Annotated in this window: 32 protein-coding genes and 1 pseudogene; 16 read left to right on the forward strand and 17 right to left on the reverse strand. The window is 61.1% G+C overall.

Translation table 11 applies throughout. The features are described 5' to 3' along the window. Window positions 1–115 precede the first annotated feature (115 nt). The 5 genes from QZ613_RS20590 to QZ613_RS20610 all read left to right on the forward strand — a co-directional run bounded on the left by QZ613_RS20590 (window position 116) and on the right by QZ613_RS20610 (window position 6,770). Window positions 116–688 (forward strand): DUF5625 family protein, encoded by a 573-nt coding sequence (locus tag QZ613_RS20590; RefSeq protein WP_291983822.1) that lies wholly within the window; start codon window positions 116–118, stop codon window positions 686–688. Window positions 689–799: 111 nt separating this feature from the next. After that, complete coding sequence (locus QZ613_RS20595) at window positions 800–2,266, forward strand: hypothetical protein (protein WP_291983824.1); 1,467 nt, start codon at window positions 800–802, stop codon at window positions 2,264–2,266. Window positions 2,267–2,394: 128 nt separating this feature from the next. Beyond that, window positions 2,395–2,637: a hypothetical protein gene (locus QZ613_RS20600; protein WP_291983826.1), complete on the forward strand. Its 243-nt coding sequence runs from the start codon at window positions 2,395–2,397 to the stop codon at window positions 2,635–2,637. Next, window positions 2,582–3,343: a calcium-binding protein gene (locus tag QZ613_RS20605; protein ID WP_291983829.1), complete on the forward strand. Its 762-nt coding sequence runs from the start codon at window positions 2,582–2,584 to the stop codon at window positions 3,341–3,343. Before QZ613_RS20600 ends, QZ613_RS20605 begins: the two co-directional genes overlap by 56 nt. Then, window positions 3,279–6,770: a calcium-binding protein gene (locus QZ613_RS20610; protein WP_291983831.1), complete on the forward strand. Its 3,492-nt coding sequence runs from the start codon at window positions 3,279–3,281 to the stop codon at window positions 6,768–6,770. The genes QZ613_RS20605 and QZ613_RS20610 overlap by 65 nt, the downstream gene beginning before the upstream one ends. A gap of 30 nt (window positions 6,771–6,800) precedes the next feature. Here the strand turns inward: QZ613_RS20610 and QZ613_RS20615 are convergent, their stop codons facing one another. Continuing rightward, window positions 6,801–8,537, reverse strand: a complete 1,737-nt coding sequence (locus QZ613_RS20615; protein WP_291983832.1) for an IS1634 family transposase — start codon at window positions 8,535–8,537, stop codon at window positions 6,801–6,803. 1,021 nt (window positions 8,538–9,558) lie between these two features. Between QZ613_RS20615 and QZ613_RS20620 the strand changes: the two genes are divergently transcribed. From QZ613_RS20620 to radC, 4 genes are all read left to right on the forward strand, one after another. Beyond that, entirely contained in the window at window positions 9,559–10,641 is a 1,083-nt protein-coding gene (locus tag QZ613_RS20620; RefSeq protein WP_291983834.1) for a primase-helicase zinc-binding domain-containing protein, read from the forward strand. A 13-nt stretch (window positions 10,642–10,654) separates the two neighbouring features. Beyond that, complete coding sequence (locus QZ613_RS20625; protein ID WP_291983836.1) at window positions 10,655–10,921, forward strand: hypothetical protein; 267 nt, start codon at window positions 10,655–10,657, stop codon at window positions 10,919–10,921. Between the two features lie 101 nt (window positions 10,922–11,022). Further along, entirely contained in the window at window positions 11,023–11,829 is an 807-nt protein-coding gene (locus QZ613_RS20630; RefSeq protein WP_291983838.1) for a DUF1738 domain-containing protein, read from the forward strand. Window positions 11,830–11,912: 83 nt separating this feature from the next. Beyond that, window positions 11,913–12,512: a DNA repair protein RadC gene (gene radC / locus QZ613_RS20635; protein WP_291983840.1), complete on the forward strand. Its 600-nt coding sequence runs from the start codon at window positions 11,913–11,915 to the stop codon at window positions 12,510–12,512. A gap of 106 nt (window positions 12,513–12,618) precedes the next feature. Here the strand turns inward: radC and QZ613_RS20640 are convergent, their stop codons facing one another. Further along, on the reverse strand, window positions 12,619–13,263 hold the full coding sequence (locus QZ613_RS20640) for a LexA family transcriptional regulator (RefSeq protein WP_291983842.1): 645 nt from the start codon (window positions 13,261–13,263) through the stop codon (window positions 12,619–12,621). An 80-nt stretch (window positions 13,264–13,343) separates the two neighbouring features. On the opposite strand from QZ613_RS20640, the gene QZ613_RS20645 reads away from it, so the two are divergent. From QZ613_RS20645 to QZ613_RS20655, 3 genes are all read left to right on the forward strand, one after another. After that, the gene (locus QZ613_RS20645; protein ID WP_043569162.1) at window positions 13,344–13,616 is read left to right on the forward strand and encodes a hypothetical protein; all 273 of its coding nucleotides are present in this window, start codon (window positions 13,344–13,346) and stop codon (window positions 13,614–13,616) included. A gap of 5 nt (window positions 13,617–13,621) precedes the next feature. After that, complete coding sequence (locus QZ613_RS20650) at window positions 13,622–14,146, forward strand: FlhC family transcriptional regulator (protein WP_291983844.1); 525 nt, start codon at window positions 13,622–13,624, stop codon at window positions 14,144–14,146. 133 nt (window positions 14,147–14,279) lie between these two features. Continuing rightward, entirely contained in the window at window positions 14,280–14,855 is a 576-nt protein-coding gene (locus QZ613_RS20655; RefSeq protein WP_291983846.1) for a recombinase family protein, read from the forward strand. 6 nt (window positions 14,856–14,861) lie between these two features. Here the strand turns inward: QZ613_RS20655 and QZ613_RS20660 are convergent, their stop codons facing one another. The 3 genes from QZ613_RS20660 to QZ613_RS20670 form a co-directional block, all read right to left on the reverse strand. Beyond that, a complete protein-coding gene (locus QZ613_RS20660) occupies window positions 14,862–16,970 on the reverse strand; it encodes a DUF87 domain-containing protein (protein WP_291983848.1) in 2,109 nt (702 codons plus the stop codon). Beyond that, window positions 16,971–18,272 (reverse strand): SIR2 family protein, encoded by a 1,302-nt coding sequence (locus QZ613_RS20665; protein WP_291983850.1) that lies wholly within the window; start codon window positions 18,270–18,272, stop codon window positions 16,971–16,973. It lies immediately after the preceding gene. A gap of 389 nt (window positions 18,273–18,661) precedes the next feature. Continuing rightward, window positions 18,662–20,362, reverse strand: coding sequence for an IS1634 family transposase (locus QZ613_RS20670; RefSeq protein ID WP_291983853.1), 1,701 nt, complete (start codon window positions 20,360–20,362; stop codon window positions 18,662–18,664). Between the two features lie 316 nt (window positions 20,363–20,678). Here QZ613_RS20670 and QZ613_RS20675 point away from each other — a divergent pair, with 316 nt between their 5' ends. After that, a complete protein-coding gene (locus QZ613_RS20675; RefSeq protein WP_291983856.1) occupies window positions 20,679–21,548 on the forward strand; it encodes a hypothetical protein in 870 nt (289 codons plus the stop codon). Between the two features lie 239 nt (window positions 21,549–21,787). Next, a complete protein-coding gene (locus QZ613_RS20680; RefSeq protein WP_291983858.1) occupies window positions 21,788–21,913 on the forward strand; it encodes a hypothetical protein in 126 nt (41 codons plus the stop codon). 311 nt (window positions 21,914–22,224) lie between these two features. Here the strand turns inward: QZ613_RS20680 and QZ613_RS20685 are convergent, their stop codons facing one another. Both QZ613_RS20685 and QZ613_RS20690 read right to left on the reverse strand, forming a co-directional pair. Further along, window positions 22,225–22,644 carry a putative toxin-antitoxin system toxin component, PIN family gene (locus tag QZ613_RS20685; protein ID WP_291983859.1) on the reverse strand — a complete coding sequence of 140 codons (420 nt, stop codon included), beginning with the start codon at window positions 22,642–22,644 and terminating at the stop codon, window positions 22,225–22,227. Then, on the reverse strand, window positions 22,644–22,883 hold the full coding sequence (locus QZ613_RS20690; protein WP_291983862.1) for a ribbon-helix-helix domain-containing protein: 240 nt from the start codon (window positions 22,881–22,883) through the stop codon (window positions 22,644–22,646). The genes QZ613_RS20685 and QZ613_RS20690 overlap by 1 nt, the downstream gene beginning before the upstream one ends. 205 nt (window positions 22,884–23,088) lie before the next feature. On the opposite strand from QZ613_RS20690, the gene QZ613_RS20695 reads away from it, so the two are divergent. Then, window positions 23,089–24,021 (forward strand): recombinase family protein, encoded by a 933-nt coding sequence (locus QZ613_RS20695; protein ID WP_291983864.1) that lies wholly within the window; start codon window positions 23,089–23,091, stop codon window positions 24,019–24,021. Window positions 24,022–24,204: 183 nt separating this feature from the next. Here QZ613_RS20695 and QZ613_RS20700 read toward each other — a convergent pair whose 3' ends face one another. The 8 genes and pseudogenes from QZ613_RS20700 to QZ613_RS20735 all read right to left on the reverse strand — a co-directional run bounded on the left by QZ613_RS20700 (window position 24,205) and on the right by QZ613_RS20735 (window position 38,384). Next, the gene (locus tag QZ613_RS20700) at window positions 24,205–27,429 is read right to left on the reverse strand and encodes a helicase-related protein (RefSeq protein ID WP_291983866.1); all 3,225 of its coding nucleotides are present in this window, start codon (window positions 27,427–27,429) and stop codon (window positions 24,205–24,207) included. A gap of 12 nt (window positions 27,430–27,441) precedes the next feature. Beyond that, the gene (locus QZ613_RS20705; RefSeq protein WP_291983868.1) at window positions 27,442–30,402 is read right to left on the reverse strand and encodes a DUF1156 domain-containing protein; all 2,961 of its coding nucleotides are present in this window, start codon (window positions 30,400–30,402) and stop codon (window positions 27,442–27,444) included. 87 nt (window positions 30,403–30,489) lie between these two features. Continuing rightward, a complete protein-coding gene (locus QZ613_RS20710) occupies window positions 30,490–32,226 on the reverse strand; it encodes an ATP-binding protein (RefSeq protein ID WP_291983870.1) in 1,737 nt (578 codons plus the stop codon). Window positions 32,227–32,229: 3 nt separating this feature from the next. Further along, window positions 32,230–32,709: a hypothetical protein gene (locus QZ613_RS20715; protein WP_291983872.1), complete on the reverse strand. Its 480-nt coding sequence runs from the start codon at window positions 32,707–32,709 to the stop codon at window positions 32,230–32,232. A 12-nt stretch (window positions 32,710–32,721) separates the two neighbouring features. After that, window positions 32,722–36,081: a DUF499 domain-containing protein gene (locus QZ613_RS20720; protein WP_291983874.1), complete on the reverse strand. Its 3,360-nt coding sequence runs from the start codon at window positions 36,079–36,081 to the stop codon at window positions 32,722–32,724. 875 nt (window positions 36,082–36,956) lie between these two features. Further along, on the reverse strand, window positions 36,957–37,649 hold the full coding sequence (locus QZ613_RS20725; protein WP_291983876.1) for a restriction endonuclease: 693 nt from the start codon (window positions 37,647–37,649) through the stop codon (window positions 36,957–36,959). Window positions 37,650–38,033: 384 nt separating this feature from the next. After that, window positions 38,034–38,219, reverse strand: a pseudogene (locus QZ613_RS20730) (hypothetical protein); the annotation flags it as partial. A gap of 9 nt (window positions 38,220–38,228) precedes the next feature. After that, complete coding sequence (locus QZ613_RS20735) at window positions 38,229–38,384, reverse strand: hypothetical protein (protein ID WP_366144480.1); 156 nt, start codon at window positions 38,382–38,384, stop codon at window positions 38,229–38,231. Window positions 38,385–38,707: 323 nt separating this feature from the next. On the opposite strand from QZ613_RS20735, the gene QZ613_RS20740 reads away from it, so the two are divergent. Next, entirely contained in the window at window positions 38,708–40,561 is a 1,854-nt protein-coding gene (locus QZ613_RS20740; protein WP_291983879.1) for an AAA family ATPase, read from the forward strand. A gap of 382 nt (window positions 40,562–40,943) precedes the next feature. Here the strand turns inward: QZ613_RS20740 and QZ613_RS20745 are convergent, their stop codons facing one another. Together QZ613_RS20745 and QZ613_RS20750 are read right to left on the reverse strand one after the other, a co-directional pair. Next, window positions 40,944–44,129, reverse strand: a complete 3,186-nt coding sequence (locus QZ613_RS20745; RefSeq protein ID WP_291983881.1) for a TIR domain-containing protein — start codon at window positions 44,127–44,129, stop codon at window positions 40,944–40,946. A 390-nt stretch (window positions 44,130–44,519) separates the two neighbouring features. Next, window positions 44,520–44,804 (reverse strand): integration host factor subunit beta, encoded by a 285-nt coding sequence (locus tag QZ613_RS20750; RefSeq protein WP_291983883.1) that lies wholly within the window; start codon window positions 44,802–44,804, stop codon window positions 44,520–44,522. Between the last annotated feature and the right edge of the window lie 805 nt (window positions 44,805–45,609).

A 45,609-nucleotide genomic window follows, 5' to 3' on the forward strand; every position in this document is an offset into this window, starting at 1 on the left:
TTAGCCGGGGCCGGCCAATGCGTGATCCTGGATGCGGCAGGAACTGACTCCCGATGTGCACAGATGCGCGGACAGGTTGGCGGATGGCAATCGAAGAAGGCTTGAGGATTGCAGAATGAGAGCTAGCGTTAACGCTTATGAAAATCGACTTAACAGACTTGTACTAATGCTCGTACTGCTGCTGTTTGCGTTGTCCGCTCTTGTTGCATGCAATAGTGAAAAGCAAATCCCGGCCCCGCCCTTGATTCTGCCATTTTTTGTTCAACAGGCAGGCAATAAAGTAGAAACAGAGCTGCAAGTACAAGAACACCGACCTTACATAATATACCTTCGCTTAGGGTTTAACGAAAACAATCCAAAGGATCGTGAGCGTGTCCGAAAGGTGGTCGGCGACTATGGACGAGACGCGGATGGCAAGCTGCTAAATCCTGGCGTCTCTGTCCCGCTGCGGTTAAAGATTGTCATTATTTATGCAAGCAGCAACAAAACACTACTTGAACGTGACGTTCTTGAAGAGGAAATGTGGGCCTATGGCGCTGATAATTTCAAAAAAAAGATTGTCACTGTATCCCTAAAGCCTGGCCACTATAGAATCAGTGTTGAAACACTCAAAGATATGCCAGAGCTTATCGGAACTGCCGTTGAACTAGGTATTGGTTACGACCATAAGGCAAGCGCTCTGCCTTAGAACAAATAATCGACTTATGTTACTAGAGGGACGACTATGCCAACTATAACAATAAATATTGCCGGTCGTGGCACGCGGCTGGCTGACGGAACGCAATCAGCCACAGGGCACATGTGGTATTCACTTAACGATGGAAGTGGAAATCCTCCGGCAAGCTATGGTTTTGCTCCAGACTCTCTACATGAAGGGAAACCGATTGCGCCGGGCGAGGTGCATAGAGACGACGACACAAACTACCAATCTCGCGATTACACTAAAACCATCGAGATCACCGATACCCAATATAATGACATAAAATCATTTGGAGAAAACCCCTCAGCAGACGGATTCGATTTGGACTACAATGGGTTTTCAAATAGTTGCATCGATTTCACATGGAAAGCGCTATCAGTCGGGGGGCTCAACCCAACTGGATATGAAGGAAGCGTTTGGCCAACCCTAAATGGAGTCGATGTAAACTCTATTCTAGATGCATCGAAAGGATTGCATCACGATCTAAGTAATGGCTATATTGAGAATCGGGCTTCCGGCTACGTCAAAACCGCTGGTAACATCATCAACACCACATTCCTCTCCTCCAAAACCGCAGCCCCTCTCCGCGTCGACCCTCTCATCCTGGACCTCGACAACGACGGCCTAGAAACCATCGGCATCAACACCGGCAACCCCATCCTCTTCGACCACAACGGCAACGGTGTCAGGACCGCCACCGGTTGGGTGAAGGGCGACGATGCCTTCCTCGTCCTCGATCGCAACGGCAACGGCAGCATCGACAACGGCCGCGAACTGTTCGGCGATAGCACCCCGCTGAGCGCCGGCGGCGTTGCCGCCGACGGCTTCGCCGCGCTCGCCCAGGAAGACACGAACGGCGACGGCAAGGTCGACAGCCTCGACGCCCGCTTCGCCAGTCTGCGCCTCTGGCGCGACCTCAACCAAGACGGTGTCAGCCAGGCCGGTGAACTGTTCACCCTCTCCTCGCAAGGCATCATCGCCCTCAACCTCGCCAAGACCGCCAATAGCCAGATCCTCGCCAACGGCAACCAGATCGCCGACCTCGGCGGCTACGTGCGCAGCGACGGCAGCACCGGCACGCTCGGCGAGGTGACCGCCCAACTGGGCGACATCAATCTCACCAACAACCCCTTCTACAGCCAGTTCACCGACCCCATCCCGCTCAGCGAACAAGCCCGCAACCTGCCGGACATTCAAGGCGCTGGCCTCGTCCGCAGCCTGCGCGAAGCCGCCAGCCTGCCTACCGCCGCAGGTAGCGCACTCGCCACCCAGCTTGCCGCCTACGCCGCAGAAACCACCCGCAGCGGTCAGCTCGCCCGGCTCGATGATCTGCTCAAGGCCTGGGCCAACACCAGCAGCATGGCCACCACGGCGACGGGCGCCTTTGCTGGCGTCAACCTCACCGTGAACTTCGCCGGCGTCACCACTGGCAGTCCGGCCTGGCAAGCCTGGCTCGACAAGCTCAGCGTGCTCGAACGCTTCAACGGCCAGACCTTCCTCCCCGTTCCCGCCGCCTGGAACCACCCTGACCATCGACGTCTTCAACACCCGCGAAGCGCTGCTTGATGCCTCCTACGCCGCCCTGAAAGCGTCGGTCTATGGCGGGCTGCTCCTGCAGACGCGGCTCAAGCCCTACCTCGACGACATCACGCTAACCGTCGACTGAGAATGGTCTCAAAGTCGATTTCAGCACTATGGAAAGCCGGCTCGACGCCGCCTACCAGGCCGACTCGCCGAACGCCTTCATTGATCGGCTCGAATTGATCAAGCACGCGGGGCGAAGTCTGGAGCCGATGGGGTGGCGCGGAGAGCAGAAGCTCGCCACCTGGATCTCGGCTGCTGAGGCGAGCGGCACCTGGGCAACGACTCGTGCCGCAATAGGTGCCGAATTCACGACGACACCAGCAGCCGGCGACGACATCTATCTCGGTACCTAGCGGCAACGATATCGTCAATGGCTCAGGGGGCAATGATTATCTCCTTGGGGCGGGTGGCAACGACAACCTGAAGGGTGGCACCGGTGACGACACCCTGGACGGGGGCAGCGGCAACGACACCCTCAATGGGGGTTCCGGCAACGCCAACGACGGTCTGGGCAACGACACCTACCTCTTCGGTCGCGGTGACGGCAACGACACCATCTACGACCAGGACGTCACGGCCGGCAACATGGACACCATCCGTTTCAAGGATGGCGTCTTGCCAAGTGACGTCACCCTGAGCCGGCCGGCCTCGGGGTCCGAGGACCTGTTGCTGTCGATCAACGGCACGACCGACAGCCTGCGGGTCTTCGCCTGGTTCGGGAGCGTCAGCAATCGCGTCGAGCGGGTCGAGTTCGCAGACGGCAGCGTGTGGGACACGACTGTCTTGATCAAGGCGCCGATCCAGGGCACCTCCGGTGCGGACTACCTGGTGGGCCGGGACGACCTGGCCGACACCATCATGGGCAACGCGGGCAACGACATCCTGATCGGCGGTGGCGGCAACGACAGGCTTGAGGGCGGAGCCGGCGACGACACCCTGAAAGGGGGCACGGGCAACGACACCCTGGACGGGGGTAGCGGCAACGACACCCTCAATGGGGGTTCCGGCAACGCCAACGACGGTCTGGGCAACGACACCTACCTCTTCGGTCGCGGGTGACGGCAACGACACCATCTACGACCAGGACGTCACGGCCGGCAACATGGACACCATCCGTTTCAAGGATGGCGTCTTGCCAAGTGACGTCACCCTGAGCCGGCCGGCCTCGGGGTCCGAGGACCTGTTGCTGTCGATCAACGGCACGACCGACAGCCTGCGGGTCTTCGCCTGGTTCGGGAGCGTCAGCAATCGCGTCGAGCGGGTCGAGTTCGCGGACGGCAGCGTGTGGGACACGACTGTCTTGATCAAGGCGCCGATCCAGGGCACCTCCGGTGCGGACTACCTGGTGGGCCGGGACGACCTGGCCGACACCATCATGGGCAACGCGGGCAACGACATCCTGATCGGCGGTGGCGGCAACGACAGGCTTGAGGGCGGAGCCGGCGACGACACCCTGAAAGGGGGCACGGGCAACGACACCCTGGACGGGGGTAGCGGCAACGACACCCTCAATGGGGGTTCCGGCAACGCCAACGACGGTCTGGGCAACGACACCTACCTGTTTGGGCGGGGTGACGGCAACGACACCATCTACGACCAGGACGTCACGGCCGGCAACATGGACACCATCCGTTTCAAGGATGGCGTCTTGCCAAGTGACGTCACCCTGAGCCGGCCGGCCTCGGGGTCCGAGGACCTGTTGCTGTCGATCAACGGCACGACCGACAGCCTGCGGGTCTTCGCCTGGTTCGGGAGCGTCGGCAATCGCGTCGAGCGGGTCGAGTTCGCAGACGGCAGCGTGTGGGACACGACTGTCTTGATCAAGGCGCCGATCCAGGGCACCTCCGGTGCGGACTACCTGGTGGGCCGGGACGACCTGGCCGACACCATCATGGGCAACGCGGGCAACGACATCCTGATCGGCGGTGGCGGCAACGACAGGCTTGAGGGCGGAGCCGGCGACGACACCCTGAAAGGGGGCACGGGCAACGACACCCTGGACGGGGGTAGCGGCAACGACACCCTCAATGGGGGTTCCGGCAACGCCAACGACGGTCTGGGCAACGACACCTACCTGTTTGGGCGGGGTGACGGCAACGACACCATCTACGACCAGGACGTCACGGCCGGCAACATGGACACCATCCGTTTCAAGGATGGCGTCTTGCCAAGTGACGTCACCCTGAGCCGGCCGGCCTCGGGGTCCGAGGACCTGTTGCTGTCGATCAACGGCACGACCGACAGCCTGCGGGTCTTCGCCTGGTTCGGGAGCGTCAGCAATCGCGTCGAGCGGGTCGAGTTCGCAGACGGCAGCGTGTGGGACACGACTGTCTTGATCAAGGCGCCGATCCAGGGCACCTCCGGTGCGGACTACCTGGTGGGCCGGGACGACCTGGCCGACACCATCATGGGCAACGCGGGCAACGACATCCTGATCGGCGGTGGCGGCAACGACAGGCTTGAGGGCGGAGCCGGCAACGACACGATCAACGGCGGCAGCGGCGAAGACACCGCCTCCTACATCGATGCCCCTTCCGGAGTAACCGTCAGTCTTGCCACTGGCGCAGCGCAGGCGACCGGCGGTGCCGGCACCGACACCCTGATCGGCATCGAGAACCTCACCGGCAGCAGCCACAACGACAGCCTCACCGGCAACAGCGCCGCCAATCTCCTCGACGGCGGTGCCGGAGCCGATACCCTGATCGGCGGCGACGGCTCCGACACCTACTACGTCGACAACGTCGGCGATCTGGTCATTGAAACCAACGCTGTCCTGGCGACTGGTGGCGACGATACCGTCTACAGCAGCCTCGCCGCCTACACCCTGACCGCCAACGTCGAGACCCTGCGCCTCGTGGCCACCGGCGCTGCCGACGGTAGTGGCAACAGCCTCAACAACACGCTCTACGCGGGGGCGGGCAACAACGTGCTAGACGGCGGAGCGGGTATCGACACGGTTTCCTACTCCCTTGCCGCTGCCGCAGTCACTGTCAGCCTCGCCAGCAGCGCGGCCCAGGCCACCGGCGGTTCCGGGTCCGACACCCTGGTCAACATCGAGAATCTCGTCGGCAGCGCGTATGCCGACCGCCTCACCGGCGATGGCCTCGCCAATCGGCTGAACGGCGGCGCCGGTAACGATACGCTCAACGGCGGTGCCGGTGCCGACACCCTGATTGGCGGCGACGGTTCGGACATCTACTACGTCGATAACGTCGGTGACAGCGTCGTCGAACACGAAGATCAGGGCAACGACATCATCTACAGCAGCATCTCCTGGACCCTCGGCGAGCACGTCGAGCGTCTCTACCTGACCGGGAGCGCCACCACCACGGCCACCGGCAATGCGCTGGCCAACACGCTCTACGGCCACGCCAACAGTGCCGCCAACGTGCTGACCGGGGGCGCGGGCAACGACGTCTACTACCTCGGAGCGGGCGACAGCGCCGTCGAAGGCGACGACGGGGGCACGGATAGCGTCTATACCTACGCCGACTACACCCTGGCCGCCAACGTCGAGCATCTGTATCTCAATGTCGCCACCGCGGCCACCCTGACCGGCAACGCGCTGGCCAACAGCCTGCGCGGCAACGCCGGCGACGACACGCTCATCGGCCTCTCCGGCAACGACACGCTCAATGGGGGGCTGGGTGCCGACACGATGATCGGTGGCCTGGGCAACGACAGTTACTACGTCGACAACACCGCCGACAGCGTCGTCGAGGAACTCAACGAGGGCAACGACATCATCTACAGCAGCGTCTCCTGGACCCTCGGCGAGCACGTCGAGCGTCTCTATCTGACCGGGAGCGACGCGACCATCGCCATTGGCAATGCGCTGGCCAACACGCTCTACGGGCACGCCAACAGTGCCGCCAATGTGCTCGCCGGGGGCTTGGGTAACGACGTCTATTACCTCGGTGCGGGCGACAGCGCCGTCGAAGACGAAGGCGGGGGCATCGACAGCGTCTATACCTACGCCGACTACACTCTGGCCGCCAATATCGAGCATCTGTATCTCAATGTCGCCACAGCGGCCACCCTGACCGGCAACGCGCTGGCCAACAGCCTGCGCGGCAACGCCGGCGACGACACGCTCATCGGCCTCTCCGGCAACGACACGCTCAATGGCGGCTTGGGCAACGACACGTTGACCGGTGGTGACGGCAAAGACATCATTCGCTTCGATAGCCTGCTCAACGCGCTCACGAATGTCGACACGATCACCGACTACAACGTCGCCGACGACACGATTCACTTGGAAAATGCCATCTTCACCGCACTGACGACGACTGGCATGCTGGCGGCCGAGTCGTTCCGGAGGGGTGCCGTCGCGGTCGATGCGGACGACTACGTGATCTACGACGACGTCACCGGAGCTCTGTACTACGACGCTGATGGCAACGGTGTGGCGGCGGCAGTGCAATTCGCTGCCCTTAGTCTGAAGTTCCATCCGCAAACAGACGCATTTTCCCTATCTTTCAATTAATTGCTATGAAAGGGGGTTTCCGGCTTCTGACTACACGGTGATCTGTTCCAGGAGATTCATGGCGCGCTGTTGCTTGGCGCTGGGAGTGGTCAGGATGTCGAAGGTCGGGGCGTCTGGCGCGGCCAGAGGAGAGCGGCAGGTATTGCGCACCAGGGTCGCCAGATCGGCCATCAAGGTTGCGAAGCTGTGCACCGGCGTACCGTCGTCGAGGGCGTGCCGGGAAATCTTGGCCAGTGCCGTTTCGGAGCGCGTCGCTGGCGCCACCGGGTCGCGGGTTGCCTTGGCCTCCTGATCGGTATCGGCGAACATCAGTTCGCGCCAGGCCTCGCGCATGTGCCACTCGACGTAGTACGCGAGCATGCAAAGGAAGATGTGTGCGCGCACCCGATCCGCGAGACGGTGGTGAATCGGACGGACCTTCAGATCGATCGTCTTGAGCGAGCGGAAAGCACGCTCAACATTGGCCAGCGACTTGTAGTTGCGCACGCAGTTAGCGCCGCTCATTTCCGTGGCGGGTAGCGACGTGCGAATGATGTACAGGCCATCCAGCGCCGCTTCCGCAGCGATGCTCTCCGCCTTGCGCGCGAAGGAGAACGTCGCCTCGTCAATGATCAGTTCGAAGTGCTTCGCGACCTTGTACTGATTGACCACTTTACCGACGCACACGCCAATCGCATCCTTGCCGGCGAGCCGTCCGCCGGCCACTCGAACCTTGATCGTTTCGAGCTTGTTCTCGGTCGCACACAGCAAGGCCTCACGCTTGTGCGCGCGCAGCTTCGCCAGCTGCGGGTTGCGGCAGGCCACCAGGCGTTCGCCGGGATAGTCCGGAGAGCTCAGTTCGAGCAGATTGCGCTCGTCAAACAAACCCAGCTGCAACTGTCCCTGTTCGATCAATGGGCGGATCGAGACCCCCTTGAGTGCCGTGATCCAGCCGATGCCGTCGCTGTCGCGCATCTCCTGGATCGCCTTTTGCGAAATCATTCCCCGATCACCCACCATCACCATACGTTCGACGCCGAAACTCGTGCGCAGACGCTGCACTTCAGGCAGGAAGGTCGTGCTGTCCGCCGTATTGCCTTCATGCACCGACACCGCCACGGGGCACCCCCGCGCGTCGGTGAGCAAGCCGTAGTTGACCTGCAGCATGCCGTGCTTGCCATCGCGGTTGTAGCCGCGCTTGGCCAGCGGACACGTCGTTCCCTCGAAGTAACTCGACGACAGGTCGTAGAGCACCAGGCCGCCGGCGCTCAAATGGCGCTTGGCAAGCTTCTTCTCGATCGTCGCCTGGCGTTGCAGCAGCCAGTCCATCGCCGCGTACAGGTCGTCCTCGTTCGCGTCGCTCACCGCGAAGTCCTCGGCCAGCGTCGTCGTGTGCCACCAGCGGGTCGTGGCCAGCTTCGTTTGCGGCGCCACGATGCGCGAAGCGATCATCGCCAGAACCAAGTCACGCTCGCGGCACGGCTTGCTGGCAATCAACGACGCGAATCCCAGGCGCTGCATGGCCATTGACACGGCCTGCACCTGTCCGTGGCCGCGCGAGCGCTCGATCTCGAAGGCCTTTGCCAGCGGCACAAAGGTTTCGCCCTGCAACGATCGGCGGATGATATCTATCAGCGCATCGGGCAGATGCGAAAGATTGCCCAGCGTCTCGTTCTTGACCATGCCGCCCTCGCGATAACTGCGACGCAGCAGGTGGGTGTGATAGACCCGATCCTTGTACTTGCGGGTCGTAGTGACGACGTGAGCGGTTCCAGTTCGAGCAGGCATGCTCAAAATGTAGAACACAAAACGATGTTTGTCAATACTATTTAGTGACTACACATAGAAGCCAAAAAAGCCGTCTCTTGAACGGATTTGTCAAAAAAAAACAGAGGTTTGGCACTTCGCTCGTGGCTGCGAGCGATTGGAACTTCAGCTTAGTGGTGCTCCCGCACTGACCAACGCTGACTTTCTGGTGACCTGACCCGCTAACCGTACCGGCATCGCGGACACGTCTCTCGCTGGCAAGCAAGCCAACACCAATGGCCACCCAACAAAACGCCGCTGCCCTCCTGCTGGCAGCGGCGACGAACACCGTCCGGCGTTTCCGGGCCTTGGCCTGAACCAAATCTGACCAGGGATCCTCTCGATCGATAGGTCCGGTAACCAATTCATACCGGCCGTCCACGCAGTGTGGCGCCAATGACCGCTTTGGCCGACAACCAGACGTAGAGCGCCGCGTTCCGAATGCCCGCTTCAAAGCAAACACCCGACGCTGATTGTGGTCGCTCGCGCCGCCAAATTCCGCCGCCAATTTTTGCCGCCAAATTCGTGCGGTTTTACGCCGCCGCTAGCGCCGCTCCGTGGTGCTGGCAAAGCGAGGTCGTTGGAAAGCGCATTCAACCGCGCCGTTCGTCCTTACGTACCGAGACGCTCTGTCGAATTCGATCCTATCAGGACGCATTTCGCCCGCTGTAGACCGAAGTGCCTGCGTAACATCGTAGCTGTTTCCTCCCCTGCAGCACTTTCCCCGGCCGCCGTGCCGGGGCTTTTCGGAGGGGGTTCGGTGAGCCTCCTGCGAACAGCCCATTGAGTTTCGATCCCGCACCGTAAGGCGCAGGATGGATGTGTGGTAGCTGGCCACGAGAAAACAAACAGCATCATGACCCCGCCGGGGAAGCGTATCCCGGCAGGGCTACCTTCATGCCGCGCGGAACGTTCCAACCGGCCTTGCCGTGGCCTTCCCCAGGACCCCGGCATGGGGTGCTTCGGAAGGTCCCGTCCGGGACATTCCATGGAGGCACCTGCAATGAAACAGGCTTATCAAACACAGAGCGTCAAGGAGGACGCACGCGGGCGCTGGGAGCGGGTTCTACCCGATCTGGCGCCGGCGTTGAAAGAGGCTGTGGAGCGGCGAGGGAAGCATGTCCCTTGTCCGGTCCATGGTGGTCGGGATGGCTTTCGGGTTTTTCCTGACGTCGAACAAACCGGCGGCGGCGTCTGCAACACCTGCGGGTTTTTTGCCGACGGCTTGTCTTTGCTGATGTGGGTCAACGACTGGGATTTCAGTCGCACGATCCGCGAAGTGGCCGAGCATGTCGGCGGCAAGTCCGTCAGCAGCACGCACAGGCAATGGCCGTCGGTCGCAAGTGGTACGTCCGACGATGCCACCCGCAGCGAACACCTTAATCGCACGTGGCGGGAATCCCTCCCGCTAACGCACCTGCAAGCCGAGCCGGCGCGTCTTTACCTGGCGCGGCGCGGTCTGGCTGCAACGGCACCACAAACCCTGCGCTTTCATCCCGCGCTGGGTTACTACGCCGATCGGTGTCTCGTGGGGCGCCATCCAGCCATCCTCGCCCAGGTCACCGGGCAGGGGGGCGATGCAGTGACTCTCCATCGTAGCTACCTGACGGTCGATGGCCACAAGGCGCCGGTTGACGCGCCCAAGAAGCTGATGCGCCATCCCTCGGCGCGACAGCTCACCGGCGGCGCCATTCGGTTGATTGCTCCCGGGAGTCGCCTGGCGGTGACCGAGGGCATCGAAACCGCGCTTGCCGTCATCGAAGCCACCGGTCTGCCCGCCTGGGCGACCGGAAATGCTCACCTTCTGGAAACCTTTGTTCCTCCTCCAGGAGTGCGCCAGGTTCTGGTCTTCGCCGACAAGGACCGGCCGTCGCGACAGCACCCGTCCGGACATGGACAGGAAGCGGCGAGGGCATTGGTGACTCGGCTCTGGGCCATGGGGATTCAAGCCGGTGCGATTGCGCCAGCGCTCACGATTCCCGACGGCCAAAAAGGGGTCGATTGGCTCGATGTGTTCAATCTCGCAGGGAAAGCAGGTTTTCCCACGCTCGGCAGCGTCGACAAGGCGCTCACCCGGGCCGCCTGACGAGGAGGTGACCATGTACGGCGTCATCGACTTCAGCCGGATCACTACCCAGCCAGGCGGTTTCGGGCCTTTCGCACCGCCAGTCGGATGGCAGGGCGACTACCGGCAATACCTGCAAACCCGCTTCGAAGGGGACATCGGCGTGCGACAACAGATCCTCGTCGTCGGCCGAATCCTCGTTCGTCAACCGGACGGTACACGCGCCAGGTTTCTCGGTCCGCATGCCGTCGAGGCACGGGAATTTGCCCTTTCCGCAGGCTCATCAATCAGCCGCTGCTAACGCAGCAGACTTACCCGGCCTTGGCCGGTTTTTTCCATCCCACGGGGAGTGTATCGCTCCCCGACGGGGACGGCGCCTTCCCGTTTTTCACTGGAGGCACCATGTACGACAAATTCGCACCCCTTCTCGAACAGGCCCTCACCGAGCCCGGGATCGTCAGTCAGGCTTTCCGCCGGTTTCACCGCTTCAGCGTCGGCAATCAGATTCTGGCGGCCATCCAGCTTCGGCAAAAGTGCCTGCCCCTGTCGCCCATCGCGAGCTTCAGTCGCTGGAAAGCCCTGGGTCGGTCCGTTTGCAAGGGACAGAAAGCACTCTCGCTGTGGATGCCGATCACCGTCAAACGTCGCGGCACGAACGCGGTTTCTGACGACTCCGGCGATGCCGGCGGCAGCGAAGAGGTATTTACGCGCTTCAAACTGGCGCCGCGCTGGTTCAGCCTGGAGCAGACCGAAGGTGAGGCCTACGCCGAGCCTGTCGAATCGCCCCATTGGGATGCCGAAGCGGCTTTGGCCGCGCTGGACATCACGCTGGAGCACTTCGATTACCTGGACGGCAATGTCGAGGGCTACGCGGTTCAGCGCCGCATCGCGGTCAGTCAGTTGGCCGAGCATCCCCACTCGACGCGTTTTCACGAGATGGCTCACGTCGTTCTCGGGCACACCCTGGAAGGCGACTGCCATGACGCTCCGTCGACGCCAAGAAGTGTTCGCGAAGCCGAGGCCGAAGGCGTGGCCTTTCTCCTGTGTTCGATCCTTGAGTTGCCAGGCCGTGATGAGTCGCGAGGTTATATCCAGTCGTGGCTCAAAAACGGTCAGCTCCCGGAAAGATCGGCACAGCGGATCTTCAGCGCCAGCCAGAAGATCCTCGAAGCCGGTAGACCCGTTAGCCAGCCAACCGTAACGCATTAAGCCGCAATCTTTGAACCCCGCGGGGCGCGCATCGTCCCGCAAGGGGAGGGTGCCGCCCCGTTTTTCTATTGGAGGCACCCCAGATGATCCATTCAAGCAACCGCGAACTCCTTTCGATCGTGCTCGGCGACGAGGCAGCATTGCTCGCCACCCGCTCGCTGGCCGAGATTTTCGGGCTGCGCGCGCCTCGGCAGACCACTGCCTTTGGCGCGGCCCAGGAGGTCCTTCCCTATGCCGTGCCTGACCGACTGATGGCGGCCCGGGAACTCCTTCGGCGCGCCCTGGCGGAAGAGCTTGCGGAATCGCCTGTCAGCTTGTCTTCACCGACGGCTGTTGGCGATTACCTGCGTCTGTTTCTTGGCGGGCAGGAGTACGAGAGTTTCGTCGCGCTGTGGCTCGATGGGCAGAACCGGCTGATCGCCGGGATCGAGCTCTTTCGCGGGACGGTGACCCAGACGTCGGTCTATCCCAGGGAAGTCGTCAAGGCCGGCCTGAAACACAACGCCTGTGCCGTCATCCTGGCGCACAACCATCCCTCGGGGAGTCCCGAGCCGTCACGCGCCGACGAGCTGCTGACCAGCGAGCTCAAGAACGCCTTGGCGCTCGTCGACATCCGGGTGCTCGACCACTTCATCGTGGCCGATACTGCAGTCATGTCCTTCGCAGAGCGGGGGCTGATCTGACAGAAAATACCCGCCACCTCGGCGGGTATTTTTTTGTCTGCAGCAGGCCGGCGATGAACGGCCAAGTGTAATTGCTAATTACAAAGCTGCCTGGCGAACGTAATGATCAGCGAAGCCGACCGGAAAAGACCACCGTGCCGCGAACAACGGCGTCGTCGGGCAGACGCATGATCGGTGTCGGCCAGTTGGGATTGAGCGTCTTGAGAAAACGGCCTTCCGGCGTGAGCACCAGCCGCCGGAAGAGGGCGGTTTCCCCATGGAGCACCACGACATCCTTACCGTGCGCCGCGGGAACGCGCGGGTCGACGAAAAGGATCTCGCCTTCGCGGTAGCCGTCATTTCCGTTCATCGCCTCGCCGACCACTGGAAGGGCGAAAGCCTCGTCGCTGTGCTCAACGGGGCAAGCCAGCCCTGCACCCTGACCGCAGTCTCGCGGCGAGGTGGTGGGCAAGAGCTGTTCCCAACTCAGCACCGGCACCACGCCACTGGCGAGCATGTGGGCGGAGATCGGCTCCCGGCCAGCCAACTGATCCGGCGTGACCCCGAGCTCGGAGGAGAGCTTTTCGAGCGTGTCCTGCCGCGGATGTTTGGCCTTCGAGCGCTCCCTGAGAATTCGGTTGATGGCCGGCTGCGAGACACCCGAACGATGGGCCAACTCGGTCTGATTCAGGCGATGTTTGCTCATCAGCGCTTCAAGGATTTCTGCCACCGGGTTGCCGTTGGCGGCTGCTGTGGAGTCGATCTTCATCATAGATCATCCGATTTGTGGTTGTACTATGCTTCAAGTGTAATATAGAATGCGTTCATGTGGCAACTTCTTGATTGTCTATCATGGAAAAGCGCGACGTACTCAAAATCAATAGGCAGTTCCTGCTGCTCACGCGCCAGCTGGCGCGGGAGGGAAGGGCGGCAGAGATCATGACCGGCTTACCCCGTGCCGTGATCGAGAAGGTGGCCTCGCTCGACATGGACGAAATTGACGAGCTGGCGGAGACAGTCCCCGTGTCGCTCTACACCTTCCGACTGACGGACTCGGCGCTCGAGCGGCTGCTGCAGATGCCCAGGGATGCGAAGAGCACCTACGCCGAAGCGACGCTTCTCTAACGGTCATGTCGGCGCTGCTTGCCCTTGATGAGTTGGAAAACAGCCGGGTGGCCCATGAGCTGATCCGTTTGCGCCTGCGCGTGCCGATCGTTCATTACCTGACGAACATCCATCCGAAGCCGCTGCGCATGCGCTGGCGGCAGCTGCACGGTGAAAGTCCGCACAACGGGAAACTGCCGGACTCCGTCCGACCCTTCATCACCAACCCAATGATGCTGGCCAAGCTCTCCAGTTTCGTTGCCCTCTACAACCGTCTTGACGAGGGGGATGGTCGGTCGGTCACTGCAGCGATGCTGTTGTCGGCGTGGGAAGTGCATGGTCGTGTCGGCAGCGCTGGCCTGGACATCAATGCCGCGTGGTACGCGATCAGGGATGTGCGATCGAGGATCGTCGGGTGGCAGCGTTGTGTGAGGTGTCAGGCCATGTACATCTGCGAGCCGAATGTGTCGCATGCGCGATCATGCCCGTTTTGTCGGCTGGCGAGGGCGCGGCTGAGGCTTTCTCTTCAAGGTAAAGCATCGGGTGGGTGAGGGTCGTGTCGCGTCCGGTTGTTGCACTCTCGTTCCTTTGCGCAAGGCGAAGCCAATCACCTCAGCACAAGGCCTTGCGGGTTGCAAAAACGTATTGCAAAATAGAAATGAATGGCAACAGGAATTTGCAATCATGCGCATCGGCTACGCCCGCGTTTCTACCCAGGATCAAGACACCGCACTTCAGATCGGTGCACTTGAGGCCGCCGGGTGCGAAAGGGTCTTCCAGGAGAAAGCGTCCGGGGGGCGCTGGGATCGCCCGGAGCTGCACCGTCTACTCGGGCATTTACGCAAAGGTGACGTCGTCGTCGTGTGGAAGCTCGACCGGCTTTCCCGTTCGCTCAAAGACCTGCTCGTGACTCTCGAGAAGATTGACGGGGCGGTGGCCGCCTTCCAGAGCCTGACCGAAGCGATTGATACTTCCACGCCCGCCGGCCGAATGATGATGCAGATTGTCGGTTCGTTCGCCGAGTTCGAGCGCGCCATGTTGCGCGAGCGCACCCGGACGGGCCTCGACGCCGCCCGGCAGCAAGGCCGGATTGGGGGCCGTCGCGCGAAGCTAACCTCTCAACAACAAAAGGAAGTGATCGACCTGGTCACGTCAGGCCGCAAGACCGGCGCTGACGCCGCCAGGTTGTTTCGGGTACATCCTTCCACCGTGGTTCGACTGCTGGCAAAGCATCGTCACGAAACGGCAACTGAAGCTTAGCGTGCTTTATTTTCCGTTTTCTGAGATGGTCCCGGGTACGCCAACCCAGTCGGCGACCACTGCTTCCCAGTTCACACTCCGTTCACGATCGCCAGTCCAGACTGACCAGAAATCTGGATCCTCTGAGTGAGGACGTTGCGACTCGGGCAGTTCCGACATTTCCACGAGAACAGGCATCGGGGTGGCCCAGCCGAGAAGGATGGCCTGGCGAGAGGGAAGGCTCGGAAGATCCCGGAGCAGGCCGCCGACGTTGTCGGGGACCAGTCGGCGAACGAGATCCTGATCCACGTCGTTGACGATCCTGTGAAGCAGAAAGGTGTTGCACTGAGCAAGAACAGTTGCCGAAAGTTCGCTAGGGCGCTGTGAGGAGACCACAAGGCCGAGGCCAAACTTGCGCCCCTCTCGGGCTATTCGTTCGAAGGTCTCGCGGCAGAGCGACGCGGCCGAGGGCAAATCATCTTCTCGTCCACGGCGCACGAAGGAATGGGCCTCTTCAAGCACCATAACTGTTGGGAGTGGCTTTCCGTCGGGCCGCAGGCGCCGGTATCTTTGCAGGGACTCGAACACTAGGCGTCCCAGCACTGCCACGACGATATGGACGATTTCGGATGGAACGAGGGAGAGGTCTATCACAGCGATTGGTCCGTTCTCCGCGCCGTCGCCCCCAACGTAGTCCTCAAGCCAACCAGAAAAGGAAGTCTCCTCTCCGCCGCCGATCACGGCACTCAGTCGCGGATCCGCTAGCATTCCGCGAATGCGCAGGCCTAGCGTCGAGATGAAGCCAGCGAGGTTGCCCCCCTGCTCGGCGGCAATGCGTTCAAGGTGGTCCGCCAGAAGGTTCACATCGAACCAGGTCGGAGCGTCCTCTCCTACTGGAGAGGCTTGCGGCAGCACCGGAAGAAGCTTGCTGAGCGCATCGAGGTCGCTCCGCACGCTTTCCACGTCAGTCACCGAAAAGTCGTTGAAAAAATTGCCGGAGCGCCGGCTAGTCACGACCGCCGTAGCCATTTCAGAAATGGAAACGAGTTGGGCCGACTCGACCCCTTCAGCTATCGACTCCGCGAATGACGCCATGTCAGAAGCGATCGCTTCGAGAAGCCTCGCGCAATCGAATCTTGCACGGGGGGACCCCGCGAACGCTTGGCTTCCTTGGGAGAGCATCGCTGATAGGCGGATCGAGTAGGACGAGACGTAGCGGCCTATCAAGGCCTCGCGAGGCACTCCCTCGGTCTGGCCGCTTTTCAATTCTCGGATACCTTGGAGGAGTAGCGGCCGCTGGGCACCGGGCTGAGCATGAGCGACTGCCCCCCATTCGTGCCCATTCCACATCCATGCGGGAACGCCCAGCGCCTTTTCGTCAACGGCGACCGGTGGCACGCGGAACAGCCTAGCCGAGTCGCCGAGGTCGGAGAACGCGTTTGCGTATTCGCCGTTCGGATCAAGGACGATGAATCGGGCGTTCGGTCCACCCGCCTGGCCGGATTTCGCCCGCGCCTCCTTGGCGGCCTCAAGCGACCAGCGGACGAGACCGGCGACCGAACAGGATTTGCCACTGCCGGTGTTTCCGAGAACGGCCAAGTGGCGTCCGAATATCTTATCCGGATCCACCAGGACCGGCGTGTCGGCGGCCATCGGCGATGAGCCGATTTTTACTCGCCGCTCGCGGTCGTTCGCGCCAACGATGGCGGCCACCTGATCCGGAGTCGGGATGAGCACTTGGTCGCCGACAGACGGGAATGCGACAACCCCGCGCGAAAGTTCGTGGACGTTGCGGCCGGTAGTCCTGTCCCGTCGAGTCCTTAAGGTGCCGACGGGACTGACAGACATCTTCCGGGCAGGGAAGGGCAGATCGATTAGCCCCAGATCGTTCGAGCTGGAGCGCTTCGGATAGGGGGAGCGCTCTATGCCCATCCAAGAGACAAAGCCGACCGTGGCGCCGGCCTCGTTCGGAATGAGGATGTATCCGTTCAGCCTCGGGAATGAGGCCGGGGTTCCCGTGTTGAAGGAGGTTGAAAGCGGGGCGTCCGGATCGAGCAGGACGCGCACATCGTCCGGCGCCACGGATTCGACGGTTCCGACGACAAGGCCCGCGAGGAGCTCTACGGGGCTGGCCATTTAGAGCAAATCCTCAACACTTCCTGGCCCCGTCGCCGGCTCGTGCTCTTTGAGTGGGGCGCGGTTTCTCAGCAATTCGGCCACCCGTCCAGTGATGTGATCGATGGCAGGCTTAGGTAGATAGTGCTCGACGAGCGTTGGCAGTCCGGCGAAATGGGGACCGACGAGCAGCGAGATCTGGGCCGCCCGTCCGGCCTTGCCCAGAAACGTCATCAGGCGATCGTCCGCCGCGTAGACAATGACGACGACGTGAGTGGAAGGGATGGAGAGCATGTCCAGCAGGATGCGGTTGACGTGGTCGTCTCCGAACCCATATCCGTAAGCCACCGCCACGGAGTTCGGCCGGCAGAGGGCCGCCGCCATGTCGCGGAACAGCTCGGCGTATGGGTATTCGGTGGTTTCTACATCCTTCGCCGCGTTAGGGTAGATCATCACGGTGTCGATGGGGTTCGATGGAACCAGCGGGCGCTTCGGCCCAGCACCGAAGGGAATGCCCCGGCGAACGATGCTGCGTGTTCGCGGGTCGAGCATCCAGTCGAGCGATCCGTGCAGCTTGGTCAGGCGGATTACGCCCTCTATAAACCTCGGCTCGCCGCGGATCCCGGGAGGGTTGTAGTGGAAATCGACGTCGACGCGGGAGGAACGGAAGACCGGTTCCAGGGCGCCAACGAAACGGTCGATGACGCGAAGCCCAGCCAAGTCGCAGCCGTGCTCAACGAGACGGTCATAGTTCGTCGTGAAGACATGGAGCCTCTCGCGGGAAGCCGAGCGACTGGCGAAACTGAGAAGGAAGGACTGAAGCGCCGACACGGCCGCGCCCCAGTCCACGTCGGCGGCTTCGGCGATACCGGCTTCCGTGGCAAGAAGGGATTCGAGGAAAGCCGACATACGAATTCCTAGCGCCTTTTCAAGTTCTTCGCGATTCGTGGCGGGCCCTGTGATTGTGAATCCTTCAAGCACAGCCAGAGCCGTGCGGAACTGATCTTCAACGTTGGCAGCTCCTCGGCCCATAGCCTTCGCGCTAGCGAGGGCATGCGCGTCGATGGCCTTGTCATATGCAGTCCCGAGCGGGGTGGCATCCATTCCGGTGGCGACGGCCTTGGCGATGCCGCCGACGGCGGCGGTGAATCCGCTGCCCAGAAGGAGATTAAGGTGCTCCGCCTGGAATACGGCGGACAACCACGGTTCTATGCGCTTGCGGGCCTTCGCCGAAAAATCGTCCAGTTCGGCGCCGTCAGCCGGGATCTCGTCGAGCCATTCTTCGCTGCCACCGACGCGGTAACCATTCTTCTTGATGTCCATAAGCCGTTCCAAAATTTTCGCAGCAAGGTCCACAATTATCGCTTCATTCTCGTGCAAACGGCATTTTAGTGCGACAGTTGATTACAATAGCACCCGCTGGAGCAGGCAAGAAGGCGGGCCTGTGTCGACAAGCGAAGGTCGGTCATCGCCGGTTCGCGTTCGGCAATCGCTGCTGCGTCTAACAACACAAACTTGTGTTGTCGCGCAGGCTATTTCCCATCGTCGAATATCACTGAACTACCGTACAATCTCTTCCGTTTCACGAGCTGACCTCAAGGACGTAGCCAAGATCACGGGCGCTACCGTCCGGCTGATCCACTGGTAACCCGAGTTCGACAGTTAAACGCGCAAGTTATTGATTGTTATGAACCGGGGTTCAAAAACGTGTACTACAACAGAGAAAGTTGCTGTGGCTGAGCGGGTTTTTTCAGATTCAGGGCGGCAAATACGCGGTTGTGGGTTTCAGACAGACGGGAGATCCCGTGGATGGGTTTTCCCGACGGGTTGATGCGGATTTGATGATGCTGCAGGCGCTGCAAGTGGTCCAGGGCCCGCTCCGGCGACAGATCGCTGTCGGCGGCCTTGAGCCGTTGGCGCATCACGCGGTAGAGGATCAGCGCGAGGAAGCAAAGGCAGGCGTGCGCCTTGATGCGTTCAGGCAAGCGGTGAAACAGCGGACCGATCTCGATCTCGGACTTCAGCACCCGGAAGCCTCGTTCGATATCGGCCAGTGACTTGTACCGATCGACGATACCCTGCGGCGACAGATCCTTGCAGTTGGTCACCAGCAACAACTTGCCATCCATCAACTCCGCCAAGGCCAGCGCCTCCTGATCGATGTCGTAGGAGAACAACTCGTTCTTCAAATCCACACGAACGATATGCGCCAGGCGCCCGTCCTTGACGGCGTGATACAACCGCGCCTTGGCCCCGCTATCCGAGAGCCGCTTGCCGCGTGCCTTCACCCCGGCATCCTGCGCATCCAGTTTGCCGACCCAAGCCGCCGCTTGCGTTTCCAGTGCCTGAATCTTCTCCCGCCGCAGTATCCGGCTTTCCGCCGCCCCCTCAGGGTCGTGGGCAACGACCAGACGCAAGTCCCGCCACGACAATTCGCCAACCACTTCCGCGGTCGCCTCGACGCAGTGCTGCGCATGAAAGGGACGCAGGATCTCGACGAATTCGCGGTAACGCCGACCCGGCACGGCCAGTACGAATTCCAGGGGCTCTGCGCTGTCCAGTCGGATGGCGGACAAGGCGTCAAGATTGTCGAGCGACAGCAAGCCCCGGTCCGCCACCAGCACCACGCGGCGAATCGAAGGGAAGCGTTCCAGCACCGTCTTCAACGTCGGCAGCAAGGTCGGCGACTCCGCCGTATTGCCGGCAAAGACCTCATGGTAGATCGGCAACCCGTCGCCGGTCTGCACCACTCCCAGCATGAACTGGCGGGCAATCAGTCCTTCCTTGGCCATGCCGAACTGGCGAAGATCACCCTCCAGCTCAGAGACACCTTCCGCCCGTATCGTCGTCATGTCGTAGAAGACCACCGACAGTTCCTGATCGATCAGGGGGCGGAGCAAACCGGCCACCACCCGATCGACATCCCCTTGATGCTCCATCAGGGCATCCATGCTGCGCAGCAGATGCTGGTGGGTGATCGATTCCACCTCAATGCCCGGCATCGCTACGGTTTCCAGCCAGCGCAGGACGCCGAGCTTGGATTCCGGGTCACACAGGCGATTGAAGACCATGACGCGAATCAGCGCTTCAACATCGATGCTGTGCCGCGTCTTGCGAAAGACCCGGCGCAGTTCGCCAAAGCCCAAGGTTTCCCACAATTCGTTCAAGGCCCAGACGTTGCCCAACGCGCGGGCCGGTTCGAATTCGACGCGCGGCAACGGGGCATTCAGAAAGTCGGGACGGCCGGTGACTTTCAGCAGGCCGGAGATGACGGCATCGAGGTCGCCGGTAATCTGATCGAGACGGCCCAAGGTGACCAGGGTGCGATGCTTGGCTTTGCCGGCATCGTCACGAAACGCCTCGACCAGCTGAAGATACTGGCGTGGCCCGGAGCGCGTGATCTTGAGGAACATGCCTCGACTTTATCACTCGATAACGCCTTGTCAAGTAAAGACCTAAAACACCAAAACGTGCCACTACACGACTTTGACAGAAAACGGCCTGCAACCCGCATGGTTACGTGGGATGCCTCCCGAAAAACGCTGTTTTTGGCGGCGAACTGTCGAACTCGGGTGGTAAATTTCCTAGAAGCGGCACCGGTCTGGAAAACCAGACCACTGCGGCTGTTTTCGCGTGAGCACGAAATCGAGCACTCTCCTCCAGAGAAAAACATTTGTATCCTTAAGCATGCAGTTGATATATTCAAACACCGGAGAATTGGAGAACGGGATGCAGATATATTGCAATGGTGTGGCGCGCATCAGAGACAGGACAAGCGGGTCGATCTATGAGATCGAAAGCCACGAACTGGACTGGGATACGGTGGGTGGTGATGAACGGCAGATGGGGACAGAATTCCACCACGAAGCCTCGGTCGAACATCCCGAACTTGGAATGTTGACCTGGTCTCTGTGGGAGTACCCACAAGGTGTGGAGAATTATCACCAAACCGATATTCGTGACCATGAGTTGATCGAGGATTTCGACTACGGTCTCGAGCATGTTCCTGAACCTGATCTATGGGACGACTACACTCTTCCCAAAAATCCTTTTACGATCTTCATGGATTCGTATCACCACACGGGCGACCTGTTGGCCGACTTCGGTGGCCATGATGGTGACAATCTTCTGAACCGGATGATCTTCTCGCATCAGATCACGGCTCTCGAATCCTATCTCGGCGACACATTGATGAAGGCTGTGTTGGCCGACAAAGCCGCGATGACCCGTCTCATGACAAAAGACCAAGAGCTCAGAAAAAAACGTTTCTCTCTGGCCGATATCGCGAAGACTCCAGACCTTGTCGAGAATGAGATCCGCGAATACCTGCGCTCGATCCTTTACCATAAGCTGTCGCGGGTAGATTTCCTCTACGGCGCTGCGCTTCAGGTGAGCATGCTCGGCTTGGCTCAGGACAGGGCGGGCTTGTTAAAGGCAATCCTGCTGAGGCACGACTGCGTGCATCGGAACGGATTTGATAAGGACGGTGAGAAGTTAACGATCTTCACCAAGGACTATGTCCAGGGCATCGCGGACTTGATCAAGAATTTTGTTGAGGCGGTTGAAAAACAACTTCGAACTCGCGTGGGAGAGACCTAGATCGCTACGGATAAGCGCTCTCAGATAAGTTCTCCGACATTCCGACACTGTCCTTCCTCACGGGGTGGCTGCAGGAATGTCGGAAGACTTTTTCAAGGGCGCTTATGGTCTGACTCGAAATAATTAATGTGCGCTTCTTTACAGCATAGTCCGGAGACTAGCCTTTATTGGCCCAGTGGAAGCGAAGCTGCAATTTGAGGCCATAGGTAACCGCCTTCCTCGCCAACGTCGGCGAGGCGGTGCTGGCCGGTCTGCACGAGCACTTCTCGCGCATCGAGCGCTCGACCACCAGCAGCATGCAATACGACAAGGCGCTCGCACAATTCCGTCGGCGGCCGGAACCGCCAGGCCAGATGCTGGGGTGAGTCTGCCGCGGCGACCCGTCCTACCTCGACCTAGCAAACGACCGGATGGACCTGGTGCCGCACTGATCGTAGAAAAGCAATGCCCGCGTGCCGGCTGGACCGACTGTGTTTTGAGAGCAGGAGGAAGGGCGCCGTTTGTCAGAATCGGCCTATTAAGGAACAGCAAATACTTATGGCCTCAAATTGGAGCTTCGCTCCCACTGGGCCAGGTAGAAGTAACGCGCTAGTTGCTCGGCTCGGCGGACAGGGTTGCTGGATACCGGCCGTAGCGTTCCCGTTGTGTGGCGGACAGGAAGCTGACCGGCATTGCATCAAAGTGTTTCGGCGCAGAAGACGGCGGGGGTGACGATGCGCGCGCGACCAAGGTTGCCCAGTTGCAGCAGCCCGGCGCGGCGATCGCCGGTCACCAGGTAGTCGGCCTCGCCGGTCAAAGCCATCGCGAGCAGGAACGCGTCATTCGGATCGCTCACATCGACACCGTCCGGGAGGGGTGGCAGGACTCCCAGCACGACCGCGCGCTGCATGTTGTTCACCATTGTGCCGATGCGATGGGCAGGCAGTATGGTCTTGAGCTTTGGGTAGCGACTCACCCGTCGCAGTTCGTCAAGCTGCGCCGTCGATGTCACCAGATCGAACTTGGCCGCGCGCCAGGCGCGATAGATCGTGTCAGGCGGGCCGTGCGGCGAAATCAGTGCGCCGAGTAGGACATTGGTGTCCAGGATGACGCGCATCAGTGCTCACGCGCCCATTGCACCGCCTCATCGACGAGGTCGGTCAACTCAGCCTCGCTCATGTTGCCGGTGGCTGTCTTGGCTTGTTCGACGGCCCTCTCCAGGAGGTAGGCACGCACGGCTTCCTCAATGAAGCGCGACAGGTCTCCCTTGCGGCCACCGCCTTGTGCCGCGATGAACATACGCACGGACTGATCCGTGTCCGGCGACACGGCGATGTTCCAGCGGACTGAATTCATGATGCTCTCCGGTGTTTGTGTGTATAGGTGTTTGTACGCCTTGTTGATAGGCCATGCAAGTCGGTGCAGTAAAACGATCGTTTTTTAGAACTTTAATAAATCTTCCATTGCACGCCAGGAATGGACGGATAAGCGGTCCGAAATAGCGGTACGTTTTATCAAAGTGCAATAATAGGCAACACAACGCGTTAAACGGAATATTTCCATGAAAATTGGCTATGCGCGGGTGAGCACGCGCGACCAGAACCTGGACTTACAGGTGGATGCACTCAAGGACGCTGGGTGCGAACGCATCTACCAGGATGTGGCGAGTGGCGCGAAGACCGTACGCCCGGCGCTCGACAAATTGTTGGATCAGCTACGAGCCGGCGACGTGCTGGTGATCTGGAAGCTCGATCGTATGGGCCGCTCGCTCAAGCATCTGGTCGAGCTGGTCGGCAACCTGATGGCGCGCAAGGTCGGGCTGCTCAGTCTGAATGATCCGATCGACACTACCAGCGCGCAGGGGCGGCTCATCTTCAATCTGTTCGCGTCGCTGGCCGAATTCGAGCGCGAATTGATCCGTGAGCGCACGCAAGCCGGGCTATCAGCTGCCCGCGCACGTGGCCGCGTAGGTGGGCGGCCCAAGGGTCTGTCGCCGCAAGCCGAAGCGACAGCAATGGCCGCCGAGACCCTGTATCGCGAGCGGCAGCTCTCCGTGGCCGCGATCGCGCAGAAACTGCATGTTTCCAAGAGCACGCTGTACAGCTATCTGCGGCACCGCGGCGTCGAGATCGGTCCCTACGAAAAAACGGCACGAACACGATCAAACGCAGGCCAACCGCCGGTCGCCGGAAGTGACGACACTAACAAGACCAAGGTAGCCACAATCCTTCTGTCTCTGCGGATCGAGAACAACAGCAAATTCGTGCGTGGCAAGAAGCGTGCGACAGAAGACACCGAGCACTATTGTCTTGAGCAGTACAACGTCAAGCGCCGGCCGGATGGCGAGTACGAGTTGAAGGTACCCTACGGCAACGATGAGGACCTTGACCAGACCATGGGCGAACTGCTGCGCGACATCGCCAGCCACGCGGACGACCGCAACTGCTTCTCGGAAAGTGATGCGCGCATGGAAGGCACCGATCGCCACTGGTGAAGGCCAGCGCTTAAGTCGGTTCGCTGTTCCGTTGCTCCCCGAACCCCAACGAGGAGTTTCGTTGCTTCTCATGTATCGGAACCGACGAAGAGCCGCAGCCTGCCGACGGACGGAACGTATGACCGCGGGCAATTGCAGATTCCAGGTTAGTCGACATATGTCTTTGGCGTTATGGCGCAGCCGCTAAGTGGCGCGGATCAGGGTAGCCAGCGTCGCCCCCTCGGCCGATTGAGCCACTGATCCACTGTCTTCCGGAAACGCAGGGCTACCTGGCGTCCAGAATTCGACCGATTCCGGATGTTCCTCAAAAAAATCCGGGTCTGTGGTGACGCTGATACGCGGTGTTCCGGGCTGCGTCCAGAAGATCTCCTTCGTACCGACCCGTTGGGCTTCGACGCCGGGTGGCAGAAGCTTTGGGTGGTCCAACAGGTGGCCGAGTTCTTCGAGCCCATAGGGGGCGGGCAAGCGCTCAGGCTGTTCGAGCGCGGCTTCGATGGCTTCGTCGATGTTGAAGGATTCTGCTGGAGCCTGGCTGGCGGCCTGTTGAAGCTGACTGATGAGATTTGCCCTGGCCTGTTGCTGGTTCTCCGGTCTGGCCAGGGCGACTTCGGCAATCCTGGCGGGCATCGCCGAGAGAATCGGTTGCAGCGGGCCAACCACCGAGGTGAAGAGGTTGATGCGTGATCTCAGCGCACGGTAGACGTCGGTCTCGACGGTGTCCTCGTACATCAGGTTGACGATCGCGATGCGCGGGAACTGCTGGCCAAGGCGGTCGACCCGCCCGATGCGTTGCTCGATTCGCATCGGGTTCCAGGGCGAATCGAAATTGACGAGTGCGCCGCAGAACTGGAAGTTCAGCCCCTCTGCTGCCGCGTCGGTGCACACCAGAACCTGTGCATCCTGCCGCTTGAAACGCCGTTTCGTCTCCTCTCGGGTCAGGCGCTTCCAACTGCTGTCGGGTTGTAGCCATTCGCCACCGCGCCCCGAGTAGCAGAGCACCGAGAACCCCTGTGTCCTCAGGAAATCACGCAGGTAATCGAGTGTGTCGGTGTATTGGGTGAACACAATCGCCTGCGGGAAGGCGGGCAGAAGCGAGTGGTCCATGGCATGGTAGCTGCCTCGTTGCAGGGACTGGAGCACCTCGGCGAGCCGCACGGCTTTCGTGTCCACCGGCAGTCTTCGCACTTGCGCAAGCAAAGTCTCGATGTCGCCCTGTTCCTCGAGCTGCAATGCGGTCTGTTTCTGCTGGTCGACGGCTTCCTCGTCGGCAGCGTCGCCGGACTCGTCGATGTCGTCTTCGGCGTCCTCGCTTGAGCGCAGTTCATCGAAGGGCAGACTGGCCTGTCCTCGTACCACGGCAAGACGCTCTTCAAGGGTCATTCTCAGGGCATGAAAACTGGAGGCCAGGCGCTTGCGATAGGTCGTCATCACGAAGCCGACCGCCGTGCGCCGCTCCTCTTGGGCATTGTTGTACGTCGTCGAGATGTAGGCTTCCAGCGCCTCGTAGACCGCAGCCTCTGCAGGCGCCATGTCGAGGAATTCGTCGGCCACCTCGCGCGTGGCGATCGGTGTGCTGAGCAGGCCGCGCCGGTGATATTCCCGCAAGAGGCCGCGGGTGTGCCGTGATACCAATCCGGCCACCGGCGTGTGCGCGCGCATGATGGCCACCGCACTGCGGCGCTCATCTGCGGAAAGCTGTCGCCTCGGTGTCGCGGCGGCGTCTCGCAGCGAGCGCAGAATGCGTTTCGCCTTGAGCAGGCTTCGCTCAGGCGCCCTCCGTACAGCCGACTCGATCGACACCTCACCAAATGCAGCTTCGGCCGCACGAAAGAGGGCGGCAAGGAACTCGAAATCCTCGTGCGACGGGTTGCTGCTGCCCGACTTCCGGAAAAACTCCAGAAAGCCCTGCCGGGACCAGGCGGGCGGCATGGCCAACAGAGAAAGCAGGTCCCAGACCTCGACCGGATGCACCTGCATCGGCGTCGCGGTCAGCAAGAGCAAGCCGTCGGTGCGCTCCTTGAGACGTTGCATCAACTTGAGAAGAAGGTTGGGCGGGCCTTCCTGCGCGGCCCCCGGGCTCTTGCGTCGCGCATGATGGGATTCGTCGAGAACGATGAGGTCCCACGGGTCGGCCGATTCCAGCAGTTCGTGCTGACGGTCGCGACGACGCATCAGGTGGCTGGAGACAATGACGAAAGGTTCACGATGCCACTCGTCGCGGGAGACTTCCTTTTCCGATTTCCCCCGCAGCAGCGGTGAGGGATACCAGTTCAGTCGCTTGCCGTCATAGATGGGCCAGTTGAGGTTGAACTTCTCGCGTAACTCCGCTTGCCACTGCGTCATCACCGCCTTGGGCGCCATGATCAGGATGCGCTGCGCGCGCCCGGAAAGCCATGCGTAACGCAACACGAGTCCGGCCTCGATCGTTTTTCCCAGCCCCACTTCATCGGCAATCAACAGACGGGGTGGCCAGTGGTCGAGCATGCGTTGAAAGGTCAGAACCTGATGCGGCCAGGGTGTAACGGCGCTGGTCGCTTCGGCAATACGCTCGCCACCCGGCTGCCGCGGCGCAGACCAGATAACTTGCCACACCGCCTTTCGTCGTTCCTCGATCGAAGAGGTCTGCGGCGTACTTTTCCGTTCGTCCGGTTCCTCGTCAGCGGGTGGATCGAGAACAGCGTCGCTGCTTCGCGCTCGCTTGATGCGCTCGGGTTCATCGTCGTCGCGCGGGAGAAAGCGCAGCAGCTCTTCGCGTACTGCGGCGGGTACGTCAAGTACCCGTGCGCGCTTTGCCCTGTCTGCCCAAAGCAGGGCAAAGCTCTTCTCTTCCGCGTCGACGTGCCGGTTGCCGCCGTCCCATTCGCAGAAGACATGAAAGCTTTCCCAGTTGTGCAGCCAGCCGTAAGCGGTTTCGTTCACGCTACCGGCGAAAGCCAGCCGGGCGCCGGTCTTGTCTTCGAGGATGCCGGCCTTCTCGTGGAAGATGGCCTGCGTGGCTACCGGGTTCCGATCGCCGTCGCAGGGAACGGCCACTTTGATTTCCAGGTAACCCCTGGCGACCATCCACGCCAAGAGTTCCAGCGCCTGCTGTTCCCTTGGCGAGCTGCCGGCGAGCGGCATCTTCAACAACTGGCCTTCGACGGTATCCTTCAGTGACTGCCCGTGCTCGATGGCTGCCACCTCGGGCTCGTCAAGCGTGCAACCGACCACCAGGCGCATTCGGCCGTTGTTCAGCACCAGGCCTTCGAGGCCGCGCGCGGCAATGGCGAGCGCGGTAGCCGTGAAATAGCCAGTGGTACGGTCGTAGCGTTGGGCACAGGCGAGCACGCGCAGATAGAACTGCTCGATCAGCGAGCCGTGATCGTGGTCGTACTTGCTTTGCCAGGCGAAGTCGGTCAGCAAGGGCATGGTCGTCTTCGCTCAGACCGTCAAGTCTTCCTGCTGCCAGATTTTCAACTGCTCAGGTTCGGCCACCTTCTCGGCAAGCGCCAGGCGGCGCAGGTTTTCCAGAGCATCGAAATCGGCGCCAGCGCCCTTGGCCGCGTCGGGAAGGTCGAGGCCGCTCCAGATCGTACCCACGGGGAGGACTTCCAGCACCGCTTCGAGCGCGGTCAGGAAGGCTGGATCGACGGCGAGTCCGTGTTTCGCGAGCAGTTCGTTGGCGGATTCCAGCGATACCGTACGGGCGGTCCTGGCCAACTGGTGCAGGGCGTCCATCATCGAGTCGCGACCATCGGGCAGGCCGAGCGAGCCTTTGGCTGCGCGAGTGACGCTGTCCCAGAGGACGAGGTCGGCGCCCTTTTTCTCGGCCAGTCGGCCAACGACGTCACGGTCGAGGTCCACGCCGCAAACCTTGGCGAGTTTATTGGCTTCATCGAACGGAAAGATCGGCGCTTCGAAGGCGTCCCAAGCGAGAACGAACCAGCTCGTCAGATTGTCCAGTTCAACATTGCGTCGGACGTGCGACAGCTGCGCGAGCCGCCATTGCTTCACTTCGGTGCGTGCTGCGACGAGTGCGTCTTCCGGCGTAACGGCGAAGGGGTCGTAGGCCTCGTCGAACATCTCGGCTTGGCGGCGCTTGCGGCGGGACTGTTCGATGTCCTGCCGAGGGGTGCCACGAACCAGCGGCCAGGCTTGCGAGAACACTTCGAGAGCCGGACCGAAGCAGGAGAGATAAAGATCCACGCCGCGAATCCCGGCGCTCTGGAAAACGCCAATACGCTCGCGCACGGCGGCGCGGACCTTGGGTTCCACGTCTTCCCAGTAGCGTGTGTCGACGCCCTGCTGTGTTAGCGGGCGGCAGACCAGGAACACCGTCGAATTGGCAGCAGATTTGTCCTTGATGTGCAGGCTGCCTTCAGCCTCGGTGTTGATCGGCCAGGATGCAGTGATCGAAAAACCCGCCTCCATCAAGCCCTTGGTCAGTGCATCCCAGGCACCCGTGGCTTTGTGGGTAAACATCAGCGTCATGATGCCGTCCGGCTTCAATACCCGGCGCATCTCGGTGAAGATGGCCGCCATGCGCTGCTGGTAGTCGCGTCCGGCCAGAGCTTTGGCACCCTTTTCGCCTTTGAACTTGGCCGGGTTGGCCACTGCTTCGTTTTCCTTGTCGGTCAGCGCGCGGCGGAACAATTCCGGGGAGATGTAACCAGCGGTGCGCTTCAGCCACACATAGAAGAAATCTGACAGCTCGGCATACATTACGTTGTCGTAGTAGGGCGGGTCCATTACCACTGCGTCGATGCTGGCATCGGCAATATGGTCCAAGCTGTCGCCGGACTTGCAGGTGAGCGTGACGGGTGGCGGAGTGAAGTCCTGCAGCCCACCTCCAAAATCAAAGAGGCCCTGAGCACTCGCCGCGGCGCCTGCATCCGGCCGGGCCAGAGCGACCAGCTCGCCGATACATTTTGTGGTCTGCTCGATGGCCCAGTCGTAACCCAGACCGGTAACCAGTGAAGCCATCTCAGCGTAAGACCAGACCATCGCGAAGTTATGGCTGTCGAAGACAGAACGAACCCTTCCCGTCGTCAAGTCCCAGCGCGTGCTACGAGCGTTGTAGTTGACGAGCTTGTCGAGACAGATTGCGAGGTAAATGAACGCCGCCTTTTTTTCCTCAGAAGTACCACCACTTGCTTGTTCCTCAACCAATAGTTCTCGGAAGACCTCGACGTTGATTCCGTGGCCAAGCAATTGCCGGGGCGAAAACATATCAATCCAGCGATACATACCGTACATCCGATGCCCGCGGTCGTAGTTCGATAACTCGCCGATGGCCTCAGTGGGAATGATGTTCAGTGCCTCCCAGTCTGGAAGTTTCGCCGCCAGGGCATCCGCCACCGTCTGCGAGACATCATCCTCCGGGCGGGGAGCGCGGTAACCCCGTACCCACTTCTGCTTCGGTTTGCCGGCTTTGGTATAGCCGGTGATCACCTTCTTTCTATAGACCACGGTGTAGAGCTGGTCACCCATACGCCCCGCCTGCGCTTCTGCCTTTATGTGGTCGCCAGAAATCAATCGCCCACAGTCATCAAACGGGCATGTGGCGTCTCCGCCAGAGACCGTGCCTGTTGATTGTTCCTTAACAGTGCCGACAATTTCGAAGCGCAGGTGGCGATTTTTATCCCCAGGCCCCTTGCCTTTCTCCGGGAGCAGGCGCACTCCTGTACCGTCCGGAGCCAAGCGCCAGTTGGGTGAGAGCGGGACCAGCCCGTCGCAGTGTGGACAGCTCACCCTGCGGGCCCAGATGTAGGTAGCGTCAACGACGTCTGCAGTGTTTGGCTGAAGGAAGAATGGAACAAGCCGTGCTTCAATGCGTTCCCGCCATACCCTGGCAATTCGCTGGAATTCGCGTTGAACTGCGAGACCATGCTTCATGGGCCAACAGACAGTTGCTTGTTGAATCAAGCTTGCTACTGGGTTTAGGTCATTGCCCAGTGTCGTCAAGCCGAGGCGGGAACTTTCGAACGGAATACTGCCTCCGCCAGCAGTTGGATCCAGCACAGTTGGTGATGCCATGCCGAGTCGGCCGACTTCGGTAGCTAACCACTGCAGTTCCTCCTTGTCCGGCAGGTACCCGAAGGCACGCGAGTATCCATATGGGTCTTGCACACGGATCCCTGTTCGCTTTGCCTCATCCATCAATCGCTTGGCCCGCATCGGATCGCCATGAATGCCCACCATATGCAGGAACTTGCCATGGTCCGCATCCTCCGGCAGTAGTGATGCGAGGACGGCGGCCCGGGAAGCTACCAGGGGTCGGCGGGCCCACCACACGTGAAGGTAATAGGTCGGCGGCAGGGCGGTCATCGACCGGCGCTCACGAACGCTTTCTTCACCAAGTGCTGCAATCGGTAACCAGGTTTCAATCAGACGACGTGTCATCGCACACCCGCTTCGGCAATCAGCGCAGCAAGCTCTCGTTGTCCCTCGATAACCAAGGCGAATCGCTTGTCGAGTGTTGTCATTTGCTCATCCATTTTCGTTGGGTGTCCGACCAATGTAGGTGTAGTGCGCGCCGCGGCCATGGCCCTGCATCCTGACGCCTTCGGCTTCGAGTTCGTGAATCAGGCGATTAACCTGCTGTCGGTCGTAGGCAGTGACTTCGCGGATACCGGCGTTGGTCAATCCGGGCTCACCGCGGCGAGCCCGTTGCTTGAGCATGTTGAGCACCCGCGTCTTGGCAACATCCCAGTCAATACGCTGATCGCGTTCTGCATGGCCGAGCCCTTCGAGCCGGCGATGCAGGGCGGGTTTCATGCGCCACCAACTACCGCGACCGGAGCCGCCTCGTTCCAGGTAGTCGAAGATCTGCACCATCTCATCGAGGATATCGCGCATTTCTGCGTCGCGGCGCTGGCAGAGCTCGGCGGCGGTCGATGTGTCGATTTCGGGATGCGAGAGTAGGTAGCGCAAGACCAGCAGGTGGTCTACGTCGAGAGTGCGGCCGGCCTTGCCTTCCTCAGCAATGAACTCGCGGAAGGGGCGTGCGGTTTCCTGCCGTTTGAAAACAATGCGGACAGCGCTTTCCTCGTCGATGATCAGCGGCGGTTCCTTGCCCTCGACCAGCATCGCCTCGAACATCCGTCCGATGCCGAGGTTGCTGCGATTGACCAGGCGCAGCCGGGCGAGCGCCTGCACGAGCTGAAGGTTCCGGGCGAGCGGAGGGTGATGCAAGATGTTGGCGGAGGTGATGCCGCCGACCAGCCCGCCAGGGTTGGTGATTTCGAGCCGGCGGGGGTATTGCTTGACCAGCACGGGGCTCGCCAGGCGCAGGTCAAGGTGGGTCAATGCGTTCAGCAGTGCTTCGCGAAGCGCGATGGTCGGATACGCACGGTATTCGAAGTGATACAACCCGTGTTCGATAGTACTGATCGGGTTGTCGGCGTTGATGCGCGCTTCGATGGCAGCCAGCGCGAGCGGCAGCGCCAGGGAATTTTCGTCGCGACCGTCGGCCCGGTTGTCGTAGGCCGTGGCGCTCTTCATGCGCTCGTGTGTCCAGCCAAAGTTTGGCAGGTGACGGCCAATGGCTTCGGCCTGACCGGCAATCAGCAAGCCCGCGCGGGTGAGCTGACCGTCACGCAGCACCCCGATCGCCCCCAGCAGGTCGAGATCGCTCTTGCGGAGCAGATCGGTCGGCGCTTGCTCCTGTCGCGCCTGGTCGCGCAGGCGCTCCATCGCAGCGGCTGAAATCAGCGACTGCGCCGGCTCGGGGACGATCGCCGCGGTGAAGTCGGCGTCGCCTCGCTCCACCATCAATTTTTCGCGCAGGTCGCCGGTCAGTGGTACGCAGGCGTTGCCCTTGCGCACCGTTCCCGCTCCGGCCGTATTGGTGTAGGGCGACAGGCCACCGTGCACCTGCATGACCAGAAGACGCCCGGTACCTTCCGGCACGTGAAGTTCGTGAATATCAGGCGTCAGCTTCGGGGCGGTACGCTCGTAGATGTCGCGTTTTAGTTGGTGAATTTCTGCCTGTGGCGGCACACCGAGGACGGCCTTTTCCCGCCCGACGACACGGTCACGTACGCCGAGCACTACAGTCCCTCCACCACCGTTGGCCATGCAGATCGCGATATCGACAGCCTGCTTGATCGCCTGCCTGGGTTCGGCTGGCCACTCCTTGAAGTCGAGATCCTGAGTTTCGAGGGCATCGGCTTCCACCTCTTGCAAGCGATCAAGCAGGCTGCGGATTTCGGTTAGCTCGCGCATCCGTCAGGGCTTGGGCTCGATGAGCAGGAAGCGCAGCGCCATCAGTACGCGCCGCGGGTGCTTTCGATGCATCGCCATGCCGAGCCAGTAGCCGGCTTCTTCCTTGGTCATTGCTTCGATGCCTTCGGCGACCGCCACGATATGCTCGCGATTGCGCATCGGCGCCAGTGCGCGAAACAAGAGCCCGAGACTGATCGCCATTTCTTCGTCGACCGCTATCCTGAGCGCATCGAAGGCGGGCAGGCTGTTCAGGTCGATGCGCGACTGTTTCAGGCGCCGCAGCAGGCGGTGCTCGATCAGCGACAGGTTGCGACCGCGCAGTCCGGCGATATAGGTCGGCTGCCGAATGTGCGGCGTGGCGCCGGCAGGGAGTTGCCAGATTTCGACCTCGATATCCGAGCCAGAGAGCCGGCGCGCGCGCATCTCGTACTGGGGCAAGGCAGAAACGTGCCTTGCTGTACTTAGGTGGGTCACTTTGCTCATCGGTAGTCCTGCTTAATCCTGCTCTGCAGCCGTTGCCAGCACATGTGCCGAGGGCGAAACCAGTCGCGTCAGCCGCTGAATCAGGCCTTCGGCCGAAGGCCCCTGAACGGCAAGCGGCGGCTCGAACCGGATCTGGAAAGAAATATCCGCGTCGCTGTCGGTGGCTGCACGGAACTGCGGTTCGAGGTAGTCCTTGAGGGCAGTCGCGTCGTCGATGTCGCCCTTGAAGCTGAGTTCAGCAGTTGAACCGCTGGCAGTTTCGAACGAAGCGGTCATTTGGACTCGCTTGTTGGCGTTCGGAATCGACTTGACGAGGGGCATCAGTTTCAATGCATCCGATTTGTCGAATGGCCGGATGGTCAGCGTCGCCAGGCTGCGGATTCCGTTAGCCCGCGCTTTTTCGAGTAGACGGGTGAGCGCAGCCTTGAGAACATCTTCGGCCTCAATGGCGGGGGGGGACTTTGCCTTGGGCATCGTTCGGTCGGTGGCCGCGGCGTAATCTCCTGAGCCCTGATCCGTCTGACCATCGGCTGGGCGAGCGCTTGAGTCGGTCTTGCCGGTTTCGCTCTTGGCCTCCTGTCGCGGCCAGATGCCGTGCTCCTGTGCATACGAGGTGGTGTAGATGAACGACTGTTCGTCGACCTTGATTTCGGCATGCGGGTCCCCCTTGCCACGCAGAAGGTCGCCGGACTGGTAGACGTAGTCATCCTGGTCGATACCAAGCCGAATACCTTTGATGAACACGTCGTCACCGACGAGCATCGGCAACGAGGGATCCTGACGGAATTCGGTGCGCAGCGCAGCGGTTGTGATCTGGCCTTTCTTGAGGGGCGTGCGATCGCGTACATAGACCGGGGAGTCCGGCTTGTCGGTAGGCAGGCGCAGTTTGCCGGCGTTCTGGAGTTGGGTAACGACCTGGCGCTGGCCGTCGCCCGGCCGGTCCGAGGCAGTTTGAATGTCGACCACGGTGTGTGCCAGGTCGCAGTTAGCCTCGTCTAGTCGATTTCGCGACGGGTAGAAGATGTGTCGGAAGCACTGCTGCACGGCCAGAGCGAGTTCCTGCTTGGAGCGTTCGTGCAATTCCTGCAGTTTGGCTACCTGATAGTCGGCCAGGTCCTTGAGCTTGCCGGGTTGCCGCAGAGACTCCAGGGCGATGTTGCGCAGCATCTTGGCCTTCATGTTGGGCACTCCGGCCGCGTCTGCCACCAGGAAGACGAGATTGTTCCGGTTGTGGCGCCAGTCGGTGCCACCACCCTTGTGCAGGAAGACCTTTTCGACCAGGTTATCGACAGTCACCGCGTCGCTGAAGACCTGGGTAGCTTCGTAGCCGAGCATCACCAGGTAGGGGCGTCCACTGCCATCGTCGTCGGGGACATCGTGAGGGCCGGAGGCGAAGGGGATGAGATTGAGATTGGGACCCGCGAAGAGATCGCGGATGAAGCTGTTGAGACGCGTGCGTGCCTCATCTCGATCGGTGTTGGTTTCTTCGCGCCGAATGATCTGGGTGAGATTGGCCTCGGCCAGAAAACGGAGAGGGGCCCCGGGTTTGTCGTCGAGATACGCCGAGTCGGTCGCGAAGCGTTTGCGTGCGTCATCAATGAATGCGACATCTGTTCCCGGACTCAGGATGGCGTAGCGCAGTTCCTCGGCGTTGAGTCCGCGCAGGGTGTCGTTGAACGCCAGGGTATGAATGAACGCGCAGCGGGCGACGTACGATCCATACTTCGGAAGGCCCCTGAACGGACCTGCGTCGAGTTGTTCAGCCAGCGCCGGCGTGGTTTCGACGGTGGCAATCTCGGCCTTGATGGCCGGCACGTAAATGTCCTGCTTGAGGCGGGTGACGAGTTCGAGGCGTATCGGTTCGAACCCGAGGTCGATGTGATGGGTGTGAATCGCGTAGGCGTCGGCGGGGCGCGTTTGCCAGACGCGTGCAACCGTACGCGCGAGGAGACGCAGCATGCCTCGCACGCGCTGGAAATTACCCAGGGTACCGGTTTTCTGGGTGAGCACATTCACCAGTTCCGGGTGCAGCGGATAGCCGGCGGCAAACTCGTCCAGGCGCCGATCCTCGGCTGGGGCTGGTGGAAGCAGCTCCCGGTTGGCATCCCACAGCGACTTGTAGGCGGAGATGACCGCCCGTGCTTTGTCGCGGTCGATACGGGTGAACAACCGTCGGCAGATGACCTTGACAGTCTCGTCGTCCTCGGTGGGATCGATTACCGTCGCCTTACGGGCAGAGACACTCTCGGCCTCGGCGAAGAAGGCCGCGATGTCCTGTGTCTCGCGGCTGTAGGCGTCAGAGGCTTTGCCGTCACGACCGACCGCCAGCGTGAAAACCAGCGCCGCCGTGGGGGAGCTCTCCACTGCCTTCATCAGCGAAGTCATGAACGCAAGGAGCTGTTCGCCTGCGCGCTGGGCGTTACGACCGGCCACCTTGCGTAGGTAGGGTGCGATCTCGTCGATGAGAATGACTGCCGGCTCGCTGCCGATCAGCTCGCGCAAGGTGTCGGCACCCGGCGCGATTCCTTCGCGATCACTCGTTTCGACCAGGCGATAGCCGGCCTCACCACCCAACGCATAGGCCAGTTCCCCCCATGGCGTGTAGGCGCGCAGGGTGTCGCCAAGCCGGTGCCCATTGGCCGGATCGGCGTTTTCGCCATCAAAAGCCGCAATGCGCACCGATGCCGAGGGGCGCAAGGATGCGTCGAGAAACTCATCGGCGTTCGCCACCTCGGAGAGGCTGCGCATGGCGTGCGCGAGCGCAATCAGTGCGTGCGTCTTGCCGCCGCCAAACTGGGTGTCGAGACGAAAGATGGCGCCAATCTGGTCGGGATGACCACCGACGCGCAGCGCAACCAGCTTCAGGACATTCTTGATGCCCTTGGTCGGGTAGGTGTTGGCGAAGAACAGCTCCGGGCGCTTGTACTCGTCGGGAGCGTCTCCCCGCAGCACCTGCGAGAGGTCCGCAGCAAAGTCGCTCTCACGCAATGCCCCTTGCAGAACATCAGGTCGCGGCTCGCAGATGGAAAAAAGATTGTCGGTCATGGCGTGCCTGATTGTCTGTCGGTGCGTAAATGTATCAAAAAAATGTATCTGATGACATTTCGCCGGGAGTGTTCGGCCAGTCCGCTGCAGCACGCCGGCCTGGCCAAGCTCGCTAAATTGGTCACAAGGCTTGTGACGAATCTCGGGGCTACGGTTCGCGTAAGCCGGGAAGAACTGTCGAAAGTATTTCAGGTTGGTTACCGAGACCCCCGCCCGCACCGCCGCTGCAGCGATGTCGGACAGTTCGGCAAGCTGCCGGCCGCCGTAGCCGGTCCACTCCTCGCCGCCTTGTAACGCCTGAACAATCTCTCGCCCAATCAAGCTCATGAATTCTCGGTAGGGGAGGGGAGCCGTCACCACAAGAGCACCATTCGCCGCCGGCGCAGATAACACGGCGCTTGCGGTCAGAGGATCTGCTGGCCGTCACGCAGAGCATGGTCGAACGAGAACGCTACTCCGCAAACAGGTCTCGTCCAGTCAACGAGTAAAGGGTCGCTCAAACTCCGGGCAGTCCGCCTCAGGACACACTGGCGTTGGCTTGCCGGGCAGGACGCACAGAGTTATCCACGACTTGTGTGGACAACCGGCATCGCACGAACGCCGGCGTGAAAGACGAAGTGGCAAGGCTTGCGCTCACGCGAAGGGACCGGACGGCTAAGCAGGCACCCGAACGTATCCGCGGCGAGTTCTGACCCTCTCCAAGGTCGCGATCTTTTTCATGCCTTCCTCTTCGCTTGATACGACGAGAGTGGTGTTCAGGAAACGGGGTAGAACGAGCAGTCGTGTCACCAGCCGCCATTTCGCAGTCGGAAAACGCCGGGGATAAGGTTTCCGGCCATCCAGCCTATCCGACACGGTTTCCCGTGCAGCTTTCGCCCTGTCGAGCCCATCGTTTGCGACGCTTTGCCGTCCGTGCGGGAAACAGATGTTTAGCGACACAAGGGACAGCTGGCTGGAAATAGCGGCCAAAATCGGGCAAAACGTGTGCAGAAAACAGTGTCGTGTAGCTGAAGCAACCGGAAACATCGCCCATAACGTTTTCCGACGGAAGTTTCGGCGGTTCCGGCGTACAACCCCCGATAGCGGTTTAGTTCAACGCAGAGCTAACCGGCGCTGCGCGGTTTTATCGCGCAGTGGCCAGCGACCCAACGGAGCGAGGTTGGGGGCCGGGTTGGACCGCTGTTTAATTGCCCAGATGTTTCCTAATTTCCCTGATGGGCAACCTGAAGCTTCTTTTCTAGCTCATCCACCTTTGGCGCCACCATCCCAATCACTTCTTCTGCAGAGGAAAACTGCTTGTCCTTCCCGATCTCCACAAGAACAGCAAGCGCATCCGTCTGAAATGGATAAGTGCCTCGCAATGCCCGAGTGACTAGGTCCAAACACAGTTCAACTACACGCGCTCCCGAATAGCCGTATCCCCCCGCATCCTCACGAAGACCATGTTCGATGCGCAGGTCCTTTGGGAGGTCCCAGTATTTTTGTCGGCAGGTCTCGACGCGGTCATACAACTCACGCAACCGCATTGCAGAGATGTCACTACCAGCGGTCGCTCGAACATTCCCAAGCGAAGTGACTTGGACGTTCGTTAGATTCGCAGCCTCCACCGCACCGCTCTGAAATCCAGCCTCGCAAAGTAGGATGCCCCTGTCCGCGCCGAGTTCGGCTACGATCGCGCGAAGCGCTATTACGTGGAGCTTTGATACTGGTGCCTTCCAATGCTTGCATTCAACCAACCAAGTCACATCAAAGCCCGCGTGATGTGACTTCACAACCACATCGACGTCATGATTCGTACGCGCGCCACGCATCGTCACATTTGTCTCAGCTTCAAGCCCCATTGAACGAAATAGTGAAGCCGCTTCTTCTTGGTAATCATTCCAGTCTGTCGCCATGGTGTGTTCGGTGTTTCTGTGAGGTCTAACGCCCAGGTAAGCGCCGCTCAGCTCGGAGCGACTGGTCGATCAACAATAGCGAAGCCATGCGCGAGCAGGCGCGGAGAGCTGAGCGTCCGAGCGAGCTTGCGAGCGGCTTGACCGCCTTGTTGGACGAAGCCGCTATGCGGAGGAAAGCCCGGTGCCGTAATCGTGCTGAAGTCAAGATGTGACCCGCCCCTCATCCGAGGGATGTTCATGACGAATGCGAGGTTACCGCAAGATGGAAGACATGTCCGCTGTCGCAATGACGAATTTTGACACGAACTACGAGCTGCACCAGAAGCACCTGAAGCTCAAGGGCTTGCAGCCGGGCGGTGTAAGCCGGAACCCCCGAAAATTCCGTCATCCCAACTCCAACCCGGCGACGAGCGCATCCAGGTCGATCACCTTGCCGTTACTGAGAAAGGTGTAGTGCCCGCTCAGCAAGCTCTGCCGCCAGGCTGCCGGAGAAATCTGCGTGATCAGCGCCAGTGTCTTGGCGTTGCCGCTTGTCTCGAACTTCGTCAGCAGCCGCGATAGGATGGCCGCTAAGGAGGCTCAGTGCTCTTGGCCATCCTCAGGGTCGCCCTGCAGGCTTGTTTCGTAGTCCTGGCCGACGTAGAACATGGCAATGATGGAAACCTGCTCGGCTGCTGCGTCGAGGGCGATCACGGCGCGCTTCGTGTAGTGAGCAGAAGACAGGAGCCTGGCCAAGCGATCCTTCGCGGTTCTTAGGAAACCACAGAATTCGGAAATATTCGTACACTAGACTTTTGTCATTTTTCGTGACGGTCTCTTGACGACCCACAGGAGCCGTTCGGACTTCGGCGTCCGGTCAAGGAGGGCAGGTTCCAGTGGATGAGCAGCCATAGACGCGATAGCCATCGCTACAGGCTCCTCGGTCGTATCAATCACCAGGCTAGCCAAATTCCAATGACCCGCATTAGCCCGAGCTACCTTTTGTATCTGCTGCTGATGGTAGCTAGCATACTGCTTATAAAACGTTGCCAACAACTACGGTTCAGCGAGGACGATACGTGTCAAAGCTCAAGTCAATCAAGGTAAAGCGTTTCAAGCAACTCCGCGAGTTTGAACTCGAGGTTGATGACACGACAGTTCTGATTGGGGTCAACAACGCCGGCAAGAGTTCGGTCCTACAGGCAATTCACTTTGCTGTAGCCATTGCACAGACAGCCAAGCTAGTTGGCGAAGGAGTCAAGTGGGGAAATGATAAGTTCGAGCTGTCTTTCAACCCGACGCAGCTTCTCTACTCCCCGGTTGCCGATGTCCTTTCTCTCGCCTATGGGGGCAACCTAATCGAGTCGCCGTTACAGCAGATCGAAATTGAAATAGAGCTCGACGACGGTGCGAGCTGCCTTGTGACCGTCAGGCGTGGTCGAAACAGAAATGTCCAAGTAGCCCTTCGAGGACGAGCCGTTGGCGAACGACTTATGGATTTCGGCCGTCCGTTTACGGTTTACGCCCCAGGCTTAGCGGGAATTGCCAAGGAGGAACGCTACATGTCACCAGGGGTTGTCCGTCGGATCGTCGCCCGTGGCGACGCCAACCTTGTGCTCAGAAATGTCCTCCTGATGATCAAGGAAGTGGATCGAAAGGAAAAGGAACAATATTGGCAGCGTCGCAAGGACGAACTACAGAGGGCTCGCGAGGACCGGGAGAAGGGACAAGGACCACTCGTTGCTAGCAAGCCCCTGATTAAGCGGCCGTTTAAGGGGCCTTGGTCAAGGTTCCTTGATGACATGCACTCGCTGTTTCCGGGGCTCAGCATCGAGGTGAAGTTCGACCCTGACCGTGACGAGGCGATCAACGTCTACTTTCGTGAAGGCGGAGGCCCGCAACTACCAATCGACGCGGCGGGAACTTCAATCCTCCAAGCCAGCCAGATCCTGGCTTATGTGACTCTGTTCAAGCCCCAAGTCTTGATCTTGGATGAGCCGGACTCGCACCTTCACCCAAACAACCAGCGCGCACTCTGTGACTTAGTGACTCTGTTGGCGGCTTCGCGGGGCTTCCGTGCCATTATCAGCACGCATTCACGACATGTACTCGATAGTCTGAGAGACCGCGCAAATATCGTCTGGTTGAACTCTGGAAAGAGGGTGGACTATGACGCAGTGACCACGCCAGCCATGCTTCTCGAACTTGGTGCGCTGGACTCCGTGGATTACTTTGCAGATGGGCAGTTGAAGTGTCTCTTTGCCACCGAAGACAGCAAAGCGGAGTCCATCCATGCGCTTCATGCCCTGTTGCAAGCGAACGGGTTCCCATTGAAAGAGGTCGAGGTCCGCCCTTATTCAGGTTGCTCGAAGCTGGACGCAGCCAAAGTCTTGCGAAATTTCTTACGGGATAAAGCGCCAAATGTCAGGTTCGTCTTGCATCGGGACCGTGACTACATGGATGCCGGCGCTGCAGAGAAGTTCGAGCAGGGACTGAGGGTGATTGATGCGCACCCATTCATCACAGCTCACAGTGACGTTGAGGGGTATTTCCTGAACGCTACGCACATTGCAGAGCTGAACCCGACCATTACCCAAGAGCTTGCGCAACAACTCATCGACCAGGCCATAGAAACCACTAAAGGTAAGTCGGTCGAAGCGCTAATCAACATCCGGACCGAGACAGCAATCAGGAATCGAAATGGTGGTCCACCGCACAATGCGGGTGAACTTGCCGCCAAAGCTTATACTGACTATGAATCTGGTCCTGCCAAGTGGTGCCGAGGCAAGCGTGTGCTAGGCGAATTGCGCTCGCTGCTAAACCAAGAACTGCAGTGGCACCCCACCATCTTGAAGGCGACCAAGCACTTGGTTGTTCCCGAACTTCAAGCGATCCGGGAAACAATTTGGCCAACTGCTGATGCAGCATCGTAGATACTTCGACAGCAGTCTGCTTCAGCCAACCTGAAAGCATAAGAAAGACTTTCGCGAACGCCGGCAACTGGACGGTTGCTGCCGTTGGGCATGACTTTAGCATCATGGAATGTCTCTGAGCATCCCCCCAAGGGCAGCTTCCGACCCATAAGAGACAGTCGTCGACCTGCTCTGATTGCCGAAAAGCCGCCGGCCGGAGCTGCGTGCAGCGGCCTGGAGGAGGCCCCGCTGCGGGGGCACAATCGGTGCGCAGCATTTGCGGCGATTGTTACGATGATCCAGCGGCACCAACGTCACCAAGAGATCGGCATCGCAGCAACTGAGTGGCATAGCCCGCACTGCTCGTGCGGAACCCGCCAGCCAGCCTTCGAACCTGCCGCCGCTAAACCGCCTGCATTGCCGCGAGGTGCGCTCGGACGCGATCGCCAATGGCCTTGAGTGCGCGCGCGCACAAGCGGCCGCGTGCGTCTGGGTCGCGGGGCAGCACCGCGGGAAGATCGAGTTCATCCCAGACTCGCGCCAGCGCATCGCCGGCGCGCGCGCGACCACTGACGTCGATTGTCGCGAATGCGACAACGCCAGCGCCGTGCCGGCGCGCGAGCGCGCTTGCGGTAGGTAGTAGCGGCGCAGCGATGGTCGCGTCAATGCGCGTGTCATTGCTGCGCCAAGTGATCCCGTCTGAACTGCCGACAATGCCGAAGGCGTTCGGGTCGTCGTCGAACTTGGTAACGACATCGACCGTCGAGGCTGGAACGATCGCGCGCACGAAGGCGCGCAGGTGACGCGTCGCTACCGACGAGCGCGACTCGGGGCCGAAGCCGCCGAAGATCTCGATCGGCACCTGCGCATACGCTGTGTCCCGCTCGGGCGCGACCGGCGGATCCGCCGGTCGGCCGTCGAACACGACCAGCTTCCGCAGCCCGGAGCCCGCGATGTTGAACGTCGCCCATGGCAGCAGGCCGCCTTCGACTTCGACGTACGGTGGCGCGATCAGCGTGCCGTCACCCGGCGACATGCCGTCATAGTGCTCCCACATTGGTGCCGCCGGGATCTCGGTCACCGGCGGCAGCGCGGCACGGGCCAGCAACCAAGCGCAGTGGTCGAGTAGGAAGTCGCGCAGCAGCACATCGTGGTACGGCGCGCGTCCGTCGAGGCGGTCGCGAGTCACGGCGAGCGGCAGTGCGCCGCGGCCATCGAAGACCATCACGTCCGCGACCCCGAGGGTCCACGGGCCGCCGGTCGCGTACCGGCGCGAGTGGATGGTCTCGTGCTGGCTCTCGACGAGCAGGCCGTTGACCCACAGGCGCTGGCGCGCCTCGCTCCCGGGCCGCCACAACACGCGCTCGAGGCCGTCGAACGGGAGCCGGCGCCACGGCATCTGGTCCAGGTCGGGGTCCGATTCGGCGACCGTCGGCGCCACCGCGACGTCGCCGACGATGCGAGCGACACGCGGCGACGTTAGCCCGAACCAGTCCCACTGCTCCGGGTTCTTCGCCAGCCTGTCGTGCACCACGCGGTCGACCGGGATACGGATCGCTGTGCCGACCGGGGCCGGCGCGCGCCGAAGCTCGATCGGCTCGTCGGCCAGGCGGGCCACGAAGTGGGTGCCGATGCCGTCGGCCTCAGAGACATGGCGTGTCGCGACGTGGACTTCATCGCCGAGTAGGAATGCGGTCAACGTACCGATGCCGAAGCGCCCTGAGCGCAGCAGCTCGTGCTGGCGCGCGGCCGGGAAGCGCTGCATCCACTCGGCGTTTCGGCGCAGCGACGCGCCAACACGCAGGAAGTAGCCTCGGACAGTATCCGGCGTCATGCCGACACCGCCGTCGACGATCTCAATCCAGCCTGTTTCGACACCGTCCCCCGGCGCCAGCAGGCGGATGAACACGTCGCAGGCGTGGACGTCCAGGCGCGGGTCAGGTGCGCTGGGCGTGGCCGGCGGCCAGTGCGCGCGTTCGCGCACCGCGTCAAGCGCGTTCTGCAGCAGTTCGCGCACGCCGACCTCGGGTCGGTCGCCGTACAGCGGCGCGGTCAGCAGCCGGATCAATTCGGTCGAATCGGTCGTAATGCGTGCGAGCTGCGGCACGAAAGGCAGCGTGCGGTCGAAGCGTGAACGCGCCGGATCGGCGAGCGGCGTCGACGCGGTACGCAGGCGCAGGCCAAAGCGGTCAGTGCCGTAGACCTCGCCGATCACCGCCCAGCACTCATCAAGTCGCGCTTGCAGTTCGCGCGTCCACCCGAGCACCGCCTGGTACGCAAAAGCCGAAGCCGGGCTAGCAAGCACCTGGACTGCCTGCGTGTCAGTCAGCGGGTCGTGACGGATCTCGTCGATGGCGCTCAAAGCGGGCACCGATTCGGCGTCGGGCGCGAGCCCGGCACGCTTTGGCGCGAGCCCGGCATCCGATGCCTCGGCGTAGCGATCAAGGTGCCCGGCGCAGCGCAACGCGGCAGCCAGGACGACCGGCAACGCGCCGTCGACGAGCCGCGACGGGCGCGCCCCGGGCGGGGCGAAGTGGTCGACGACCGCGCGCAGCGCCTCGTCGGCGGACCGGGCAAGCAGCGGCACCAGCGCCGGTAGCCGCCCCGGCAGCACGTCGGTCAGCACGCGCGGCAGCGCGAAGCCTTCGGGAGGCAGCGCCGCAGCCTCGTGCGCTAGCCGCGATTGGTACAGCAAGACGAAGCGCCCGAGCAGCGGCAGCGCCCGAGCGTCGGCAACGGCGTCGTCGTGGAACGCGAGGTCGAGCAACGCGCGGTGGTCGACGCTGGTGCCTGCTTCGTAGCGACTGTGCTGCACGAAGTCTTGCCACAGCCGCTGCACCGGAACGTCGTCGGCAAGCGCGCCTGGTGGCAGCATCGCCCGGCGCAGCATCTGCTGCAGCGCCGGCAGTGGCACGTACAGAACGCGCTCGCGTGCAATGACGGCGACCACGAGTGTGGCGACGTCGCGCGCCGACAGCTTCTCGAGCGTGGTCTCGTCGAACAGCCACGCGGTGAGGCGGAGTAGGCGCTCAACGTGGCGAGGGCCGTGCTCCTGTATCGCCGGCAGCAGGTAGGGTGCGCCGGAGGCAGGTGCACCCAGCGCGGCCGGCATCACGCCGACGAAGGCGGTCGCGCTGCGCGCATCGTGGGCGTCGAGCTTGGCGCGCAGGGGGGGCGGTAGATCGATCGCTGCGCGTTCGCGCTCCGCCAGCAGGTTGGCGATGCGGCTGGCGAGCGCCGATCCCTGCTTGCCAACGATCGAGGCGCCGTGCAAGCTCGCGATTTCGGGGGGCAGGTCGTCCTGCGGCAACAGGAAAAGTGGCACAACCGCCGCGCCGGACTGGCGCGCCATGCCGATCTCCTGGTTCACGTAGCGCGACGCGAGCGCTGCGGCGCTGACGATGACGAAGACGACGTCGGCGCCGGCCAGATTGGCTTGCAACGCCGCATACCAGTCGGCGGCGGGCTGGAGCGCGCGCTCATCAAGGAAAGGTACGGCGCCTGCAGCGACGCAGGCATCCGCGACGGCACGCGCCACCAGGGCGTCTGCCGACGAGTAGCTCACAAAGACGCGCTCAATCGAATTCATCGTGACCGCACAGGATAGCCGTTTGGACCTGACCAAGGATCAGGTGTCCCGCGGACGCTGCCAGCGCCGCCCCGTGGTATCGGCAAGAGCGAACGATCGCACGCGGTTTGAGAACGCGAGCATACATCTCACTTGGGATGGAGCACAACGGGCGGCATTTGGCGACGCGTTCTTGCGCATCCACCCGAGGCGGCGAGCCGAAGTTCAAGACCCTAAGGCGGGGCGTCTTCTCGATCACTGGCCTCCTAGGATGGCTGGGAGGCTCGCACACTCACACATAAGCCGCCTGTCGCCAACGTCAGCACCTGGCCGATCTGAGACCATCAGTTTCGTTCTGCGATACATGCGGTATGCTTACCGGCGCGCGATCAGAACTCAATCAAGAAGCGCTTATCTGCTCGAGTCGACCTTGGTACGTAGTTCTTTCCCCGCCTGAAAGTGGGGCACAGCTTTCGCTGGAACCCGCACGGCCTCACCAGTTTTTGGGTTGCGCCCAGTACGTGGCGGCCGGTAGTTGAGCCCAAAGCTTCCGAAACCGCGTATTTCAATGCGGTCCCCCTTCACCAGCGTATTGCTCAGCGCTTCAAGAATGGCCTTGACCGCAAGTTCAGTATCTTTGGGGGTGAACTGCGGGAAGAGGGCAGCGAGTCGGTCGATGAGTTCAGAGCGGATCATCGGCGAATTTTACGCGGCACTTCCGCTCGGGAGCGGTGGCAAACCACACAACACCAGGCGCGACCGCATCGATGACGCATGGCAACTTCGACGCCCTCCGCATGTTGAGCGCCGTCCCTCAGCTCAAGCCACGGGAGGTCACGCCTCCGCCGCCACACAGAAACCTGCCACCCACGAACAATGACGCCAGCACACAATGAGCCACACGGCGAACAGGATGTGCAGGGGAAAATCAAGCGACAAGAAACCAGGGCCGTCGAGGCTAGAAGGGGCGGACGCATTCGCTAGATAGGGACCTGAAGCGGACCATCTCGTCTCGGCCGTCTTGCGGTGAATCAGATAATCGCGCAGTGGCGGAGGTTGGCGTGACACACGGCACTCATGATCCTTGAAGGTCGGCCTGGTGGCGAGCAGACATGTAAGTACCACGGCGGTATGGCCCGTCCAAACGGCGTGCGTCGCCGGTATTCTGGCAGCGAAACCAAGTGCGTGGGCAGTTTGCCGACCAGTGATAAAGTTGCACATAAGAACCTAAGCCGCCGTTGAGAGGTCGGTGAGGGTACGCCGTGTTTTCCGAGGTGCCGTGTGTGTGAAGCGCGGAGTGGGGAGTGGGTCGGACCAGGCCGCGGGCATGTCAGCGCCATGCTGCGACATCTCAAATGTCCCCGATCAAGCCGCTGGCCGCAGCAAACACAAACCAAAGGTGCAGCGGGACATAGCGGATAGTGCCGCCCTTGCCGAACAACCTTCAGGTGCGGCACGCCGCGCCGTCGTGCTGAGAGTCCTTGACTTTCAGGCGGCACAG

It is taken from the genome of Candidatus Accumulibacter sp. ACC005, from assembly GCF_907163215.1.
GTDB lineage: Bacteria > Pseudomonadota > Gammaproteobacteria > Burkholderiales > Rhodocyclaceae > Accumulibacter > Accumulibacter regalis.

Bases quoted from the DNA above. Each gene is read 5' to 3' on its own strand.
- QZ613_RS20590 (WP_291983822.1), top strand. From the start codon at position 116: ATGAGAGCTAGCGTTAACGCTTATGAAAATCGACTTAACAGACTTGTA.
- QZ613_RS20595 (WP_291983824.1), top strand. From the start codon at position 800: ATGTGGTATTCACTTAACGATGGAAGTGGAAATCCTCCGGCAAGCTAT.
- QZ613_RS20600 (WP_291983826.1), top strand. From the start codon at position 2,395: ATGGAAAGCCGGCTCGACGCCGCCTACCAGGCCGACTCGCCGAACGCC.
- QZ613_RS20610 (WP_291983831.1), top strand. From the start codon at position 3,279: ATGGGGGTTCCGGCAACGCCAACGACGGTCTGGGCAACGACACCTACC.
- QZ613_RS20615 (WP_291983832.1), bottom strand. From the start codon at position 8,537: ATGCCTGCTCGAACTGGAACCGCTCACGTCGTCACTACGACCCGCAAG.
- QZ613_RS20620 (WP_291983834.1), top strand. From the start codon at position 9,559: ATGAAACAGGCTTATCAAACACAGAGCGTCAAGGAGGACGCACGCGGG.
- QZ613_RS20625 (WP_291983836.1), top strand. From the start codon at position 10,655: ATGTACGGCGTCATCGACTTCAGCCGGATCACTACCCAGCCAGGCGGT.
- QZ613_RS20630 (WP_291983838.1), top strand. From the start codon at position 11,023: ATGTACGACAAATTCGCACCCCTTCTCGAACAGGCCCTCACCGAGCCC.
- radC (WP_291983840.1), top strand. From the start codon at position 11,913: ATGATCCATTCAAGCAACCGCGAACTCCTTTCGATCGTGCTCGGCGAC.
- QZ613_RS20640 (WP_291983842.1), bottom strand. From the start codon at position 13,263: ATGATGAAGATCGACTCCACAGCAGCCGCCAACGGCAACCCGGTGGCA.
- QZ613_RS20645 (WP_043569162.1), top strand. From the start codon at position 13,344: ATGGAAAAGCGCGACGTACTCAAAATCAATAGGCAGTTCCTGCTGCTC.
- QZ613_RS20650 (WP_291983844.1), top strand. From the start codon at position 13,622: ATGTCGGCGCTGCTTGCCCTTGATGAGTTGGAAAACAGCCGGGTGGCC.
- QZ613_RS20655 (WP_291983846.1), top strand. From the start codon at position 14,280: ATGCGCATCGGCTACGCCCGCGTTTCTACCCAGGATCAAGACACCGCA.
- QZ613_RS20660 (WP_291983848.1), bottom strand. From the start codon at position 16,970: ATGGCCAGCCCCGTAGAGCTCCTCGCGGGCCTTGTCGTCGGAACCGTC.
- QZ613_RS20665 (WP_291983850.1), bottom strand. From the start codon at position 18,272: ATGGACATCAAGAAGAATGGTTACCGCGTCGGTGGCAGCGAAGAATGG.
- QZ613_RS20670 (WP_291983853.1), bottom strand. From the start codon at position 20,362: ATGTTCCTCAAGATCACGCGCTCCGGGCCACGCCAGTATCTTCAGCTG.
- QZ613_RS20675 (WP_291983856.1), top strand. From the start codon at position 20,679: ATGCAGATATATTGCAATGGTGTGGCGCGCATCAGAGACAGGACAAGC.
- QZ613_RS20685 (WP_291983859.1), bottom strand. From the start codon at position 22,644: ATGCGCGTCATCCTGGACACCAATGTCCTACTCGGCGCACTGATTTCG.
- QZ613_RS20690 (WP_291983862.1), bottom strand. From the start codon at position 22,883: ATGAATTCAGTCCGCTGGAACATCGCCGTGTCGCCGGACACGGATCAG.
- QZ613_RS20695 (WP_291983864.1), top strand. From the start codon at position 23,089: ATGAAAATTGGCTATGCGCGGGTGAGCACGCGCGACCAGAACCTGGAC.
- QZ613_RS20700 (WP_291983866.1), bottom strand. From the start codon at position 27,429: ATGCCCTTGCTGACCGACTTCGCCTGGCAAAGCAAGTACGACCACGAT.
- QZ613_RS20705 (WP_291983868.1), bottom strand. From the start codon at position 30,402: ATGACACGTCGTCTGATTGAAACCTGGTTACCGATTGCAGCACTTGGT.
- QZ613_RS20710 (WP_291983870.1), bottom strand. From the start codon at position 32,226: ATGCGCGAGCTAACCGAAATCCGCAGCCTGCTTGATCGCTTGCAAGAG.
- QZ613_RS20715 (WP_291983872.1), bottom strand. From the start codon at position 32,709: ATGAGCAAAGTGACCCACCTAAGTACAGCAAGGCACGTTTCTGCCTTG.
- QZ613_RS20720 (WP_291983874.1), bottom strand. From the start codon at position 36,081: ATGAGCTTGATTGGGCGAGAGATTGTTCAGGCGTTACAAGGCGGCGAG.
- QZ613_RS20725 (WP_291983876.1), bottom strand. From the start codon at position 37,649: ATGGCGACAGACTGGAATGATTACCAAGAAGAAGCGGCTTCACTATTT.
- QZ613_RS20745 (WP_291983881.1), bottom strand. From the start codon at position 44,129: ATGAATTCGATTGAGCGCGTCTTTGTGAGCTACTCGTCGGCAGACGCC.
- QZ613_RS20750 (WP_291983883.1), bottom strand. From the start codon at position 44,804: ATGATCCGCTCTGAACTCATCGACCGACTCGCTGCCCTCTTCCCGCAG.